Genomic DNA, 57671 nt, shown 5'->3' on the forward strand with positions numbered 1-57671 from the left:
TGTTCGCGCTCCACACCCCTGCGCGGCTGTTCGCCGAGGGCAACGACGCGAAGCGCGAGGCCCTGCTCAAGGCGGCGCTCGCGGAACTCGACGCGGTGCTGGACGAGCCGATCGCCGACTGCCTGGCGCTCGACGGTGACGGCCGGCCGTGTGTCGAGGCCAAGACCCCGCTGGACCTGGAGCGCGAGTTGCGGCTGCCCCGGGGGAACATCTTCCACCGGTCGCTGGCCTTTCCGTTCATCGACGAGTCCAGGAGCACCGGCCGCTGGGGAGTCGAGACCGCGCACCAGAACGTGCTGCTCTGCGGCGCCGGCGCGGTGCGGGGCGGCGGGGTGAGCGGGATCCCCGGCCACAACGCGGCCATGGCCGTGCTGGAACAGTGAACCGCCGCGGGTCCGTGGCGACTTGAGGAAGCCCGGCCGGGGCGGCCCGGACCGTGCCCCGCGCGGCCCGGACCGTCCCGGCCGCGAGACCGACCCGTCGAGGAGGACTGATGGCCCTCGCACTGCGATGCGCCCGCATGTTCGATGTCGAAGCAGGTGAGGTGCTCACCGACCGGATCGTCCTGGTGGAAGGGGAGCGGATCACCGCGGTGCGGCCCGCCGCGGCGGGGTTTCCCGAAGGAGTGGAGGTCATCGATCTGGGGGATGCCACGCTCAGCCCCGGCCTGGTCGATCTGCACACCCACCTGATCGGCATCGCCGCCTGCGGCGATCCCGCGCAGGAGATCAAGCAGAGTGCCGCGCAGCAGGCGTTCGAGTCGATCGGCCATGCGCGCGACACCCTGCTGGCCGGCTTCACCACCGTCCGGGACCTCGGCACCTACCGGGCGTTCATCGACACCGCCCTGCGCGACGCCATCGACAACGGCACCGTCATCGGACCCCGCATGGCGGTCGCCGGCGCCTATGTCACCGCCTCCACGGGCGGCGGAATGATCACTGGACTCGCGCACGACGTCCAACTGCCCAGGGAGTTCCGCTTCGGCTCCGTGCGCGGGGTGGACGACACGCGGGAACGGGTCCGGGAGATCCTGCACGGCGGCGCCGATGTGATCAAGCTGATCGGCACCGGTGCCGTCATGGCCGCGGGCACCGTCCCCGGCGCCCCGGAGCTCACGGAGGCACAGATGCGGGCCGCGGTGGAGGAGGCCTCGTACTACGGTGCATACGTCGCCGTCCACGCGCACGGCACCGAGGGCATCAACAGGGCGGTCCGGGCCGGCGTCCGCTCCATCGAGCACGGCTGCTACCTCGACGACGAGGGCATCGAGCTCATGCTCCGGCACGGCACGTACCTCTCGGCCGACATCTGGTGGAGCGACTGGCTCGCCGAGAACGCGGACGCCGCGGGGTTCGACAAGGAGACCCAGGCCAAGAACGACCACGCCACCGAAGCGCAGCGCGAGGCGTTCACCAAGGCGGTGCGCGCCGGGGTGAAGATCGGCTTCGGTAGCGACGCCGGCGCCTTCCCGCACGGTCTGCAGACCCGTCAGCTCGCCACCCTGTGCGCCTACGGGATGACTCCGCTGGGGGCGCTGCGCGCGGCCACGCTCACCAGCGCGGAGTGCATGGGCTGGGAGGACCGGATCGGCTCGATCGCGCCGGGCAAGTACGCCGACCTCATCGCCGTGCCCGGGACCTCCGGCGACATGGCCGCGTTCACGGACGTCCGCTTCGTCATGAAGGGTGGGCAGGTCGTCAGGAACGAGCTGACGGCAGGGCGCTGAACCCGGTGGGCCGGCCCGCCGCGGAGCGACCGCGGCGGGCCGGCCCATGTCCGCGTGCGCGCCGGTACCTGCCGGGGGCCTACGGCGCGCGGGGTCCGGGCACGTCCGCGTGGCCCACCTGGTCCGGGTGGCCGGGGGCCGCGGATGGCTCGGGAATCGCGAGCGGGTCGGCGAGCGGCGGCGGGACGGCGCGGTCGGCGGAGACCACGAGGTACATCGCCACCAGGATCAGCGCGCCGCCGATGATCGTCCGGCCCGCCAGGGAGGACCCGGTGAGCAGGCTGAAGACGGCCACGAACAGCGGTTCGCAGGCCAGCACGACCGCCGCGCTGGCGGCGCTGACACGGGACTGCGCCCAGGTCTGCACCGCGTACATGCCGAGTGTCGCCAGGAGGGTGGAGTAGGTGAGCCAGCCCCATCCGGCCGGGGTGTCCGGAAGGTCGATCCCGGCAGGTATTGCCCAGCAGGCGGCGATCAGACCGGTGCCGAGGATCTGCAGGGTGGCCAGGCCGTACACCTTGTCGGGCGAGGAGTACTCCGACAGCAGCGACACCTGGATCGAGTACGAGAGCGCGGCGGCCAGGGTCAGCCAGCTGCCAATGCTCAGCGCGACCCCGCTGAAGGAGATCACGGCCAGGCCCGCTGTCGCGGCGACCACGCCGCCCCAGACTCCCCTGGTCACCTTGGTCCTGAACAGGATCCGTGCCACCAGCGGCGTCAGGACCACGAAGAGCGAGACGAGGAATCCGGACTGGGACGCCGGGATGTAGTGCTGGCCCTGGACCTGGAGGAGTGTGCCGGAGCCCAGGAAGAACGCGAGGCCCAGCCCGGCGAGGGTGTGGCGGCGGCCGAGCGAGAGGATCGCGCGGGGCCGTACCGCCACCATGAGGAGTCCGGCGAGCACGAAGCGGACCGCGACCAGGCTCGCCGTGCCCATCTCGGGCAGCAGCCAGACCGTCGCCATGTAGCTCCAGCCCCAGACGGCGGTGGCACAGGTCAGGGCCGCGATGGCGATGCGCCGCCCCGAACCCGCACGGCCGTTGAGCCGCACTGCGCGCTGGGTGGTGGTCACGGTTGCCCCCTCTGCTGAGTCCGACGGCTGTCCGGGCGTCGAAGGGCCGGCTCACGGAAGCGTACGTATTGACTGACACGTCAGTCAATACGCGGCCGCCGGGCCGGCCGGTTCGGTGCCGCGGGGGCAGGCTTCTCCGAGGTCAGGACGGGGCCGGGCCGCGCCTCAGGGCCGGGGTGGGACAGCCGGGGTGGGACGCGTCTCAGGAGGTGACGGGCTGCGGCGGCGCGGCGCGGCGCGCTGCCAGGTCCGCCGGGTCGATGCCGAGCTGCGCGGCGACGTGCTCGCGCACCCAGCGCGCGGCCTCCGCCTTCTGCAGGGCGCCGCGCCGGGCGACGAGCTGGACCGCGAGCCCGTCCAGGAAGAGGGTGATCCGCCAGGCCGCCTCCCTCGGGTCGGCGCAGCGGAACTCGCCGCTGTCCGTTCCCTCCTGGATCAGCTGGACCATGGCGGACTTCCACTCCTCGTCCATGGTGCGCATGACATCGTGGAGTCCCGTGTCCCGCATGCCGGCCGACCAGCCGTCGATCCACAGCCGCCAGCCGGCGGCCTGTCCCGTCGGCGCGTACAGCCGCAGCAGCGCCTTCATGCGCGTCAGCGCGGGTGAGGACCGGGCGACGGTGGCCCGCAGGACTTCCATCTCCCGCTGCGCCGCGTAGGAGAAGGCTTCCTCGACCAGCAGTTCCTTCGTCGCGAAGTGGTAGTGGAGCAGGCCGCTGCTCACGCCGAGCGCTTCCGCGACATCGGCGACGCGCGTCGTCGCGATGCCGCGCTGCTTGATCTGCTCCACCGTCGCGTCGAGGATTTCCTCTCGCCGCAGGACTACTTGTTTGCGAACCACGAGGGACACCTTACCCGTGTTCCTGACCGGCGTGTCAGCAAGCCCAGTGGTCCGCGCGCCGCGAGCGGCCGCCCGGTCAGTGTGTGCCGGACGCGCGCGGGACATGAGCGGTGAGCCGGAAGGGCTCGGGCACCGTCGCGTCCCCGGTGACCAGACCGGTGGCGAGTTCCCCGATGAGCGGAGCGAACTTCGCCCCGTGTCCCGAGCAGGGCGAGCAGACGACGAACGGCCCGGCCCGGTCGAGCAGGAAGTCCTCGCTCGGGGTGAAGGTGAACAGGCAGCTGGTCTCGGTGCGGGGTGTGGGGTCCAGTCCCGGCAGCCACCGCTTCACATAGGCGACGACCCTCGCCCGCGACTCCGCGGTGATCACGCCGTCCCGGCCGGCGGCCGTCGTCTCCCGGCCCGCGTAGTGCTCGCCGACCTTGCGGTCGTCGGCCGGGCCGCCGTCCCGGCCGCCCGCCAGGTGGTAGATCCCGGCGCCCTGCTCATGGAGCACGCTGGGCCACGCGGGCGCCGCCGGGTCCAGCCGCGGGAAGTGGAAGGTGTCCTGCTGGGTGACGGTCAGCGGCGGCAGCTCGACGTGTCCGGCGAGCAGCCCCGCGGTCCAGCCGCCGGCCGCGACGACGACGTGATCGGCGAGGACCGTGTCGCCGTCGGCCAGGTGGACCCGGGCGCCGTCCTTCGTCGCCTCCAGCGCTGCCACGGCGGCCCCGTAACGGACGACCGCGCCCCGCCGCACCGCGGCGCCGGTGAACGCGGTCACCGCCGAGGCGGCGTCGACGGTACCGCCCTGCGCGTGGTGGACGACCGGGCCCTCGAAGCGCATGCCGGGCCAGCGGCGTTCGGCCTCGTCCGGGCGGAGCACCTCGTGTGCCACGCCCGCGGCGGCGAGCTGGGCGGCGACCGACCCGGCGTACTGGCGCGTCCCGAAGTCCACGCTGCCCAGCATCCGCAGCAGTGAGGTGCCGGAGTCCGACTCCAGCTCGCGCCACAGCTCGAACGACCGCCCGGTCAGCTGCGTGTACAACGGGTCCTCGTAACCGCGCCGCACGATGCGGGAGCTGCCGTGCGAACTGCCCAGGGCGTGGCCGGGGGCGAACTGCTCCAGCAGGAGGACCGACAGGCCGCGGCGGGAGGCGGCCCAGGCGGTGGCGGTGCCCATCAGACCGCCGCCGATCACGACGAGTTCAGCGCGGGTCGCCATGGCGGCCCCCGTCCGTGCGCGCCGCGGCGGGTTCGCCGGGCCGGCCGAACCGGGCCTCGATGTCGCCGATCTTGCGGTCGACCACGCCCAGGGCGGCCTCCCGCGGGGTGCTGCCGTACCGCGCGGCGTCGGTGAGCATGTCGGCGGTCAGCCGGCCCATGGCCTCCCGGACCTTGCGGTGCGCCTGTTCCGCGTCGGCCCCGATGTCGCCGAAGAGCGTCCACCACCACCAGGCGTTGGTCGCCGAGTTGGCCACGAAGTCCGGCAGGACGAGCGTGCCGCGGGCGTGCAGCGCGGCCTCCGCTGCGGGGAGCGTGGGCATGTTGGCGGCCTCGGCGATGATCCGGGCCGTGATCCGCGCCTGCTCGGGCACCCCGATGCAGTAGGAGACGGCCGCCGGGACGAGGATCTCGCAGTCGATGTCGAGCCACGCGTCCCGGTCCGCCTCGGTGTCGCCGGGACGCAGTTGAGAACGGTCGATGCCGCCCAGGCCGTCGCGGGTGCGGAGAAACCGTTCCACGTCCAGGCCGTCCGGATTGACGATCACGCCACGGGCGTCGGCCAGTCCGACCACGCTCACGCCGGCGCGGGCGAGATAGCGGGCGGTGGCGCCGCCCATCGATCCGAATCCCTGGACGACGGCACGTGCCGACGTACGGCTGATGCCGAGGTGGTCGAGTGCGGTGAGCGCTGATTCCGCGACGCCGAGGCCGCCGACGAGTTCGGCGAGCAGGACGCCGTCCACCTCGACGGCGAACGCGTCCGCCAGCCGCGACCGGGCCTCGGCGGCATCGTCCAGCAGCGGGTAGATGGCCTCGATGGAGCTGTCCATGCCGAGTTCGGCGAGCACCTCGTCGATGGTGTCCTGGCGCAGCCCGAGGTCCTCTCCGGTGGTCCAGTGGTGCTTGAGCAGGGACCGGACGGCGTCGAGGAAGCGACTGAGAACGGCGCGGGCCTGCGGATCGTGCGGGCTGCAGTCGATGCCGCCCTTCGCGCCGCCGAGCGGGATGTAGCGGTTGGCCGGGTCGTAGTGGAGTGCCTCCTTGCGGCTCATTCCGGCGGCCAGTCCGCGGACCTCGTCGAGGGTGCACCCCTCGCGCATGCGCAGGCCGCCGCTGGAGACGCCTCTGACCAGCCGGTCGATGACGACGTACCCTTCGCGCCCGGTGACGGGATCGGTCCAGATGACCTGGAGATGGGGCGCTGGGGCTGTGGTGGAGGAGGAAGGGCGGGGGACGCTCAGGGGGCTCGCTGTCATGGCTTCCGTCCAATGCGGGCACGCGTCACCGACGGTGCGTTCTCGGGGGTTTACGGGACGGCCGGTGCCGCCGTCCTGCGGTCGGCGTGGCGGCCGTTCGGGAGCGGGACGGCGGGGCGGCCGTCAGGTCATCCAGTTGACCGGGTGGTCGCGGTCGGTCAGCGCGGGACGGTCGAGCCGGAACGTGGTGTAGGGCCCGGTCGTGGCGAGCGAGGCGTCCTGCACGAGTGCGGAGAGCATCCGGCCGAGGGTCGGCGCGAACTTGAAGGCGTGGGCCGCGCCGAGGCCGACCAGCACCCGTTCCGCGCCCGGCACCGGTCCGAGGACGAAGTCGCGGTCGGGTGTCAGGGTGTACAGGCAGCGCTTGGAACGGATCGCCCGGCCGCTCTGCGGGAACCGCTCGCCCATGAAGCGGGACAGCCGGTCGAGCAGGGCCGGGTCGGTGACCCCGGAGCGCCGGTCAGGGCCGACCTCGGGGCCTCCGCAGTCCTGCCCGGCCTTCACCGTGGCCTCGCCGTAGGTCGGGAAGCCGTAGAAGCAGGGGTCGTCCAGCCAGATCCAGACGGGGAAGACCTCCGGTGCGAAGCGGGAGGGGTCCGCGGGTTCGAAGTAGGTGACCTGCTCCTCCAGCGTCGTGAGGGGAATGTCCCATCCCAGCGGCCGCAGCAGGGTGTTGGCCCACGCGTCGGTGCACAGGACGACCTTCCCGGCGGAGTAGCGCGCCTGCTCCGTGACGACCTCCACCCCGTTCGCGCCGTGCCGGACACCGGTGACGGGGGTGTTGTCGCGCAGCTGGGCGCCGGCCGCGACGGCCAGTTGCTGCATGGCCGCCGTGGACCGCGCCGCGGGGACGATGGAGGTGCGTTCCTGGTACAGCGCCGTCGTGCCGTCGGGGACGGAGAGCTGGGACCAGCGGCCGCGCACCTCGTCCGCGTCCAGGAGCTCGTAGGAGATCCCTTCGGCGGACAGACTGCGCCAGTAGTCGTCCAGCGGCAGTGACGAGTCCGGGGGGCACAGGTCGATGCCGCCGGTTCGCGTGACGAACTGCCGGCCGGCTTCCTGTTCCAGGTGGGCCCAGTCCTCGTACGCGTCCTTGGTCAGCCGTACGTAGTCGGGACGGTGGTAGCTGTGCCGCAGGATGCGTGAGGTGTCGTGGGACGCCCCGCGGTCGTGGCCGAACTCGAACTGCTCCAGTCCGAGCACCCGCTGTCCGGCGGCGGCGAGCCGCCACGCGGTGGCGGAGCCGAGTCCTCCCAGACCGACGACGATGACGTCGAACGTCTCGGTCCCTGTGTTCACGTTCATGGAATGAGCCTCTCGACGCGGAGCTCGGCGTCGCGCGTCCGGCAGGTGGCCGGAGGGGAGGCGACGACGGAAGAGCTCGGGAACCACTCTCGGTGGTCGGATCAGCGCCCGGCGGACCGCGTGCGGCGGCCCGGAGAAGGGGTCGATACTGAACGACGATGCAGTAGCGGCTTCGCGCCTGTCAAGGGCCGGAGTCGGTTCACCCGCTGCCGGCGCGGGACCGCGGACCGCACGGACACGGCCGCGGGAGCACGGACTCCGCGGCATCCGGCCGGTCAGCCGCGCTCCAGCGCGGCCGCCCGCAGCCCCAGCTCGCGGGCGATGATCTGGCGTGCCCAGGCGGCGGTCTGCTCGCGGTCACGGGTCTCGCGGTGGACCACGGTCTGCACCGCGACCCCGTCCAGCAGGGCGGTGATCCGCCACGCGGCGCCGCTCGGGTCGTCCGCCGTGAACTCCCCCAGGTCCACCCCCTCCTGGATGATCGCGGTCAGCGCCTCCTTCCAGCGCAGGTCCAGCTCCCTGCCGACGGTGCGCATGGCGGGTTCGCGCAGCGCCGCGGCCCAGCCCTCGATCCACAGCGTCCACCCCTTGGCGCCCTTGGTCGGCGCGTACCAGTCGAGCGCTGTGGTCAGGCGGTCCAGTGCGGTGGCGGAGCCGGCGGTCAGCTGGGCGAGGCGGTCCAGGTCCCGCTGCACCGCCCAGGTGAAGGCCGCGCCGATGAGCGCCTCCTTGGTGCGGAAGTGGTAGATCACCAGCGCCGGGCTGACGGCGAGGTCACCGGCCACGTCGGAGATCCGCAGCGGGTGGATGCCCTGCTTCTCGATCTGGGCGACGGTGGCGCGGAGGATCTCCCCGCGCCGCAGGCCTGCGTCCTTACGGTTTCGGGTCACCCCCCGAGCGTAGGCCACCCCGGCCGGCCCGGAGGGCCCCCGGCAGCACCGTCCCGCCGGCTCCGCCATCGCCGTCATGTACTGACGCATCAGTCAGTAAAATCGCACGGAAGGCATTGACAAAGCCTCGTTGGCCGACGCAGGCTACCGAGTATTCAACTGTACGGCTGGTCAGTAAGAGCCGGTCGGCAAGCCCGTGACCGGTCGGCCCGGACACCAGGACCGCACTCGTCGCCCCGGGTACGGCATCCGGGCCGGCCCACGGACCGCACCGGCCCGATCCGCGGCCGCCGCACCCCGCCGGAGACCCACCCCACCGGACACCCGCCTCGCCGGCACGCGGCCGGTCGGGACCCCCACCCGCCCTCTTCACCCAGAGGAGATGCCACCACGATGTCTGAGATCCCCCGCTCCCCCGGAACCCGGGACAGCGGCCTCGCCGTCTTCCGCGACCCGGCCTCCGTGGCCGTCGTCGGGGCTTCGGCCAACCCGGCCAAGTGGGGGTACTGGCTGGCCCGCGGCGCCCTCACGGGCCGCGACCGGCGTGTCGTGCACCTGGTCACCCGCGGCGGCGGCGAGATCCTCGGACACCCCACCGCCGCCTCACTGGACGACCTGCCCGGCGTACCCGAACTCGTCGCCTTCTGCGTTCCCGCCTCCGAGGTGCCCGGCGTGGTCGGCCAGGCCCTCGCCCTCGGGGTGCGCGGGCTGCTGGGCATCACCACCGGAGTGCCCGACGAGCCCGCGCTCGCCGCCCGGGTCGCCGCCGCCGGCGCCCGGATGATCGGGCCCGGCAGCCTCGGGCTGTACGACGCCGAGTCCTCCCTCCAGATCGCCTGGGGCGACTTCCCGCCCGGCCAGCTGGCCGTGGTCTCCCAGAGCGGTCAGGTGGGCAGCGAGATCGCCCTGCTCGCCCAACGGGCCGGCCTCGGCATCTCCCGCTTCGTCTCCGTGGGCAGTCAGCTCGACGTCAGCACGGCCGACCTGCTGGAGGACCTCGTCGACCACCCCGTGACCCGCGCCGTCGGCGTCTACCTCGAAAGCTTCCAGCACGGCCGGCGGATCTTCGACGCGATAGGGGCCCTGCGCGCCGCGGGCAAGCCCGTCATCCTGCTCGCCGTCGGCAGCAGCGACGCCGGCGCCCGCGCCGCCCGCTCCCACACCAGCGCCCTCACCTCCCCGATGGAACTCGTCGACGCCGCCTGCCGGGCCGCCGGCGCGCTGCGGGTGGGAACCCCGTCCGCCCTGGTCGACGTTGCCGCCTGTCTGCTGGGGGGCGGCCTGCCGGCCGGGCCCCGGGTCGGGATCGTCAGCGACAGCGGTGGACAGGGCGCGCTCGCGGCGGACCGCGCGAGCCGCCGTGGCATCCGGGTACCGGAGCTGAGCGCACCGCTGGCCGCCGAGCTCGCCGCCTTCCTGCCCGCAGGAGCCGCCACCGCCAACCCCGTCGACCTGGCGGGCGCGGGCGAACGGGACCTCGGCACGTACCGCGAGGCGACCGTCGGGCTGCTCCGGTCGGGAGAGGTCGACAGCGTCCTGCTGTCCGGGTATTTCGGCCGGTACGGCCTCGACAGCCCGGCGCTCGCCGAGGCCGAGCAGCGCGTCGCCGCCGAACTGGCCGAAGCCGCCCGCGCGAGTGGCCGGCCGCTGCTGCTGCACTCCATGGGCGCCGACGGCGACACGACCCGCGTCCTGCGCGACGCCGGGGTTCCCGTCTTCCCCACCGTCGACGCCGCCACCGACGCGCTCGCCGGCGCGGTCGCGCTGCGGGCACACCCCGGCCGGCCCCTCGCCGCCGCCGAGGAGTCCGTCGCACCGCCGGCGGGCGCCGGATACTGGCCGGCCCGCGCCCTGCTGCGCGGCGCGGGCATCGCCTTCCCGGCGGCACGCCAGGTCGCCGACGCCCGGCAGGTCGCCGACGCCGCGCGGGAACTCCGTGCGCCCTACGTCCTCAAGGCCGGCTGGCTGGAGCACAAGAGCGAGGCCGGCGGCGTGCGCACCGGCCTCACGGACGGGCCGGGCGCGGTCCTGGCCTTCACCGATATGCACGCCCGGCTCGGCGACGGACCGTACGTACTGGAGGAACAGGACGTGCGGCCCGGCGTGATCGAGGTGATCGTCGGCGGACGGCGCGACGCCCACCTCGGGGCGATGGTCACTCTCGGCGCCGGTGGCACCGAGGCCGAACTGCACCGCGACACCGTCACCGAATGCGCGCCCGTGGACCGGGAACAGGCGCACGCGATGCTCCGCGCCCTGCGCTGCGCGCCACTCCTCGCCGGGTGGCGCGGGCGGCCGGCGGTGGACACCGAATCCCTGGCCGCCGCCGTGGTCGCGGTGTCCCGCCTGGTCGCACGGCTGTCCGGCGACGGCACCGAACTGGAGATCAATCCCCTGCGCGCCGGTGCCGACGGTGCGATCGCCGTCGACGCGCTGCTCGTCACGCGCCGGGACGACCACGCCCCCGACACCGACCCCGACACCCAGGGAGAGTCATGACCTACCACGTACAGCCCGACGAGTTCAGCGGCCGGGTGGCCCTGGTCACCGGGGGCGGATCGGGCATCGGCCGGGCCGTGGCCCGGCGTTGGGCGGCCGGCGGCGGGCAGGTGACGGTCCTCGGCCGGCGCGAGGACGCGCTGCTGGGCACCGTCGAGCTCATCGAGGCGGCCGGTGGAACGGCCGACGCGGTGTCGTGCGACGTACGCGACGCTGCCGCCGTGGACGCCGCCGTGGACGAAGTGGCCGCACGGCACGGCCGCCTCGACGCTCTGGTGAACAACGCCGCGGGCAACTTCGTCCTGCCGGGCGAGCACCTGTCGCCGAACGGCTGGAAGGCGGTCATCGACATCGTCCTCAACGGAACCTTCCACTGCACCCGGGCCGCCGCCCGGCACATGCTGCCGCAGGGCAGCGGCGCGATCCTCAACGTCATCGCCAGCTATGCCTGGCACGGACACCCGGGCACCGTGCACAGCGCCGCCGCCAAGGCGGGCGTGCTCGCCATGACGCGGACGCTGGCGGTGGAGTGGGCGCCGCGCGGCGTCCGCCTCAACTGCATCGCCCCCGGCCCCACCGAGACCGAGGGCGCCGCGGCCGCGCTGTGGCCGACCGCGGCCGCCCGGGAACGCGTGCTCGGCAGCGTCCCGGCCGCCCGGTTCGCCACCCCGGAGGAGGTGGCCGAGTCCGCGGCGTTCCTCATCGGCGACCGCGCCGCCTACATCACGGGCGACGTGCTCGTCGTCGACGGCGGCCAGTGGCTCGGCAAGTCCGTCTACACTAGCGAAGAGTCCAGCGCATGACCGCCACCGTGACCGGTGGCGAAGCGCTCGTCGCCGCCCTGGAGGTCCATGGCGCCGAGACGGTCTTCGGTATCCCCGGGACTCACAACCTGCCGGTCTACGCCGCTCTCGCCCGGCACGGCATCCGGCATGTCTCGCCCCGCCACGAACAGGGCGGCGCCTTCGCCGCGGACGGCTGGGCCCGTGCCGGCGGGCAGCCCGGCGTCTGCCTCACCACGACCGGCCCGGCCCTGCTCAACGCCGCGACGGCGGCCGCCCAGGCGTACTCCGACTCGGTACCCGTGCTCCTCGTCTCCCCCGGCCTGCCGCTGCGCCACCCCGGCCGCGGCAACGGTTACCTGCACGAGGTCAAGGACCAGCGCGCCGCGATGGACGCCGTCGTCGCGTACAGCCACCGTGTCACCAGCGTGGCGGAGATCCCGCTGGCCGTGGCTCAGGCGTACGCCGCGATGACGACCGGCCGGCCGCGGCCGGTACATCTGGAGATCCCGCTCGACCTGCTCGACGAACAAGGTCCGCTCCAGCTCGTCGCGCCGGTCCCGGTGCCGCCGGCCGCCCCGGCCGCCGAACAGGCGGCGGCGGCCGCACGGGTGCTCGGCGCGGCCCTGCGGCCCGTGATCATCGCGGGCGGTGGGTGCAGCGGAGCGGCCGCCGAACTCCTCGAAGTGGCCGAACGGCTCGGCGCTCCCGTCGTCACCACCGCGAACGGCAAGGGCGTTTTCGGCGACGGACACCCGCTCGCCATGGGTGCCGGGCTGCATCACGAGGCGGTGCGCGCCCTCGTCGCCGACAGCGACGCGGTCCTCGCCGTCGGCACCGAACTCGCCCCCGCCGACCTGTGGAACGGCCCCTCGACCTCAACGGGCCGCTGGTGCGCATCGACATCGACGTGCGGTCCGTCATCACCAACGCCCGGCCGGACGTCGCCCTCGTCGCCGACGCCGCCCTCGCCCTGCGGGCGATCGCCGACCGGCTGCGGCCCGCGGCGCAACCCGGGCCGGGGCACGACCGTGCCGCCGCCGCCCGTACCGCGTTCGCCGCCCAGGCGCGCGCCGAGGGAGCGGACTACCTCGGACTCACCGCGGCCCTCGCCCAGGCGCTCGGGCACGACGGATTCCTCGTCGGGGACTCCGCCATGGCCTGCTACTACGGCGCACTGTCGAACCTGCCCGCCCACCACCCCCGGTCGTTCCTCTACCCGACCGGCCTGGGCACCCTCGGCTACGCGCTGCCGGCCGCCATCGGGGCCAAGCTCGCCCGCCCCGACGCACCGGTGGTCGCGCTGCACGGGGACGGCGGGGTCATGTTCACCATCCAGGAACTCGCCTCGGCGGCCCAGTTGCGCATCCCGCTGCCCGTGGTGGTCGTGGACAACGGCGGCTACGGCGAGATCCGCAACGAGATGACCGCCCGCGAGGACCCCGTCCACGCCGTCGACCTGCCCGGCCCCGACTTCCCCGCCATCGCGCGGGCCATGGGCTGCCACGGGGTACGGGTCGACGGATCCGCCGCGCTCGCCCGGTCCCTGGAGTCCGCGCTCGCCGCCGACCGCCCCACCCTCATCCACCTGCCCGAAGACGCCGCCCGATGAGACCCGGCGGGCTCAACGGCACCCCGAGCCCGCCGACCGCCGGCCCACGGCCCCACCCCAGCACCGGAGGAAGACCATGAACACCCTCGACGAACCGTGGCCGCTCACCGACGAACAGCGGGCCGTCGTCCGGTTGTGCCGTGACTTCGCCCGCAACGAGATCCGCCCGCGGGGCCGCGAGGTCGACGAGGCCGACGTCGTCACCCCCGTCGACATCTGGCGCAAGGCCGCCGAGGTCGGGATCACCGACTTCATGCTGCCCGCGGAGCTCGGCGGCGGCGGGTTCACCGACGTGTTCACCCAGTGCCTCGTGCAGGAAGAGCTCTGCTTCGGCGATCCCGGCATCGGCAACCTGATGTGTTCCAACGGCTTCTTCGCGGACCCCGTCCTGGAGCTGGGCACCGAGGAGCAGAAGCAGCGCTGGCTCGGCCCGCTCACCGGCCCGGACGCGCCGATGACGGCGCTCGCCGTCACCGAGCCCGGCTCGGGCTCCGACGCCGCGTCCATCAGGACCACCGCCCGGCGCGTCGACGGCGGATACGTCCTGAACGGCCAGAAGGCGTGGATCTCCAACGCCGGAGCGGCCCGGTTCTACGTCGTCTTCGCCAAGACCGACCCGTCCCAGCGGTCCCGGGGCGTCACCGCCTTTCTCGTGGAGGCCGGCACCGAGGGGTTCAGCACCGGCGAGCCGATGCGGAAGATGGGGCAGCGCGCGATCGTCTGCCGGGAGCTGTACTTCTCCGACGTCTTCGTGCCCGAGGCGAACCGGCTCGGCGACGAGGGCCAGGGCTTCCACGGCCTGATGCGGACCTTCGACATCTCCCGCATCGTGCTGGGCGCGGCCTCCGTGGGCGCGGCGCGGGCCGCGTACGAATACGCCCGGGACTACGCCCGGACCCGCAGCCAGTTCGACAAGCCCGTCATCGAGCACCAGGCCGTCGCGTTCCGGCTGGCCGACATGGCGAACCGGATCGAGGGGTCGCGGCTGCTGGTGCTGCGCGCCGCACGGGCCGTGGACAGCGGAGCGGACGTGACCGGCCTGGCCGCCATGGCCAAGCTGACCGCCTCGTCGACCGCGATGTTCTGCGCCTGGGCCGCCGTCCAGACCCTCGGCGGTTGGGGCTACTCCCGCGAGTTCCCGGTGGAACAGTGGATGCGGGACGCCAAACTCGAGGAGATCGAAGAAGGAACGTCGGACATCATGCGCCTGGTGATCTCGCGTCACCTCCCCTGACGCCGCTGAGCACTCGCAGCGGGGGATGGTGAACCCGCGCAAGGAACGGCACAAGAACCGCACCATGAGAAAGGCCCCGCACATGGCACAAGAGGTACGCGGCGTGATCGCCCGGACGAAGGGCGCGCCCGTCGAGTTGGAGACGATCGTGGTGCCGGACCCGGGCCCCGGTGAAGCCGTGGTGAAGATCCGGTCCTGCGGGGTCTGCCACACCGACCTGCACTACCGCGAGGGCGGGATCAACGACGCGTTCCCGTTCCTCCTCGGGCACGAGGCGGCCGGCACCGTCGAGTCCGTGGGCGAGGGCGTGACGGAGGTGGCCCCCGGTGACTTCGTGGTGCTCAACTGGCGGGCCGTCTGCGGCCGGTGCCGCGCCTGTCGGCGCGGCCGTCCCTGGTACTGCTTCGACACCCACAACGCGAAGCAGCGCATGACGCTGACGGACGGCACCGAGCTGTCTCCGGCCCTCGGCATCGGCGCCTTCGCCGAGAAGACACTGGTCGCGGCCGGCCAGTGCACCAAGGTCGACCCGGCCGCCTCCCCGGCCGCAGCCGGTCTGCTCGGCTGCGGCGTGATGGCGGGCATCGGTGCCGCCATCAACACCGGCGGGGTCGGCCGCGGCGACTCGGTCGCCGTGATCGGCTGCGGCGGCGTCGGCATGGCGGCCGTCGCCGGGTCGGCGCTGGCCGGCGCGGCAGTCGTCATCGCCGTCGACATCGACGACCGCAAGTTGCAGACCGCGCGCCGGCTCGGCGCCACCCACACCGTCAACTCCCGTTCGCGGGAACCCGTGGAGGCGATCCGCGCGCTCACCGGGGGACACGGCGCCGACGTCGTCATCGAGGCCGTCGGCAGGCCGGAGACGTACAAGCAGGCGTTCTACGCCCGTGACCTGGCCGGGACCGTGGTCCTCGTCGGAGTTCCGACCCCCGAGATGCGCATCGACCTGCCGCTGCAGGACGTGTTCGGGCGCGGCGGAGCGCTGAAGTCCTCCTGGTACGGCGACTGCCTGCCGTCCCGCGACTTCCCGATGCTGATCGACCTGTACCAGCAGGGACGCCTGGACCTGGACGCGTTCGTCACCGAGACCATCGAGCTGGACGGGGTCGAGGAGGCGTTCGCGCGGATGCGCGGAGGCGACGTGCTCCGATCGGTGGTGCTGCTGTGACCGGGATCCGCATCGACCATCTGATCACCTCCGGGACCTTCTCGCTGGACGGCGGCACCTGGGACGTCGACAACAACGTGTGGATCGTGGGCGACGACCACGAGGTCGTCGTCATCGACGCGGCGCACGACGCCGACGCGATCGCCGAGGCGGTGGGCGGCCGCAGGGTGACCGCCATCGTGTGCACCCACGCCCACGACGACCACTGCAACGCCGCTCCCGCCCTGGCCGAGCGGACCGGGGCGCCGATCCTGCTGCACCCGGACGACCGGGCGCTCTGGCACATGACTCACCCCGACCGGAAGCCGGACGGTGAACTGACCGACGGGCAGGTCCTGCACGTCGCCGGTACCGGTCTGACGGTGCTCCACACACCCGGGCACGCACCCGGCGCCGTGTGCCTGTACGCACCGGACCTGGAAACGGTCTTCACGGGAGACACCCTCTTCCGGGGCGGCCCCGGGGCGACCGGCCGGTCGTTCTCCGACTTCCCGACGATCATCGAGTCGGTCCGGGACAAGCTGCTCACCCTGCCGCCGTCGACCACGGTCCGGACCGGCCACGGAGGCAGCACCACCATCGGCGACGAGACACCGCACCTGCCGGAATGGATCGCCCGCGGGCACTGAGCCGTGCCGCGGAGCCCCCGGGCCGGGCATCAACGGCGGCCCGGGGCTTACCCCCTGACAAGGCCGATGCCCGCGGCCGGCGGTCCGCGGGGTCCCCGGGGTCATGAGTCATCATCCGGTGGTCAGGCACGCCCAGCGGGTGGTGCCCCGGGTGCCGTGGGCTTCGCTCACGGCGGCGATGAGGGACAGCCCTCGCCCGTGTTCGTCGTCATCGCGGGGCGCGGCCGGCAAGCCCGCGCGGGGAGCCGGTCCGCCGTCGGTGGCCTCGATCCAGATCCGGTGCGCGGCGGGATCGTGGCGCAGGTGCAGCGTCAGAGGCGGCAGCGCGTGTTCGATCGCGTTGGTCACCAATTCGGAGATGGCCAGCAGCGCCACGTGAACGGTCTCCTCGCCGAGGTGCAGGTCGCGAAGGAACCGGCCGCTGATCCGCCGGGCGTCACCCGCGGACTCGGGGCGGTGGTCGAGCTGCCACGTTCCATGGTCGGCGAGCAGGCGTGTGGGTCGGCCGCCGGCACGGCGAGTCGGTCGACGGTGACGCATATGGCGAATCCCATCCGAACAGCACGGGGGTGACCCTGAAGTCCTTCCACCTTCCGGTCTACACCGATACGCCGTAGCAAACCCCAGGGAATTACCCTAAATCCGGCCACCTGGCCGGCGCGAGGTCCGTCAGCCGGGGCAGCAGCTCGCCGGTGGTCAAGGCGCACCGCGCATTCGGACTGCCGAACCTTCCAAATGAACAAAATCGCTGCACACTATGCGGCCGATCCATTCGATATATCCAATTTGCCCCGGGACGGCGACGTGCCGGGGCAATTTCGGTGGCTATTTTTGTGCACCGGCGTCCGCGTACGGAATCCGTTCGGGCAGCCGAAGGCAAATGCGCCTTGCGTTCATTTCAGAAGTCACTGAGCAATGGTTGGAGGAGTGGATGGCGGCCGTCTCCCCCTGGCCCACCGCCGCGCAGCAGTCCCGCCGGGTGAGTGCGATCCTGGCGCGCCTGGCATCGGCGGGTTCGGTCAGCATCGGGGCGATCGCTACCGAACTGGGGGTGTCCAGCGCGACGATCAGGCGCGATCTGACCGCGCTGGAGGAACAGAACCTGCTCACGCGCACCCACGGTGGAGCCGTCGCCAGGGAGGGCGCGGCGGAACTTCCGGTGCGCTACCGCGCCGGCCAGGGGCAGCAGCAGAAGCAGGCGATCGCGCGGGCCGCGATGCGCGGACTGCCGGCCGGCCCCTACGTGGTCGCGGTGAACGGCGGGACCACGACGCGCGAGGTCGCGCGGCTGCTGGCGAGCCGCACCGAGCTGACGGTGGTCACGAACGCGCTGAACATCGCCATGGAACTCGCGATGCGTCCGCGGGTGCGACTGGTCGTCACCGGCGGCCGCGCCCGCAACCGTTCCTGCGAACTCGTCGGCCCCTGGGCCGAACGCACGCTCGGGAGCATCAACATCGGCACGGCCTTCATCGGCGTGGACGGCATCAGCGCACGGAACGGGGTGTCCACCCATGACGAGGTCGAGGCGCGTATCAACGCGATCATGATCGAACGCTCCCGCCGGGTGGTGGTCGTCGCCGACGGCACCAAGATCGGCCGCAACCTCCTCGCGCACGTCGTTCCGGTCTCCGCCGTCGACGAACTGATCACCGACTCCGGCGCGGACGCCACCGAACTCGCCGCCATCCGGGCGCGGAACGTCACCGTCACCATCGCCGACACCCCGGTGCGCTGAACGCGACGGTGCCCGAGCACTCTCGAGCGGCGGTGATGATCGTGGCGGGCGTATTCTTCAAGGGTGACAGGGGCGCGGCCACACGAAAGGTCCGCACTATGGGTGTCCCGCAATCCAGCGCCGGGCCCCCCGCTCCGTCCGCGAGCCAGTCCGAATTCCTCGGGCGTCGCACGGCGCTCCGCCGTCTGCGGGCCGCCGCGGCCGACGCGCGGGAGGGTGCGCCCTCCCTGCTCGTCCTTCAGGGGATGCCGGGCGTCGGCAAGACCACTCTGCTCCGCCACTTTCTCGCGGAGTCCACCGATTTCTCCTCGATGACGGCCTCAGCGGTCGCGGAGGAGCGGAACCAGCCCTTCGCCCTGCTGGACCGGCTCACCGCCAGGGTCGACCAGAGCGCCGGTGTCTCCCGCTCCCCCGGACCCCCCTCCCGGGCCCCGGCGGACCGCGCTCCGGCGGACCGCACCCCGCTGACCGCCGGGGCCGACATCCTGCGGCTGATCGACGACGAACGCCGTCACGGACCCCTCGCGGTGATCGTCGACGACGCGGACTGGGCCGATCCGATGTCGGTGCGGTCCCTGGCCTTCGCCCTGCGGCGCCTGTGGCGGGACCGGGTGCTCACCCTCATCGCGGTGCGCAACTGGCCGCCGGACTGGGACGAGTCGGCGGTGCAGGCGCTGGAGGGGGTACAGCCCTTCAGCCGTCTGACCCTGGGAGGGTTCTCCGGAGCCGACATCGCGCGGATGGCGGTCGCCGTCCGGGGCCGTCCCCTGTCACCCGACGCGTGCGAACGCCTGCTCACCCGCACCCAGGGGCACCCCCTCTACGTACGGACCCTGCTGGCGGAGCTTCCCCCGAGCTGGGAGGACGGTCCCGTCGACGCCTTCCCGATGCCCGCGGACCTGTCGGCGGCGGTGCTGCGCCAGGTGACGGCCCTCCCGCCCACGGGCCGGCAGCTCGTCGAGGCGCTCTCCGTCCTGGACGGCGCCACGCCGCTGCGCCTGCTGGCCTCGGTCGCCGGGGTGCGGGACGCCGCGACCGCGTTGGACGGCCCGGTCCGAGCGGGCCTCCTCGACCGGCCGGCGGACCCGGTCGACCCGGCCGGCCCGGTCGCGTTCCGGCACGCCCTGCAGAGGGAGGCGGTACGCCTCTCCCTCGCTCCGGCCCTCCGACGGCGACTGCACCTCGCCGCGGCCGGTGTACTGGACCCGCAGGCGGCCCTGGTGCACCAGGTCGCGGCGGCGGACAGCCCCGACCCGGCGCTGGCCGAACGCCTGCGGGAGCTGAGCGTCCGGGAGGCCGGCGAGAGCCGGCTGGTGGCGGCTGCCACGCACCTCCTGTGGGCGGCCCAGGTGGCGGGTGCGGACCAGGAGGGCGAGGAGTTCCTGTTCCGCGCGGTGCGGCTCCTCTTCTGGGCCGGCATGGACGCCGAGCTCCTCCGCCACCGCGCCGAGGTGCTGGAGAGCCGCCCGTCGCCGCTCCGGGACGAGTCCCGGGCGCTGCTGGAGTTCGCCCTGGGCCGTCCGGTGCGAGCCCGCCCGCTGCTGATCCGGGCGCGGAACGGCCTGCCGCCGGACGCGCGGGCCGGGGACCGGGTCGCGATCGACACCGAACTCGCGGCGGTCGGCGCACTGATCGGCGACGGGGCCGAGACCGAGCGCACGGCGCGGGCGGCCCTCGACGCGGCGGCCGCCCTGCCCGCCCTTGCACCCGGCCGGCCGCGGCCCGACGCGTACGGCACCGGCATGCCGCCTGGTCTGACGGGAACGGCCGGCGGGTTCGCTGCCTACGGGCGGGCCCTGACGTCGGGCGCGGCAGCCGGTCTCACCACGCTCGCGTTCCTTCCCGAACGACCTGACGAGGTACCCGAGGAGGAGTTGCCCGGACTGGTGTACCGCGGGATTCTGCGGGGTGCCGCGGGGCGGTTCGCCGAGTGCGAGGCCGACCTGACCACCGCGATCGCCCGCGCGCGGCCGGACAGCGTGCGGATCCTCGGGCTCAGCAGCCGTATCCACCTGTGCATCTGCCATTTCCTGTCGGGAAACTGGGCGCGGGCGGCACGCGACGCGGAGATCGGCCTGACCATGGTGGAGGCCCGTGGGCGCAGCTACGACCGGGCGCTGCTCTACTCGCTGGCCTCCAACGTGGCGGCCGCCCAGGGGGAATGGCGGAACGCCGAGCGGGATCTCGACCGCGGGGTCGAGGAGGCCCGGGGCCTGGACTACGAGGGGCCGTACTTCCACCTCTCCGTGGCGCGCGCCGCACTGGCCCGCTGCCGGGGTGACCACGACGGCGCGCTCGACGCGCTGCGCCGCATCACGACCGGATCCGCGTACGCCGAACGCTCCCGGCTGTTCTCCGCCTGGTGGCAGCCCCTCCACGTGGAGGCTCTCGTCAACTGCGGACGGCCGGCGGAGGCACGGCGGGCATTGGCGCTGCTGATCCCGGATCCCGCGTCGGTCGATCCCCGGAACGGTGCGCTGACCGTCGCGCGGGCCTGGCTGGGCGGGCGGATCCAGCAGGCGGAGGGCGACCTGCCGGGCGCCCTGGCGTGCTACTCCGCCGTCCCGCCCCCGGCCGGTGACCGGCAGGACGCTCCGCTGTACACGGCCCTGTTGCGGCAGAGCCACGGCTCCTGCCTGGCGGCCGCCGGCGAGACGGAACAGGCGGTCGCGCAACTGCGCTCGGCCGAACGGATCCTCGCCGCGCTGGGTGCCGCCCCCTTCCTCGACCGGTGCCGGGCCGACCTCGCCGCACTCGGCGGTACCGCGCGCGAGGACGGCACGGCACTGGACGATCTCAGCGCCCGCGAGCGCGAGGTGGCACGGCTCGTCGGACGCGGACACACCAATCGCGAAATAGCCGCCGCCCTTTTCCTCAGTGCGAAGACGATCGAATACCATCTGCGAAACGTATTCGCGAAAACGCGCGTGAATAACCGCAGGGAATTGCGCGACCTGGTTCAGGACGCCCCCTGGGAGAATGACTGACCGGTTGGCCTCCGGCCCAAGACTGGGGATTTTCCCTAGTTCTTCCACAGTGAATGCGCACATATGCTCGTTCAGAAGTAACTGTTGGAGGAACGGATGACGAGTGGACCGCCGTGGCCCACCGCTGTGCGGCAATCCCACCGGGTCGGTACTCTCCTGGAGCGCCTGGCGGCCACGGGTTCCTTCAGCATCGCGGGAATCGCCGTGGAACTGGGGGTGTCCAGGGCGACGATCCGGCGTGACCTGGCCGCGCTGGAGGAACAGGGCCTGCTGACCCGTACGCACGGCGGAGCCGTAGCCCGGGGGGGCTCGGTGGAGCTGCCCGTGCGCTACCGCGCCGACCGGGATCGCGGGCAGAAGCAGGCCATCGCGCGGGCCGCGATGCGCGCACTGCCGTCCGGCCCCTGCGTGGTCGCCTTGAACGGCGGGACCACGACGCATGAGGTGGCGCGGCTGCTGGCGAGCCGCAGTCAGCTGACCGTGGTGACGAACGCACTGGACATCGCGATGGAACTCGCGTTGCAGCCACGGGTGCGGCTGGTCGTCACCGGCGGCCGCGCCCGCAACCGGTCCTGTGAACTCGTCGGCCCCTGGGCCGAACGCACGCTGGGAAGCATCAACATCGACACGGCCTTCATCGGCGTGGACGGCATCAGCGCGCGGAACGGGGTGTCCACCCATGACGAGGTCGAGGCGCGTATCAACGCGATCATGATCGAACGCTCCCGCCGGGTGGTGGTCGTCGCCGACGGCACCAAGATCGGCCGCGATCTGCTCGCGCACGTCGCCCCGGCCTCCGCGGTCGACGAACTGATCACCGACTCCAGCGCGGCGGCGCCGGAACTCGCCGCCATGCGCGCCCAGGACATCACCGTCACCATCGCCGACCTGCCGGCCCACTGACATCACCGGGTTCCTCTCCCCCACGCCGGCGGGCGGGTGGCTCCGGAGTCCCCGGAAACCCCCCGCCCGCCGGACGTTCACCGTGCGGGCCGGCCGTCACCGGCCGTCCCGGTTTCCGCTCAGCGGGTGGTCAGGACCACCTGGCTGGAACCGTTGGGCAGACCGGCGATGCCGACCTGGTCCCCGGGGAACGTTCCGGCTCCCTTGAGGCCGCTCACCGGTTGGAAGGCCGTCCAGTCACCGCTGGCGCCGCGGATCGTGTGGTAGACGTTCCCGTCGAGTCCGACCGCCAGGAGCTGGCTGTCGCCGTTGGGCATACCCGTCAGGGCGATCGAGCGCGCGCCCATCGTCGGGGTGGTGACACCGCGCGGGGCACCCCAGCCCTGCCAGGCACCGTCGGCCCGGTGGATGGTGTGCCAGACGTTGCCGTCATTGCCGATCGCGGCGATCTGGCTGTCCCCGTTCGGCAGGGCCGCGATCGTGAGCGCCGAGCCGGAGAAGTCCGGTGCGTTGACGCCCTGCACGATGGACCAGTCGGTCCAGGAACCGCTCGCGGCGCGCGTGCTCAGCCGCATCCTGCCGTCCTTGCCGAAGACCAGGACCTGAGTGGACCCGTCCGGCATACCCGCTGCCGCGACCCGGATGGCCTTGAGCTGACCGGTGCCACCGTCGCCCGCCAGTACGCGCCAGCCCTGCCACGAGCCGTCCGTACGGCGGATGTTGTGGTAGACGTTGCCGTCCAGACCCACGGCCACCGTCTGCGCCTCGCCGTTCGGCATACCGGTGATGGCGGCGTCGGGGCTGCCGAAGTTCGGCTTGCCGACTCCTCCCATCCCGACCCAGCCCTGCCACGTCCCGTCGGCCCGGTGGATGTTGTGGTAGATGTTGCCGTCGAGGCCCGTGCCGATCAGCTGAACACCGCCGTCGGGCATCGCGGCCACGGACTCCCGCGCACCCGCGAAGCGGAACGCGTCACCGACACCGGACAGCGGCGTCTCGGCGGTCCATGAACCGTCGGCGTTGCGCGCCGCGTTGTAGAACATGTGCGGGGTCGGCCGCGGAGCGTTCAGCGCGATGATCGCCCGCTGCAGCTCGCCCGCGTGCACCCGGGAGTCGTTCTGGTTGACGTCGTCGGTCATGACGATGTTCATGTTCTCCGCGATACCGGAGTAACTCCAGTCGCCCTGCATCCGCGCCAGGACACGGGCGTTGAGCTGGTCCTCCAGGAACAGCAGGTACGCGGACGACTGGGCCGTGGTGCCCAGGGCCTGGATGAAGACCAGGTCCGGGATCGACAGGGTCGGGTCGATGATGTCCTGCAGGACGAAGAACTTGCCGGCGTCGGCACCCGGCGCCTTGTCCAGCACCCGGTCACTCCGCTTCAGCACGGCGTCGAACGTCTTGTCCAGGAGTTTCGGGTCGAAGAGCGCCTTGACGAAGTCCGTCCACGCGGTGTCCGCCTGGACATAGCTTCCGCGGTAGGTCATCGCCGCGGGATCCCAGGCCCACGGATACGTCGAGCTGTCCGTGGTGTCCATCAGGACGACGTGCTTTCCGGCGTCGACGTACTGGTCGTACGTGGAGGTCGGGCTCAGTGATCCGTCGGCTATCGCCGGGTTCCCGATCGCGCCGCCACCGAGCGCGTCCCCGAGCTGGGCGACGGCTTCATGGTTGTCGGCCGCGGCCGTGGCCGGCGACACGGCCGTCGACAGCCGGATGATGACGATCTCCTGCGGATGCCGGTCGACCCAGTCCGCGAGCTGGTCGACCTCGCCCTTGACGATGCCGTTCGGACCCTGGGTGTCGAAGAACTGAAGGGATCCCATCGGTCCGCCGTGGTAGGTGAACCACTTGTCGCCCTGCTTGCACAACCGCAGGTCCAGATACCGGGAACCGCCGTCGAGCTGCTGCACCAGGTTGCCGCTCTGGCTCTTGGAGATGCTCGTGGCGATCGACGGGAACTTCCGCGCCAGGCTCGCCTGGTCCCCGTAGCTGCACACACCGCTGTTCTTGGTGATGCTCCAGGTCCCCGCGTCATGGCTGCCGGGCATGACGATCTGGTTCAACGGCCGGTCACCGATGGTGCTCCGGAGCCCCTGCATCCAGGAGCCCAGTTGAACGTCTGTCGCCGCCGGAAGGCCGGCCGCTGCGGCCGGCTCGGCCGCCGCGGGTACTCCGGCGGCGGCTGCGAGCCCTGCGGCGACCAGCCCCGCGACTAACCCGCCCCACCCACGGCTGATCCTGTGTCGCACACGCATGTCGGTTCCTCTCTGTTGATGGTGTCGGACGTCCGGGGAACCTCCCGTGGGCCGCTGCCCACGGGAGGTTCCCGGTTCTCGGCGGGGTCAGCTGCTCACTGATCGTGGAAGTCGCCGTACTGGGTCCACCACTTCTCGTTCGCACCGCCCCAGCAGTCGAAGAGTTCCAGGTTCGAGTAGCCGCTCTGAGCCGCTGCGCCCTTGACCTCGAGGCAGCGGCCTGACGAGGGGTTGTACACCTGCCCGGAGCGGCCGAGTACCCATTTCTGGTTCGGCCCCCCGTTGCAGGTGAAGAGCAGCACGTTGGTGCCGTTGGCCGTTCCGCCGCCCTGGGCGTCCAAGCAGAGGCCGTCCACCTTCAGGGCGTTGTCCAGGCCGATGGTCCAGTCCTGGGCGGTCGACGTGTTGCAGTTGTAGATCTCGACGTCGGCGGGGGACGTCCGGTTGTTGCCCGCGTCGTCCAGGCACAGGGTCCCGTGCTTGTCGCTGTAGGCCAGTTTGGCGTGGACGTCGCCGTTCGGCTTGAGGGTCGCGTCGATGTTGCTCACCGACGATGTCGTGGAGCCTCCGACGTTGCTGCTGACGACCTGCAGGGCGCGGAAGACGAAGTTGGATTTCGGCAGTCCCTCGGGATTGACGTAGGTGGCGTACTGGTCGAACAGCGCGCTGATGTCATCGCTGACGGGGGCCTTCTGCGCGTCGGTCAGCATGGGTGCCGGGCTCTTCACCATGACCCGGCAGCCGAATGCCGGGTCGCACGTCTTGGTCTTCTCGTCCAGGGTCTCCCAAACGATGGTGGGCTTGGAGCCCGTGTAGGCGTTCCCGCCGTCGTAGTGGACGACCGAGATCAAGGCCGTCTTGCCGTGCTTCACGTCGTCGAAGATGAAGTCGGTGGTGAGGAGCGCCCGCTTCGCCGAGCAGGCGGAGTCCCAGTCCCCCGTCTGGTGCACGGAGGCGTTGTAGGAGACGTTCACGTGCCCGTCCGCCAGCGTGAGCTTCTTGCGGTCGCTTCCGTACCGCAGCTGCGAGTTCTGGTAGGAGTAGCTGACGTTGGTCTCATGGAGAGCGCAGCCGGCTGCTCCCGCGGCGTTGTTCGTCATGTTCACCGTCTTGGACCCGGTCTGCGCCGAGAGCGAGAACCCAGGGGTGGCTCCCCAGGCCGAGTTGTTCCAGCCCAGACTGCCCATGTCCCAGGTGGGAGTGGTCTGCGGGTTGCTCCCGTCCCGTTGGAACTCCTTGTTCGCGGCGAAGGCGCCGCAGCCGGACGTGTTGCGGTGCGGGGCATCGCTCGTGTCAGTGGCGCCTTCGACGACTCTGCCCCAGCAGTCGTGCGAGGGGCCCGGGTCGTACAGCAGCTCGTAGGATCCGGCGTCGGCCGACGCCGGCTGATCCACGGGCGACACCAGCGGCCACATCAGGGAGACCAGTCCCACCAGCACAAGGGTCACGGTGCGCGGTGGCGCGAGGGTGAGCTTCATCGAACGCTCCGATCGTTGGAGGAGTCGCAGGTGGGGGTCCATGAGCTGTGACCGGCCTGCTCGGGTTCCGGTAGGTGTGCTGCCGGTTCCTTTTGCCGCTCCCGGCGGCCACCCACGGGTGGCGGCCGCCGGGAGGTGTCGCTGGAGGGTGTTACGGCAGGGTCCACTTCTGGTTGTTGCCGCCGTTGCAGTCGTAGATCTCGAGCTGGTGGCCGTCGGTGAAGAACTGCGGGTCATCCAGGCAGCGGCCGGATCCGGCACCGACCAGGGTGCTGCCGACGACGTTCCACTTCTGGTTCGACTGGCCGTTGCAGTCGTAGATATCGATCATGCTGCCGTTGGCGGTGGCGTTGTACCGGACGTCCAGGCACTTGTTGTTGATCTTCAAAGTGCCGTCGGTGCCGGTGGTCCACTGCTGCTCGGCCGAGGTGTTGCACACGGCGACCGAGACTTTGGCGCTGTTGCTGCCGGAGTTGCCGGGCACATCGAGGCAGTAGCCGGCGATGCCCGACTTCACGGGTCCCACCTTGCCGGTGGCGGTGCTGGTGCCGGCGGAGGCGGCGGTCACCTCTGCGGACCAGTAGGAAGGCAGGGTGTCCCACGGGTTGTCCAGCACGTCGTTGGTGACGTAGACGTAACCGGCGTTGCGCTGCTTGGACAGGGTGATGGCGGCCTGCATCTGCGACTGGCTCGTGCCGTAGACGAGGTGCCAGACCTTCTTCGGGTCCGCGGTGGCCTCCCAGTCCGGGAGAGTCGCACTCGCGTAGTCGCTGTAGCTGCCCTCATAGGTGATCAGCGTGTCGGCGGCCTGCGTGTAGCACTGGGCGACCCATCCACCCGGGTTGTCCACCACCATGGCGCCGGTGTGCTTGGTCTTCACGTAGGACTGCAGGGTTTTGTAGGCGTCGACCCAGGTGGTGGAGCTGGCGGAGGGTCCGCAGTCCCCGAGTACGTCGTCGAAGAAGATGCCGTCCAGCCCGGAGCCGCCGTAGAAGCTGTACCAGGCGTCGACGCTCTGCTCGGCGTACGTGATCCAGTCGTTCAGGTTCGTGCTGCCGGTTCCCGGCACCTTGCGGTTGTTCGGTGAGGTGCCCAGGTAACCCGTGTCGACGTAGCCCAGCACCTTCGTACCGGCACCGTGCGTCGTCTGGATGGCACTGGCGTAGCCGCTGTCCTTGCTGCCGCCCGCACCGTTCGAGGGGTTGGCTACGGCAAGCCCGGCGCGGGACGCCGCACTCGACAGCTGAGTCCACGCACTGCCCGGCCCGAAGTACGCGGGCACCGCGACACTCTGCTTGATGGACGCACCGGCCGCGGACGCCTGACCGGTAGGTATCGCGGCGAAGACACCTGCGGCCAGGGCGACACCTCCGGCGACGGCGCCCAGCCGCCGCCACGCGCGATCTCTGCCCCGGCCGGTTTGCGCTGTTCTTCTCATGGCGAATGTTCCTCCGCTTTCACGTGCTGAGCTTGCAATCGCGCACACGGCTGACCGCACGAAGATGCGGCGGCGTGAGAACCGGATCGCTCCCACACGTCGGACGATGTGGGGTGGATCAGATCTAGCTCCTCGGCACACGACGGGGTCAAGGTGCGGGACGCGAAGTGCGCACGTCGGCTGAGCGTTTTCCGCACTCGACCAATGGTGCTCCGTGCTTCCCGAGCTGGCCGAAAACCGCGCCGAACCGGCCTTGTCCGGCCTGCTCCAGGGTGCGGATGAGGTGAGCTCGTGGTCGGCTCCGGTGGGAGCCGGCCGTGTTCCGCCGCGTGACGGGTGGCCCATCGCCTGCCGGGTCGCTGCGGGGCCGTTCCGCGCGGCTCCGAGTGTGGTTCTGCTTCCGGTTCTGCTTTCCGGTTCTGCTTTCCGGTTCCGATTCCGGTTCTGCCCGAGTGCGGGCGCTCGCTTCAGCCGCTCATGGGCGGAAAGGTGGCCTGCCGGGAACGTTCCGGTCCCGGCAGGCCTGTCTCCGGTGTCAGCGGGCGTCGACCAGGGTGTAGGTCTTTCCGCCCGGCAGTCCGGCCATCTTCACATCGGTGGCCGCCAGCGGTCGGCCCCAGGGGCCGGTTACCGCGCCGAAGGGGGACCAGTCGCCGTTGGCCGCACGAGTTGCGTGGTAGGTGTTGCCGTCCGCGCCGACGGCGAGTAGTTGGGCGGAACCATCCATCAGGGCAGCGATCGACACCGATGAGGCACGCATCGGCTGATCATTGGCCACGCGCGGCATGCCCCATGTCGAGTTGGTGCCCTGCCGGTTCCGACTCATGTGCCAGACGTTGCCGTCCACTCCGATGGCGGCGATCTGGAGCGTGTCGTCCGGCGTCGCCGTGATCGAGAGATCACGGCCGAAGAACGCCTTGGCATCGCCTGTGCCAGGCAGCATCTGCCACCCTGCCTGATCCCACGTTCCGTCCATGTGCCGCTCGGTGAGGCGCATGGCGCCGTCCTTGCCGTAGACGAGGACCTTGACGGAGTTGTTCGACAGCCCTGTGACGGACACGTTCTTGGCCTGCATCACATGGTGGTCGTTGTCCCTGACGCCGGCCCAGCCGGTCTCCGCCCACGTGCCATCCGGTCGACGCAGAGCGTGGAGCAGGTTGCCGTCCTTGTCGACGACGAGGGCCTGCATGGTGCCGTCGGGGGTGCTGGCCATCGCCAGTCGGCCGCCGTTGAGCTGTCTGTCGAGTACATCGGAGACGACTCGGTTCCAGCCCTGCCATGAGCCGTTTGCGCGAAGGATGTTGTGGTAGAGGTGCTTGTCGACGCCGTAGGCGAGGAACTGGACGTCGCCGTTGGGCATCGCGGTCACGGCGCGCTCACCGCCCGCGAACTCCAGGGCGCCGTACGCCCCGGGCAGTGCCTGAGCCGCGGTCCAGCTTCCGTCGGCCAGACGCTCGGTTCCCACCATCGTGCCGGGAGCCGTTACAGGGGTGTTGTTGGCGATGATCGCTGCGCTCATGTCGCCGGAGCCGATGAGCGAGCCGTCGGCTCGGTGACCGCCCATGTTGATGAAGTCGATCTGTACGACGTTCGTGTTCTTGGCGATGCCGGAGTACCGCCATTCACCCTCGATCTTCTCGAGCAGCTTGATGTTGTGCGCACGTGCGAGATAGAGCATGTAGGGCAGGCCGTCGGGCTTGTAGTTCATGCCGTTGCTGACGACGTCGTACGCCGCGTCCGGGATCGCGAGGGTGGAGTCGACGTTGCCGGAGAGCACGAAGAACTTGCTCGGGTCGCCGGTGTCCGTGGTCAGTACGTGTTCGTCACGGTCAATTGCCTTACCGCTGATCAAGTCGATCACGGCGTTCTGGTCACCGAGGTTCTTGAAGACCTGCTTGAAGAGATCACCCCAGTCCTCGTTCTCGACGTAGCTGTCGCGGCTCTCCATGTTGCTGACCGGCCAGTCCCAGCCGTGTGATGTGGCGCTTTTGTGGTCGAGCAGGACGACATTCGCGCCGTCGGCCATGAACTGGTTGTAGGTCGACGTCGGGGACAGCCTGCCCCGGTCCGCCATGTGTGCCGTGCCGATCGCCTTGCCGAGGAGTTCAACAGCCTCAGCGTTGTCCTCGGCCTGGGTGTCACGAGTGTCCAAGGGGTCAGGATCCGCGGGGACCGAGGTGTTCAGCTCGATCGTCACGACCTCGTCGGGGTGGTTGCGTATCCATTGGGCAATGTCAGCGACCTCTCCCTTCCGGCCGGTGGCGGGGTCGTCGAAGAACAGAGCGCCCAGCGGGCCGCCGTGGTACGTATACCATTTGCCGCCCTGCTTACACAGGCGCAGGTCGAGGTAGCGCGAACCGCTGTTGAGCTGCTCGGTGATGGGAGAGATTTGCGTGATCGAGATGGCGGCGGCGACCTGAGGATTCTTCCTTGCCATCTTGGCCTGGCTGGCCGTGTCGCATACCCCGGTCTTGTCCGTGATGCCCCAGGAGCCGGCATCGTGGCTGCCCGGCATCACGATCTTGTTGAGTGGCCGGTCCCCGATCACGTTGCGGATCTGCCACATCCACTGCTGCAGATTCAGGGCCCAGGGGTCCACCGCCGGCGGGGCCGGGGCCGCGGCGGCCGTCCTGGTGGGCACCGTGGCCCCGGCCGGGGTGGGGGCTGCGGCAACGGCGAGTCCGACGGTCAAGGCAAGCGCCAGCGCTGCGGACGCGGCGCGTGGTCGGAGTAAGTGGTAACGAGTCATGGCTCGCGTGGTCCTTTCCTGTAGTCCACGGGTCTCACCTGCAGACGACTTGGTGCCTGCGCCGTCGCCCGTACAGCCGTTTGTGCGACACATGGGCGGCCTGGCCCGTGGAGCAGGTCAACGTAATCCGGGCAGACCTTTTGACCAAGCAGAATCACCCGGTGAAGGAAAAGCGGGGACCTCCCGAGTGTCGTCCTGACTCCATCGACAGGACAGCCCGCGGTGCAGGTCAGACGGGGTCACGCTGACGCCCGCCAGGTGTGTCCGGCGCACCGGGGACGCTCACCCGAGGGGGTCAAGTGTGCATTTCTCGTGCTCACTTGCGCTTGCGGCCGCCAGATCTGGACACCACCGGCCTTCGGGCCCGCCGAAGCGACCGCGCAACTGCCGATGCCGTCGGACGAACGGTTCACCCTGCTGGAGGAAGGCCGGCCACGGGCCGGCCGTGCATGGCCGGGAAGCCCAGCGGTGGACGCTGGAACGTGTCAGACCGCTGACCGGCCGCCAGTTCAGCGCCAGTTGCTCTATCGCGGGAACGTGTCAGCTGCCGTCACAGCTGGTCCTGACAGAACTCGGCCCGTCGCACTCTGGAAGGCGAATCCGAAGCGGTCCCGGCGGAGCGTGCTGATCTCGTCATCGGAGAGGGATCGCCGAGAACCCGTCCTTCGAACCGCACCTGACCACCAGTGGCGGGCAGGACGACGGCGGTGCCGAGAGCGCCAGCCGCCTCAACGCACAGCGTGCTCCGGATGTTTGTCAGTCTTCCTGATGCACTCAAAGAGCATGTGGGTCGGCGAAGCGCTCGCGAATATGGCGGGGGGTGAGCGGGATCTCTTCGGAGAGCATGTCGAGGAAAGCGTGGGCAATGGGGTCAGGGCTGCTGCGCGTGTAGGCGGTGAGAGGGCGCGTCACCGGGGGTTCCGGGCGCAACAGCAGACCATCGAAGTGAGGAGGGATGATGTTGCCGGGCACGAGTGTGAGGCCGAGCCCGGCGGCTGCGAAATTGGCCGCGAAGGGGGCCTGTTGGGTGCGCACAGCGACACGGGGATGGAAGCCGGCGTCGGCACACGCCTGGTCCAGGACGTTTGCGAGACCACTGTTGGAAGTGAAATGCACCCATTCCTGATCGGCGAGGTCGACGAAGCGCACCGACGTGCCTGAGACAGGTGCCACAGGATCGCCGGGATGGGTGACCAGGATGAATTCCTCCGTGCCCAAGTGCCGGATGGTGCCTTCCCAGTTGGGCGGAGGTGGTCCGATGGCGAGGTCCGCCTGCCCGGCCGCCATAGCGGCCGCAAGTTCTGTGGTGTGCCGGTGTTCGAACAGGGTGATGCGCACGTCAGGGTGGCGGGAGCGCCAGATGGACAGCGCCGTGGGCAGGATGCCGTAGCTGATCGAGTACAGGGTCGCCAACTGAAGTTCCCCCGAGGCGACGCCGGTAGCGCGCCTGGCGGCAGTGACGGCGCGTGTTGCGTCCGCCAGGGTCGCTCGTGCGGAGGGCAGCATGGCGCGTCCCGCGGCGGTCAGCCGAATGCTGCGGGGCAGGCGATCCAGCAGGCGCCCTCCCACGTCCTTCTCCAGTGCCTGGAACTGGTGGGACAGTCCAGGCTGGGTGATCTTCAAAGCGGCGGCGGCGCTGGTGAAAGAGCCTTCGTCGACGATCGCCACGAAGTACTCGAGTTGACGCAAAGTAGCCATGCGGTCAGTTTATGGGATTGAGAAGATTCTGTCCTTGGACTTATGGCTCTCGGTCTGCGCAGACTGAGTTCACACCGCCCGAAGGACCGGTTCGACACCCGGAAGCCGGGGCATAGCGGTCCATCACACACTCGGACGGACATCGAATTCACATGGTCACGCACATTCGCCGACCAGCGCTCACGGTGGGAAATATCTCGCTGTCGTTTCACCGGGCAGCCGCCGCGGTCACCCAACGCATCCTTGAGGACGCCGGACACGAGGTGCGCACCATTGAAGCGCCGCACCAGCAACTCTTCGCACTCCAAGCCTTGGGAGAGATAGACGTACTTGTCTCGGCCTGGCTGCCCTCCAGCCACGGAGAGTACCTGGCCGGCTACCGTGACGATGTGCACGTGCTAGGCCCTCACTATGAGCCCTACTGCATCTGGGCGGTGCCGTCCTACGTCCCGGTCGACGCGGTGAGCGAGGTCGCCGACCTGGCACGGTCCGATGTGGCCACTCGCATGACCAGAACCATCGACGGCATCAATCCGGGTGCCGGTATCAGCCGATTCTCTGCCGCAATGGTCAAGGAGTACGGACTCGACCGGCACAGATATACGTTCCAACCGGGAACCGAGCACACCTTCGTCAACCGGGTGGAACGCGGAATAGCCGAACGCGAATGGTTTGTGATTCCGATCTGGCGGCCTCAGTACCTCAACCTGCTGCACGGCCTGCGCCCTATCGCCGAACCAAAGGGGCTGCTCGGAGGCGTGGATGCGGCCAGCCCGATCATTACCGACCGGGCGATGGCCGTCATCGCTCCGGAGGCGCTGGAGCGTCTGCAGGGCCTCCACCTCGGCAACGAGGGAGTGGAAAGCATCGACAAACTCATCAACGTCGACGGACTGACCCCGCTGGACGCCGCCGACCGATATCTGCGCCGGACAGCGGACGCCACCCCCTGACCGGGACCACAAATCCGCACGCCAGCCCGCCGCCCTTCGCATCTACGACGAGCGGCAGACCCACCCATCAAGGAGACAACAATGACCGCCCCCGCTCTCAACCTGGGCCTCGACCACGTCGCCCTGCGCACCTACGACATCGACGCCACCGCCCGGTTCTACACCGAAGCCCTTGGCTTCCAGTTCCTCCACGAGTGGAGCGCACCCGAGGCCGGCGTGAAGCGGTGCATCTTCCTCGACGCCGGCGACGACCGGGTCATCGAGCTCTTCGACGCCGGCTCCACCCCGCCCGGCGGTTCGGCCCGGACAATCGACGCGGAGCACCGTCCGAGCGACGAAGAGCGAGCCTCGGCTGCCACGCTCGTGCACTTCGCCATCCGCACCGAAGACCCGGCAGCGCTCTTTCAGCGAGCCATCGACGCCGGCGCCCGTCCGCTGATGGCCCCAGCGCAGATCGAGACCACGGGAGCCATCCCCATGACCCTCCAGGTCGGCTTCGTATACGGCCTGAACGGCGAGGTCATCGAGTTCATCAAGCGGCCGCACATGCGCCGCGTCTGACGCTCGGGACCGACAGCGGATCCGACGCCAGGGCGGTGCCCCACCACAGTGGGGCACCGCGCGCAGCCTGGCATCGCCGACCGGCCCGTCCGGTCGGTGAAGGCGAAGATCCGTACCCTCACCCACAGAACGTCGCAGCAGGACCTGGCCGTGGTCCTGGTGAACCTCAACCAGGTCACCCACGGATGAGCCAACTACTGCAGGCATGCCGTCGCGAAGCGCACCTTCAGCAACCTGGACAACCTCGTCCGGTGGCGAGTCATCCGGCTGCTGCATGAGCGGCATCACTGAACCGGACGGACGTCCGCAGACGGCTCACCACCCCCACCGGGCGGTGGCGGCCGATCAGCGCGGGCGAGATCGAGTTGCGGAGGATCAGCGCGATCCAGGTCACCCGGTATCGCTACCGCCCGAGTCACCCGGTATCGCTACCGCCCGAGCGGTCTATCGTCCGCAATGACGTTCCACAGCCATGATCTCCGCCGCGGTGACGGGCAGACAGGGGCAGTTGGTCCCTTGCGCCGGGCTCATCGGGCCCTCCGGCCGGGTTGCGGCGACGTCCGTGCGGACCATCAAGTGATCAGAAATCGCCGTCGGCCAGCCACAGGTCGGGGCCGAAGACCTCGTAGTGGATGTTCCGGGCGGCCACACCGGCGCGGAGCAGCTGGCCGCGTATCGCGCGCATGAACGGCAGCGGGCCGCACAGGTAGACACTCGCGTCGGACGGGACGTCCACGCCGTCCAGATCCATCAGACCGGCCCGGGCCCCGGGGGCCCGCACCGCATCCGGGCGCTCGTACCAGACCAGTGCGCGGGCGTGCGGCAGGCAGGCGACGCAACGGTGGAGATCGTCCCGCAGCGGATGGTCGGCCGGCGAGCGGTCGGCATGCAGGACCAGGACGGAACGGGTCGCACCGGTAGCGGAGAGGTGCTCGAGCATGCTCACCAGGGGCGTGGTGCCGATACCCGCGGAGACCAGTACGACCGGACGGTCGGACTCCTCCAGCACCACCTCCCCGAAGGGCGCCGAGCAGGTCAGTTCATCGCCGGCGACGACAGTGGAGTGCAGGAGGTCGGACATCTCCCCGTCCGGGGCGTCCGGCTCCTGAACCCGCTTCACGGTGATCCGGCGCGACTCGCCGCCAGGAGCACCGGACAGGCTGTACTGGCGCAGTTGGCGCACACCGTCGGGCATCGTCATCCGCACGCTGACGTACTGACCGGGCAGGGCCTTCGGGGCGGCGGCGCCGTCGGCGGGACGTATCAGGAACGACACGGTGTCCGGGGTCTCCTCGCGCCGCTCCACGACGAGCCACCGCCGCCAGCTGCCGCCGGGTTCGACCCCCGCGCCCTGGTACAGCCGCGTCTCACGGACGATCAGAGCACCTGCCATCAACCAGTACACCTCGTCCCAGGCCGCGACCACCTGCGGGGTCACGGCCTCGCCCAACACCTCCGCGATCGCGGCGAACAGGTACTTGTGGACGATCGTGTACTGGTCGTCCGTGACACCCACCGCGGCGTGCTTGTGCGCGATGCGATTCAGCAGAACATCCGGCCGGGCGTCCGGATCGGCGAGCAGCGCGCCGGCGAAAGCCGCTATCGATCCGGCAAGGGCCCGGCGCTGGGCTCCGCTGGCCTGGTTGCCCCGGTTGAACATCCCGTCCAGAAGTTCCGGCCGCTCGCTGAACATGGCGCTGTAGAAGCGGGTGGTGATCTCGTCCAACGCACCGCCGACCGCGGGCAGGGTGGCACGTACCAGTACTGCGGACTCGGCAGAGAGCACCGTGACCTCCTGAGGTCGTTGGGGCACGGCAACGAGCCGGGCCCGGGGAGCAACAGTCCCGTGTATAGCAAGCAAAGGTCATGACTTTTAGGGTTGAACTGGACATCCAGGCCAGTCTGAGGACCCTTGTCCCACCAGCTCGGGACCATGGTCCGAACAGGCCCCGGCGCCAAAGGCCCTACGGCCCCCCAGAAAGGGCCATCCGGCCCTCACCAGGCGAACCCGGCGAGGGGGTCCCCTCGACGGCGCCCTCTACGTGGAGAACTCAACCGTTCGTTGAGGCCGCCACGGCCCGACCGCGCGGATCGTTGGCCGGACCACATGACCCTGCGCCGGCGGCGCGCGTTCGGCGAGCCGCAGGTCCGGTGGATCCGCGGCGGGCCGACGTCAGCCGGCGCCGCCATGCCGACCGGGCGATGACCGTCGATGACCGGTGAGCGCTGACGCACGAAGGCGGGAGCATACGCGACGGTGGTCGCGTCCTGCACGCCTTTGAGCATCATCGCTGAAACAGTTCCATTGCTCAATGCAAGAGTTAGCGTGGCTCGTGCCCCGCACCGCCAGGCGTAACGGCGTCCGCTCTACGCAACGTTGTGCACTTCAGGAGGCATGATGAAATCTCACGCCCGTAATCCGCGGCTCGCATCGCGTGGCGGCCGCCTGATAGCCGTTGCCGTCGCTCTCGTAGTGGTCATCGCCACCGTCTCCGTGTGGCTCTCCCAAAAAAACAGCTCCGCGGACGAGTCGGCCTCCGCAAACCTACCGGTGTCCCAGGCCGGCCAGGCCGCCCCCCGGGCGGGTAACCCCGGCTCCGTGACCGAGTTCGACAAGACGTTTCTCACCAAGGTCCGGCAGGCCGGACTCTGGGAGATGCCGGCAGCACGGCTCGCCCAGACGCATGCGTCGAGCGAAGCCATCAAACGCGCGGGTATGCACGTGCTCGACGGGCACAGCAAGCTCGATCAGCTGGTTCGCGAGGACTCAGCGGCTCTCAACGTGCCGATCCCCGACCAGCCCACCGCCGAACAACAAGGCTGGATCGACCAGTTGGAGAACGTTCGTGGCCGTGCTTTCGACCAGCTCTTCGTGGACCTGCTCCGGGCGTCCCACGGCAAGGTGTTCATCACCATCGGTGAGGTCCGCGCTGCCACCAAGAACGCCTTGATTCGACGACTGGCCACGCAGGCCAACGACACCGTCCAGGACCACATGGATGTACTGGAGGACACGGGTCTCGTGACGGACGCCACCCTCGACAACGTCGCCGCGAGCATCCCCAAGTGACCGGACTTCCGCGCGAGAGGCGGAAGTCCGGGGCCCGACAGGCCACCGGCACCGGCGGCGCCTCCGTGGTCCGCCGGCCGGCCGCCCGGCGGACCCGCCGCTGATCAGGTTGTCGGGGCGGTGAGTGCCGCCTCCGGCCGTCGGCGCGATCGCCGGAACGGTGTGAGGACCCGTTCGAGGTGCTGCTCCTCGTGCACGTCGATACGGCGGGCTTCGAGCAGCTGGCGCAGGCTGAGGATCCCCTCAACGAGATCTGGTGTGCTGCGTGGCGTGATGACGATGCGGGTGATGCGGTGGGTGGCCATGCGGTTGGCGATCGTACGGAGCGTCTCGTCGGGGTGGGCGGTGACCGCCGGGCGGGCGACGTCGCGCAGGAGGCGCGGGTTGTCCGGGGCGCCGTGGAGGAGTTCGGCCCGGATGACGACACCTGCCAGCTGCTCACGATCATCGAGGACCGGATAGAGCCGTTGCCTGAGCAGGCCGTCGGGGTCGCCGGTGCGGTGGGCTTCGCACAGGAGACCGGTCGCCTCGGCGGCGCTCTGGTCCGCGCGGAAGGTGACGGCGGCGGGGGTTTCGAGCTGGCGCACAAGGTGCACTTCGAGGGGGTCTACGGAGTACTCGCGGGTCAGGTGCAGGCCGCGGCGGGCGATCTTCTCGGTGAGGACGGACCGCTTGAGGACGATGACCGAGAGCAGATACGCCGATGACGCCGTGATGATCATGGGAATGAGGGCATTCATCTCGTGGGTCAGTTCGAGGCAGAAGACGATGCCGGTCAGGGGCGAGCGCATGACCCCGCCCAGGACACCCGCAAGGGACACCAAGGCCCAGAAGCCGGGACTGATGGAAGGAAACACCAGACCCTCGGCTGCCCCGAGCGCCCCGCCGATCATGAACATGGGGGCCAGTACACCGCCGGAGGTGCCGGAGCCGAGGGAAAGTCCCCAGATGAGCGTCTTGACGATGAGGATGCCGAGGATCAGCCCGACGGTGGCCCGGCCGGTGAGGAGTTGGTCGATGACGTCGTACCCGACGCCCAGAGCGCGGGGTTCGATCAGACCACCGATACCGATGACGGCGCCGCCGATGGCCGGCCACCACATCCAGTGCACCGGCAGTTTGGCGAAAAGGTCCTCGGAGACATACACCAGCCAGGTGGCCAGCAGGGCGAGCAGGCCCGCGCCGAGGCCGGCGACGATGCACAGCGCGTATGTGGAGAGGGGTAGTTGGGCGGGGACGTGTGCACCGCCGAAGAGGGGGGCGGTGCCGAGGACCGGCCCGCGTACGAGGGTGGCGGTGACCGCGCCGACGGCGACGGGGAGGTAGGAGCGGGGCCGCCATTCGAAGAGCAGCAGCTCGACGGCGAGCAGGATCGCGGCGAGTGGCGCGTTGAAGGTGGCGGCCATACCGGCGGCGGACCCGGCGACCAGGAGGGTCTTGCGTTCGTCGGTGGTGACGCGCAGGAACTGGGCGAGGATCGAGCCGATCGCGCCGCCGGTCATGATGATCGGCCCTTCGGCGCCGAACGGGCCGCCGCTGCCGATCGATATGGCGGAGGAGAGCGGCTTGAGGACGGCGATACGGGGTTGGACCTTGCTGCCCCCGACCAGGATCGATTCGATCGCCTCCGGCATGCCGTGGCCGCGGATCTTCTCGGAGCCGTATCTGGCCATGACCCCGATGACGAGGCCGCCGAGTACCGGCATCAACAGGGTCAGCCACCAATGGGTGGTGCTGCCCGGTGTGGCCTGGCCGAAGGAGAGGCGGCCGTGGAAGCAGAGGTTGGTGAACAGCGCTATGAGCTTGAGCAGTGCCACCGCGACCAGCGCGGCAACCGCGCCGACGGGCGCGGCCAGGGCGGCGATGACCGCGACCCGGGGCAGGACGTTGAAGTCTCCCAGATGCCGGTCCCTCGTGCTGGTGCGTCCACCGGGCTTCGGGGAAGCTCTTTCCCTCGGGCTGTTCGTGTTCTGGGCAGCGTCAGATAGGGGCACGGTGTGCCTCCGCTTCGTGTCGTCTCGGGCCAGGCGGGGAGAGGGAGCACCGGCGTCCAGGGCATACGAGTCAGGCCGGCGGCGTCCGCGGGATGCGGATGCCAACGGCCCGGTACGGGTTCGCACGGTGGCAGGGTCGGGCGTCGTTGCCCGAAGAGAAGGGAGGGTGCGGCGGTCGCCCGCCGGCGCGCGGTGCCGATCGGACTGCTCACTGATGGTGATCAGCGGCAATGGCTTCGGTGCCGTTGTCAGCCGGGGTGGGGGCGGGCGGAGTCCACGCGTCCGGGTCGCACTATCCGTATCCGGTCTCCCTCACAGGCCGGACACCGGGGCCGGGTGAGCGGGGAGGGTACCGTCCGGTCCGCTACGCGGCAGTCGGCGTGAAAGTGGTTGTCCTGGTCGGTGGTGAGGCGAATGTCGTACTCGGCCTCCCATCCGCGCCCGCAACTGAGGCAGACAAATGAATATGCTCGGTGGACCAGCTCATCACCCATGGTTGTCACATCCCTCGACCGGCCCTGTCGCGCCCGCGCAGAACCGGATTGATGCCTCAAGGCTAACATTGCATAGTGCAATGATGGATGTGCCCTGGATTACAGAACGGTGGATACACGGATGGGCCGAGACGTCGCACCCAACCCGTCGCCACGCAAGGCGGCACGCAAGGCGGCACGCAAGGCGGTCGAGCCGGCCCCGGTGGCGCCGGGCCTGGCCCAGGAGACCGAAGAGGTCACCGAGGCCGTCATGGCAGCTTCACGTCTTCTTGTCGGCCTGTCGGCGCGCGCGCTCGCCGACGTCAGCAGCACCCTGACGTTGCCGCAGCTGCGGGCGCTGGTGGTCCTCGAAGGATGCGGCCCGGTCAAGCTCGCGGCTCTGGCTGCGACGCTGGCCGTCAATCCGTCGACGGCGCTGCGGATGGTGGAGAGGCTGGAGACCGGAGGGCTCGTCGATCGGCGGGCCAACCCGGACAATCGCCGTGAGGTCGTACTCCAGCTCACCGCGCCCGGCGCCGACCTGGTGCGGACCGTCCTGGAACACCGACAGCGGGAGATCACGGCCCTGGTGAGCCGCCTACCCGCCGAAGTACGTACGGGACTTGTCGTCGGGCTGCGGGCCCTGATGGCGGTCGCGGACGAGCCAGGGGTCGGTATCTCCCGAAGTGCGCGATCCGGAGTGCTCGAAGGTGACTCCGGAGCCTGAAACGACGCTGGAGACGGCCGAAGCAGCGCTCTCCGCCACCGCCCGTTGTCTGTGCGGAGACCAGGGGCCTTGGAGCGCCATGACACTCAAAGGCCGACGGCATCCGGCAGTTCCTTGCCGCACCAGCTGCAGAAGGGTGCTCCGGCTTCCGCCCTCAGCCGCCCGCAGGCCGGACAGACCCGCTCCATGGCGCACGGCGTGCCGACCTCGGCAGCCACGCCACGCACCCGGCCTCCAGGGTCTGACTGCCGACGCCGTTGCCGAGCCACCCGTCACCCTCGACCACGACCAGCAGCACATCCAGCTCGGATTCGACGTGACTGGCCACGGAGGTGCCCGCAGGCAGCCGCACCAGGTTGGCGTCGAGCTGCCGGTTCCCTTGCGTCAGCCGCCATAGCGCGCCGCGTTGCTCCTCGTGCGCTGCGGCGATGCACGCATCGAGGGCCATGAGTACCTGGGAGGTCTCCTGCGCGGACAATCTTGGCTCCTGGGAAGGTGGGCCGCCGGGATTCGTGAGTGGTGCTTCGCCTCGGGGCTGCGCGGGCCGCGCTGTTCCGCTTCAGCTGGTCCAGAAGTCCCACCAGCGGGCGAGGATCAGCATTCCGATCGTGCCGGTCCACAGGACCGGAAGCGTCCAGGGGAATTCAGCGAGGGCGTTACGCAGACCGGCCGGGGCCGGAACTACGCGATGCGTGATATTGCGGGTGGTGACGTGGCTGAACAGCGTGATCGTCACGGTCCAGACCAAGCAGCACCACAGACACAGGGCGTTGATGCGGTAGAGGGACTGGAACTGGAGCCAGGTACAGAAACCGACGCCGAACAGCGTGCAGGCTTGAAGACCGAGCCAATACCAGCGGTGCTGGCGGATGCCTGCCAGCAGGCTCGCCCCGACGGCGATGACCATGGCGAAGGCCACCAGGCCGATGACGGGATTGGGAAAACCGAAGACATGCGCCTGGCTGCTTTCCATGACGCTGCCACAGGAGACCACCGGGTTGAGACTGCATCCTGGCGTGAAGGTCTCCCCGGCGGCCCGAGCCTCGTAGAGCTTGAACTCGTCCAGGGTGATGACCAGAGAAGCGAGCAGGCCGAGTGCTCCGGTGAGCACGAGCAGCCGGCCCGAAGCGCGATCACCGTCGCGCGGTTCGGTGCAGCCCTCCGATGTGTGAGAGGCGGAAATGGGGCTGAGCGCGGTGTTCGTCATGGGTGGGTCCTTGTCCGGGCGAGCGCTCGCAGCCGGGGCGGCAGGCAAGCCGCTTGTTCCGGGCCGCTACTCGGATCTGCGGACGTGGAACAGCCGTCGGACCTGCGCGCGACCTGAGAAGGCGCTCATCGCCCCGTGTGATTCACGTTGAGCGGTTGCGGTTGACGTGCCCGTGGACGCGCGACCTGCCGTCGCAGTCGGGCAACGCCGCCACCTCATATTCGGCATCCCGGGTACCGCTGCGCTTCGGACGCATGAACGAGCAGTGCTGTCATGGCCATCACTTCTGTTGACCGGTGGCGCTCGGCCCTGGCCGGGCAGGGCCTCTCGGTGTAACGCGCCCGGACACCCCCGCCGTTGGCGAAAAGGCGGCCATCCCGAACGCTGGGACAACGCGTAGAATATTGCATCATGCAAGACTTGTCGATGTGGGCACTCGGCGCGGCCGCAGGGCCACGGTGTCCCAGGGGCAGCTGCGACTCCCTCTGATCGGAGATCACTCAACGCGTGCCGAAGTCACCACTCAGCCGGCGAAAGGAGCACCACCGTGCCCAGAGAGGTCCGGGCAACCCCTTCGCCGACCGGTTGGCGTCGGCTGATCGCCCGTCTGCCGATCAGCCTCTACCGCTCGCACCTCGGCCCTTGATGGGGAGCAGAGTTCTCCTGCTGATACATACGGGCCGCACGAGCGGAGAGCCCCGTGAGGCCGGCGACCCCGGAGGCCGACACTCACCACCCGATATCACCCCGCCCTACCGGACCCCAGAACGCGGAAGAGGCCGCCTTCGCATTTCTGCGAAAACGGCCTCCGACCTGCGAAAACCCTGGTCGGGACGACAGGATTCGAACCTGCGATCCCTTGACTCCAGCCGGCGGGAACCGCGTGCCGGCAATCGCCCAGCTGGTGCAGGCCGACGAGGACACGGTGCGCGATGTGATCCATCGGTTCAACGAGATCGGCCTGGCCTGCGGCGGCGACAGCAACTACGCCACCCCCAATGTGTGGGCCAGCAGGCTCTGGGACGGCCAGACCTATCCGCGTGACACAGACATGATCACCACCCCGGCGGTCAGCGGCTGACAGCACGGCGCCGGCCCCGCCTGCGGGCCCACACCGGCCCCAGTCCCGCCCCGGGTGACGTGTGCCCCTGGGGTGGGCGTCACCCGGGGACGGCATCAGTGGCTGGCACCGGGAGGACCAAAACCCCGCACACGGACGATCCACGAATCCCGCAGCATTCCCGGCGGACCCCGGAGCCTCCGGGAAGTGTGCTAGCCGGCCATGATCATTCCTACCGGGATTCCCTGTACGCCGACTACGCGCACTCGGAGTTGGCGGCGAATGGCCCCAACGCCCACCTGACCCCTGCAGTACAGAGGTCCCCGTGGATCTCCCTCCCCCGGGACCTCACGCGTGCATGCGCTCAGCGGGCCGGAAGCTCGATGATCGCGATGCCGTCCGGCTGCGCGAGGGCCAGGCGCGTTCCGTCCGAGCGCAGGGCCGCGACGGGCGTCGGGACATGAGTGGCTCCGTAGCTGCCCTCCCTCTGGGAGACCTCCACGTCGGGCCACTCATCCACCACGGCGCCCGTCGCGAGGTCGACCAGCCGGGGGTGCCCGTGGAGGGCGACGACCGTGTCGCCCCGGGCGATCAGCGTGCCGAGGGTGAAGTCGACGGCGCTTCGACCGAGCCACCGGCCTTCCGCCAGCGACCACACACCCAACTGCCGGCGTTCCTTGCCGTCGTAGGCCCCGAACACCGCTGTCGCGATGGCCAGCCGGTCCCCGTCGAGCCAACAGGCGGAGACCACCTCGTCCTCGATGCCCCCGTCGGCGGGCAGCACGCCGCGGCCGTCGAGCACGGCGGAGTCCGTCAGCGCGTCGTCCAGGTCGAACACTTCGACGATCCCGTACGGATGCCACAACCAGCCGGCCGACAGCAGGTGCCTCCCATCCGGACTCACCGCCAACCGGGAGTGGAAGACGTCCCGGGGGTGGCGCTCACCGCGGGTGAGCCGCTCGCCCGTCTCCAGGTCCTCGATCTCCAGGACGCCGTACTGCTCCGGGCAGTGCACCAGGACCTCGCGGCCGTCCCGCAACACCCCGACCGCCACGGGATAGTCGAATTCCCCGGCGTTGTCGTCATCGCGCTCCAGCTCGCGGATCAGCTGATCGCCTTCGAGCACCAGCGCCTCGATGCCGCGCTCTGCGTAGACGACGGTGAAGCGGCCCGACGGGGAGACGAGACCCCGGTCGAACGGGAAGTCATGGATGAATGAGGAGGGACGCTCCACACCGTCGGCCCCCCACCGACGCCCGCCACCCACCACATCGAGCAGCTCGTCACCGTCCCACACCAGCGACTCGACCTCAGCCGTCGCCTCCAGAAACCGCACGCCCGGCTCACCGTCCCTGTTCATCACACCCAAGACCGTACGAGCCCCGTCATCCCGGGCCAACCCGATTTACAGGGCAAGCATCCGGAACCCCGGCAGCTCCTCGCGCCGCGGGAGTTGCCCGGCCGAGGCGTAGTGGAAGCCGGTCAGGTGCGGGCGCTTCCGCGGAGGTGCGCGTGTTGGACCGCGAGGGCCAGAGCCAGAAACCCGGGCTACCGGGTGCGCCTACCGGCCACTGACACAGGCCTGTGCTACCTCGATGAAGGCGTCAACCGCGCGCTCTACCTGGACGAGAGACCCTGAGTAGTGGTCATTCAGAAGCGAGAAGCTGCCGAGGCCGTTCCGCAGGCGGTCAAGAAAAACGCGAAGCTCCTCCTCAGAGAGAAGGCCGCTGTCCTTCAGCTCCTGGAGGGTGCCGGCCGCCAAGGTCGCGCCCTCAGCACGCTGCGCCGCCTCTTGGACGACTCGTCGCGCTGTCTCATTGCCATTGCGTACTGCCGCATACAGCAACAACTCCGGACGCTTCTTCCGGTGGAGGAGCATCACGCCGTTGTATAGGTCCTCCAGGGCCGTGTGAGCTGCCGCCGCGCTGTTCGAGAGGTCTACGTACGGCGCGGCCGCAGAAACAAACGGGCCCCAGGATCACCCCGGATCGACCGCGGCCGGCCATGCCCCCACGGCGCCAGAACCGCCCCACACTCCGGACAAGTCAGCCGACCCTGCCGAAGCTGACGCTCCACGAACAGCCCGTCCGAGTCGACAACCAGCACCGACACCTCCGACTGACCTGCAACGATCAGCCGGAACCTCTCCAAACAGACGGGTGATCATGCCCGGATCACCCATTCAGCGGTCTCGTCCGAAATCAGCCTCACCCGCCGTGCTGTCCTTGCTGGGCAGCAGGGATGATGCCTCCGTGGCGACCAACCTTGAGCTCTTCGCGGACTACTTCCAGATCCACGTCCTGGACGAGGGATCCGAAGGTGATTTCAGCGGCGTGTGGACCGAACAGACCGTCGTGGACGGGCTCGGCGTCATTGAAGATGCCCTGGCCATCAGCACCGCCGTCAACGACACCGTGGCGGTCAGTGTCCATGTCCTCGCAGATCAGCCGCACGACGACAGCGACGACTTCGACCACGTCGTCGAGGCGAGCCTCCACGCGCCCTCGGGACGGCTCATCGTGATGGGCTGCACCGACTACCTCGACGAGGCGACACGATTCGAAGTGCCCGCAGGCTGGACCCGAACCCGGGCCTCTCGGCGGAACCTCGCCGCTGCCGTCCGCTGGCTCGAGTCAGACGAGGAGCCCGAGGCGACCGAGGAGGTCCGGCTGCAGACCTGGCCCGCTCCGTTCTCCGCACCGCACATCGTCAAGCGATGGACCCAAGCGGATTAGCCTCGGACTCAGTACGGCTCTTTGTGCTCACCGTGTCGTCGCACACCAAGTGCACCCAAGGCATCCGGCCTCTCACACGGATGTCTCCACCGTGACTGTCGCGAAGCCGCTCGTTCCTGCTCATACAGAACGTCGCTCAACACTCGACACGGCCACTGGATACTTAGCGAACCTGGTGCCCAGGGGCTGTCCGCCGGTACCTGGTACGGCCACGCTGCACAGCTCAGCCTCCTGCACCCAGTGCCGCACGCGACCAAAAGCTCAGGGGGCTTGCTCCGTCCACGAATTGGGAGAAGGGAATCCACTGACGACCGGTTGGGCAGTGACGGGCGTAGACATCAGCGTCGTACGCCTCATTCGTTGCAAGGACCACCACGCCCGCTGCGTCGCCCGCGTATGCGTCGTTCAGTGCGGTCGACCTGGCATGCGCCTTCACCGTCCTGACCAGTGAAGGACTAGCGATGGACAGACCATCGTATTCACCGAATCCTGCGTGCAGTACGAGCCGTAACTGTGGCAGGAGGTAGCCGGGACGGCGTGGGGAATCGGCCCAGTCCGAGGTCATCGTCTCATCCAGCTTGCACAGCAGGATGGCGCCCAACTCGGTCAAGTCCACTGCCCCGGTGAACAGGAGCAGCGTCTGGTCACTGGTCTGCTCCCCGACCAAGCCCATCACGTCAGGGCAGGGCCTCGGCAAAGTCCTGTGATGTCCGTCTTGGGATAGCGCCTGGTGTTGGAGCGTGCTCGTCAGCGCAGTGAGTGACGTTTTTGGGGGTCTGGATCTGCTCGAGCGGATTGTAGGTGTGGTCCACGATCTGGGCACCATGTGCGTTGGTTTCACTGGCGATCTGCGGGAGGGCGTTGTTGGAGTCCCAGGTGGTGGTGCGTTGCAGGGTGCCGGCTTTGGCGGCGGCCTCATGATCACCTCCACCGTGCTGAACCACTTCGCTCTCGAAGCACCCAGCACTCCATCACCTCCTGCCTGAGATCAGCACGGCCGTGGAACGGGAGAGCAGTCGCCGCGCACGGCATCATCCTGCGCGGGCGGGCCAACAGGAACCCGCCGAGGTCGAGGCGATCTCCTGCGAAGCACCCTCACCCCCCAAGAAAGCCACCCCGCCCGACAGGGCAACGTGAGAGCCTGCACGGCACCCGACGATCAGCAGCGAGTGCCCGGCCGGGCCATCCACCTCGTAACGCGCTGGCCGGTTCGCTCCGGCGCTGGTTGAATACGGCGGGCCGGTCGGGGGCCGGTGAAGCGACAACTTCTGGAGGCCAGCCATGTCTGATTCGGCGGCCCTTGTGTGTTTTCGGTGCAAACTCGTGCTGCCGATCGGGATGTTCCGGAGATCCGCCGAGCCACGTCGGCTCTTCCTCGACGAGAGGCTGTGCCAGGACGACGTCCCCATCACGCAAGCGGTATGGAAGTTCCTCGCCGAGCATGTCTACCACCAGACCGAGTTGCTGGGTGAGGGCGACGAGGACCGGTGGGAACTGATCAACCGGGACTTCACCACCATCGATGATGACGACTTCGGGAGCCCCACGCTCGGCGAGTACATCGGGCACTGGCCGGGCGGCGCCCTGGCCCAGCATCCACGGCCGATGGCCGAAGAGGTCGCGCTGGTCCTGCCCCCGCCGGGTTCGCGCGCTCTACGGCAGAGCCTGGGCCTGGCTGATGTCAACGTCGTGAAAACGCTGTACCAGGCGACCCGCTGGCCGGAGGACCCCAGCGATGAGGTGGACGACGCCGCCCTGGCCGAGCGGTTGGGGAAGATCTGGGCCGACCAGGGCTTCGCCGACCGCCTCGTAGAGTGGTCACACACGATCCTCGGCCGTGAGCTGGAGATCGTGCGGAAGACCCCGGACCAGCGCGGATTCCAGGTCCGGCCCAAGCGGTGGGCCGTCGAGCGCACCTTCTCGTGGGTCACCGCCAACCGACGCCTCGCCCGCGACTGCGAGCAGCAGCCCGCCTGCTCCGAGACCATGATCCGCTGGGCATGATCGGTATGTAGGGCTGCAGTCGAAGGTCTCCCGGTCACACTTGGCCTTGGACCGGTACCGACCGCCGTTCGAACCAGAGGTGGGCGAGTACGACCAGGGCCAGGCAGACCACGAGGGCCCGGCCGCTGACGTCGGTGGCGAACAGGCCGAGCAGGAGCGGGACTACGATGCCGGTGATGACCCGGGAGATCGTCCTCTGCGGGTCCGAGCTGCGGCTGGCGACGCCGGTGGCCACCCCGAGGGCGAAATAGGCGGCCATCGCGCCGCACAGAAGCCAGCGGCCTGAGTCGGGCAGGGCATCGGCGCCGTGGCCGACCACCGATGAGAGCGACACGCCCAGGGTGGCGACGACTCCGGTCACCAGGCAGTGCAGACCAAGGGCGGCGCGGGTGGAGATGCGGCCGGCGCGCAGGTGCGGCAACCCGGCGTACCCGAACACGACCGACAGGCCGAACATCCCGGCCAGCAACACGAATGCCGCGATCCCGGTGGCCAACAGCCCGATGCCGTACCGCGCACCGGCCGCGGCGTCGACGACCTGCACCACCGACTCGCCGAGCACGATGATCACGAAGAGTCCCAGCCGCTCGGAGAGGTGAGCCGGATCGACCGACACCCCTTGGATGACCGGGCCCGTCCCGCCGGGACCAGCACCGGGGCGCCGCCGACGCCGGGTTGCGGCCCCGGCGGTGAATTTCGCCTGGACCTGCTTGAGGAGCTTGTCCCCGGAGACGGCCAGGATCAGCAGCAGGTCCAGGCCCACCCCGACCGCCCAGAGCGTGGGCTTCCACCGCTCCTGGATCCAGATCGATATGAACCAGGGCAGCAGTCCTGCCGAGTACTGCACTACCGGGAAGTCCAGCAGGATTTCGCCCCGGCGCCAGGAGTGGGCCCCGTATATTCGTGTGGCGAGGTACGCGATCACAAAGACGGTCACCGGGCGCTGGTCGTTCCCGTGCCCGAGTACGGTGTGCGCCACCCCCGGCACGGACGCGGCCATCACCCCGAGACCGATCATCCCGATCATCAGCCGCACCACCCTGGTCCGCCCGGCCGATATGTTGCCGTACAGCATGAACGTCGTCCACGACAACCAGAACGTGAGGTACAGCAGCGTGTAGACACCAAGCCCCGCGGCGTCCAGTTCGAGCCCGAGCACATGTGTCAGGGCTGCCACGCCCGCCACCGCCACCAGGTCGAAGAACAACTCGGCCCAGCTCGCATGCCGCTCGACCTTTTCATCGTCAGGTTCGTACGCAGTATCCAGGTCAGTCACGGACCGCAGCATAGTTCCGCACACCTTCGCTGTCCGGCCCCGGGGACGATCTCTGAAAGCTGGTCAGGCCGCCACTCGGAGAACGCGCTCACCAGGGATTTCGATGGAATCCCACCCGCCTGGGAGCCGACCCAGCACTGCCGCCTTCAGTCCGAACCGGCCCACCGGCCGGTCGGCTGGACGGAAGCCGCCGCCCCGAAGCGAGATCCACGCTAGCGCCAATGGCTGCGCGAATTTTCCCCGGCCTCGCGGTCGTGTGCGATGAACTGTGCACGCTCATCGAACCGTTGCTGCCCGAACCGGGACCGACGTTGGTGAAGGGCAGCCCGCGGGTCCCATACCGGCAGGCTCTGTGCGGGATCCTGTTGGTGCCACCTACGGGCACTCGGTGGGCGTACCTGCCGCAGGAACTGGGCTTCGGCTCGGTGATGACGTGCTGGCGGCGCCTGGCCGCGCAGAACGATGCGGGCGTGTGAGACGAACTGCACGTGGTGCTGCTGAAGAAGCTGCGGGCCGCGAAGAGGCTGGACTGGTCGCGCCAGCAGGGCACCCCAGACCCGAAACCGAGCTCTCACATGCACCCGCTCCCACTGGATGCCGAGCCGCCGCCAGGTCCCGAAGGGCGTCGACAGCGTGGTGGAGCAGCAGGGTCTCCTCCGGTAGCACAGAGGCCACGTCGTGGTCAGAGGTGAGCACCCCGTCCTGGGTGCTCCAGCCAACTGCGGATGGTGCTGAACGGTGTCCGCAGTTCGTGGACGATGTCACTGGCCCATACCCTGCTCGGCAGGGGCCGTGGCGTCGCCAGGGTCAGGGACCGCGGCGGGGTCGGCGACGGCGGAGCGCAGCCCACGGTCGATGAGGTCGATGAGGTACTCGAAGCTCTCGCCGATGTCGGCGGACCACTGGAATCCGCCGGATGCCTGCAGGTGTGCGAAGCCGTGAAAGACGCTGCGCACCGCCCGCAGCGCGTGGGTCATCTCCTGCGGAGGGATGTCGTACCCCCGCAGTACCGCCGCGAAAGGGCTGATTCCCCGTCCGGCGGCGAGCGCGATCGGGTCGTCGGGACCGGTCGGTGTCAGGCCCAGGGTGGCCGCGTAGCGGCCGGGGTGGGTGACCACGAAGTCGCGGAGCGCACCGGCGGCGGCGGCCAGGGCGTCGCGCCCGGCGAGGCCCTGGATGGCTGTGCCGATCGCGACGCCGGCCTCGTCGAAGGCGAGCGCCGCGATGCGCCGGTGGAGGTCGTCCTGGCTGGCGATGTGCTTGTAGAGCGACGGGGCGCGCACCCCCACCCGCTCGGCCAGCCGGCCCATGGTCAGCTCGGTGAAACCGATCTCGTCGGCAAGCGCGGCGCCGGCGGCCACGATCGTGGCCGCGTCCAAACCTGCCCTAGGCACTGACACCGGCCAGGAACTTCACGACCGCGGCCACAGTCTGCTCGGGGAACTGCACATGCGGGTAATGACCGGCCCCCTCGATCATCTCCAGCCGGCCCAGACCGGTCGGCAGGTCGGCGACGATCGCCTCGCCCTCGGCCTGCGGCGCGGCCCAGTCGGGGTCCAAGGTGCCCTGCACGACGAGCACCGGGCAGGTGACGTTGCCCAACTGCTCAGCGGCGTCGGCGGGGGAGATCTTGCCCATCGCCTGCAAAACCTTCATCCGGCCGGGCTCCTGAAGCATCGCGGTGATCTGCCCCAGACGCGCGTCGAAGTCCACGGGCTTGGAGCCAGGGTAGGCCACGTCGAGGTACTTGGCCCATTGCCGGGTACTGCCCAGGATGGTGGTGCCCATGAGATGGGTCAGCCCGCGGCGGTAGCCGGCCACCCGCAGGTCACCGAGGCGGACCTGCTGCTTGCGGGTGAAGGGGGCGAGCTCGACCAGCGCGGTGATGAGCCACGGGGCCTTCGCCGCGGCGATCGTGACCGCACCGCCGGCGATGGAGTGGCCGACCAGCACCGCCGGCCCGCCCAGGTGCTTGACCAGGGCGATCAGGTCATCCGCGAGGGCGGTGCGGGTGTAGGACGCCCATCCCACGCTGGACTCACCGTGGCCGCGCAGGTCCACCGCGGCGACCCGGTAGCCGGCTTCGACCAGGGTGGGGGTGAAGAACCGGTAGGCCTCGCGACTGTCGCCCATGCCGTGGGCCACCACGACCAGCGGCCCGACGGCACCGCTCACCTCGTACGCGAGGGTCCCACCGTCGACGTTCAGGAACTCGGTCACGACTACCTCCATTTGGCCCGCCCATCGGCGGCTAATTGCGTTAGCTAAAAGCTATCAGCTTTAGCTTTGGAGTCAAGCCCCGCTCGAGCGCTGCGGTCAGGCCGCTCCGCACCGGGGGTTGGGGCCTCGCCACTTCGTTCTCAGTTCCAGGCTTGTCGTTCCTGGCAGCGGGGGTCGTCGATCTGGTTCCACGTGTCGTCGATGCGCATGGTGGTCCGGCGCTCGCTGGTGTACGCCTCCCAGCCGGGGTCGCCGGTCCGGGCGAACCGGACCCAGGCCCCGTGCACGCGAGAAGCGAGATCCGCGGGAGGCCGCTTCGGTCCGAGCAGGCCGTACGGGCCGTGCAGTGCGGAGAGATGGGTGCGGTCGAAGACGAAGGGGAGTTCCATCGTGTGGGCGGCGCCGAGATCTCCTCCCACAGCCTGGGAGCGCCACGCGAACTCGTAGCGGTAAGTGCGGGACCGGGGGTGGGCGGCGTGCGCGTCGGCCAGGGCCCGGCTGCCCGCGCCGAACGCGGCATCGCCCAGGATGGCGGCTCGCAGCTCGCCGAAGGAGGCGCAGGGCCGTGCTGTGCGATAGGCCTCGATGAGCCGCATCGGTTGGGGGTGGGAGCGGATCGCCGCGGCGTCGACGTCGGCCGCCGTTGCGGTGGTGTGGGCGCCCGTGGGGACGAGATAGAGGTTGCCCTCCTCCGAGGTGGTTCCGATGAGCAGGTCGACGTCGGCTCCCAGGCCTGCGGCGACGGATGTTGCAGGCTGCCGGTCCAGGACCAGGCTGAAGGGGCTGAGCCCGACCAGGGGGTCGAAGTGGGTCGGGGTCCGCAGGTCGATCCCGGCAAGGTGGCCGGCCGCCTCGACCAGGTGCTCGTCGGCGATGTCCGCGAAGGCGTCGGCGTGCGGCTCGACCCCCAGCGCCTGGGCTGCTGCCCGGGTGACGCGGCCGGCCTGCTGCCGGGTGAACGCCCCCGTGCCGCTGCCGCTTTGAACGATCGCCCGGCGCAGGAGGCCGGCGGCCTGCGGCATGGCCAGGACACCACCGACGATGGTGGCGCCCGCCGACTGGCCGAAGAGAGTGACGTTACGGGCATCACCACCGAAGGCGGCGATGTTCTCCCGCACCCAGCGCAGCGCAGCCACCACGTCGAGCAAGCCGCGGTTGGCCGGTGCTCCGGGGAGGTCGAGGAATCCCGAAATGCCAAGCCGGTAGTTGAGGGTGACGAGTACGACGCCGTGGCGAGCGAAGGCTGAGCCGTCGTACAGCGCGGACCGTGTCGATCCGGCGACGAACCCGCCACCGTGGACGAAGACCATGACGGGCAGGTCTTTGCCCGGCGCGGCAGGCTTGCAGACGTTGACGGTGAGGTAGTCCTCCCCGCGACTCCATCCGGCGCCGAAGTAGGGGGACATGTCTACCGTGCCGAGCGTGCGTTCGGACTGCGGGGCGTTGGGACCCGGCACCGTGGCGTCCCGTACACCGTCCCACGGTTCGTGCGGCTGCGGCTGCGGCGGGGCGAAGCGGCCAGCGCCGACGGGCGCGGCGGCGTAGGGGATGTTCAGGAAGGTGACGGTGTTGTCCTGACGCAGCCCTCGGACCGCCCCCTGATCAGTGGCGAGGATGGGATCGGCGTCGTATCTCACAATGGTTCCTCTCCGTGGCCCCGGTGGGCGTCGGAAATGGGATGGAGTCGGCCCGCAACCCCGGCCCCGCAGTGGCGGTCGGGGTTGCGGCCGGGATTGCGGCCGGGATTGCGGCCGGGATTGCGGTCGGGGTTGCGGGCGGGGTTGCGGCCGTGCCTGTGGCCTGTGGGTCAGAGGCGGTCGAGCGAGGCCCACCGCTTGATGCCGAACGCACTGCCGCTGCGTTCCACTTCCAGGGCGCCGTGCCCGGCGAAGTGGGCGGGCAGGACCAGCGCATTGGCGTCCGCGGCCCAGCCGAGGATGTCCCGGCGGGTCTCGCGCGCGGCATGACCGTCCTCGCAGAAGCAGCTGTTGTGCTCCGGATGCATGATCTGAAAGGGGGAATGCAGCAGATCGCCCGAGAAGACCGCGCGCTCGGTGCCGGACGCCAGCATGACGACGCTTGATCCCGGGGTATGACCGGGCGCGGCCTGCAGGCGCAGACTGGCGTCGATGGTGTGGCTCGTCTCCCAGAGCGTGACCTGGCCGGCGGCGTGCACCGGGGCGACGCTGTCTTCGAAGACGTTCTGGTTGACCCCGCCGGCGATCTTCGGGTTGTTGGCCGGGTTCCAGAACTCGAAGTCGGCCTTGGGCATCAGATATGAGGCGTTGCGGAACGTGGGAACCCAGGACTGGCCCTCCAGGCGGGTGTTCCAGCCGACGTGATCGACGTGCAGGTGCGTGTTGACGACGATGTCGACGTCGTCGGGGTGGACGCCCGCCCGCTCCAGATTGCCGAGGAAGTCCAGCTCCAGGTGTCCCCAGGACGGTACGTACGGGCGTTCCTTGTGGTTGCCGACGCCGGTGTCGACGAGGATGGTCCTGCCTTCGCTGCGCAGCACCCAGGTCTGCACGGCAACGTTGCAGATATCGGTCTCTTCATCGAGGAAATCCGGGACGATGACGGAACGGTGTGCGTCCCACTGATCCTTCGGCGAATCGGGAAAGAACACGTCCGGGGTCATCCCGACGGGTCCGTGCATTTCCTCAACTCGTGTCACCTCGACGTCGCCGAGAGTGATGTCACTCATGATGCCGCTCCTGTATCTGTCAGTCTTTACGTGCAGTCGTGCAGTCGTGCCGTCGTGCCGTCGTGCAGTCGTGCCGTCGTGCAGTCGTGCCAGACGGCTCGGAACCGATGTGGAACTAGCGGTAGCCATCCAGGCGGGCGAGCAGGAGGTTGGGGTCCTTGGCGGTGGTGTAGGCGGCGTTGAGGACGTACACCTCGTTGCCGCGCAGTGCGACGGAGGTGGGGTTCTGCAGTCCGCCGTCGGTGTCCAGAACGGTGGTGTGGGTGCCGTCGGGCCGGATGAGGACGACCTTGTTGGGGGCGTCGAGGGTGGCGAGTACCTCGTTGCCGCGACCGGTGAAGGCGAAGTCGTCGATACCGGCCAGGCCGGATGCCTTCACCTGCGGGGCGCCCGCCCGGTTTCCGTGACAGATCGGGATGCGCACGAGGGTGCCCTTGTCGAGGTTGCTCACCCACAGCGCGCCGTCGTGCACCTTCGCGCCGTTGGCTCCGAGGAAGCCGGCCGCGGCGAGCTCGGGCGCGGTGGACCAGGCGGTGGGCCGGCCCCCGGATAGAGGGACGGTCCACACGGTGCCGAGCACCGAGTCGGTGATGTAGAGCTGCTTGCTCTGCGGGTCGAACGCCAGACCGTTGGGCAGGCCGTTCGCGGGCAGCGCGGCAAGGCGCTGCGGCGCCTTGCCGGGACTCAGCCGCCACAGGCCCGTCAGGTCGGCGGTGCCGGTCGCGTACAGCACGTACGTACTTCCGTCCGGAGCCTGGACGATGCCGGTGGTAAGAGGAAATCCGAGGGCGGGGGTCCTGACTCCGCCATCGGCGGGTGCGGGCAGGGTCGCCAGGATGCGGGTGCCGCCCCCGGGGGTGATCTGAGCGACCTGGCGGCTGCCGGCGAAGGTCACGTTGGCCCTGCCGTCGGGCAGCAGGGCGATGTTCTCGGGCATCTGGCCCGCGGCCAGGTCGAAGTGGTTGGCGATCTGCACGTGACTCAGGGGCTGCGGGGCGGCCGGGACGGCGCCGGCCGGGACGGCCATTGCGAGGGCCGCTGCGGCCGTCGCCGCAGCGGTTGCGAGGAGAGTGGTGCGCTTGCGCATGGGTTCCTTCTCTGTTTTCCGGCATGCGGGCATGCCGCAGCCAGGGGTGGGTCGGCAGGCAGGCGGCGCCCGACAGACCGAGTCGGGATGCGGCACCAGTGACGTGCGCTCAGGGCGCGCTTGCCCGTTCACAGGGCTTGAGGAGGGGCTTGTCCGGTCAGGAGGGACGGGATCGCGCGCCGGTGCGGGTCTGGGCTGTCTCGCTCGCCCCGCTGGCGTGGGCAAGGAGGCTGAGGGCTGTTGCGGAAGGGGATCCTGCCGTGGCCGTGGCGATCACCACGGCCGGCCCGTCTCCTTGCGGACTCTGCAGTGTCTGCTGGGTGACGGTCAGGGTCCCGACCGAGGGGTGGCGCATCTCGTAATCGGCGACATCGCAGACGACGATCCGGTGGTCGGCCCACATGGCCGCAAACTCCGCGCTGCGCATGGTCAGTTCGCCGACGAGTCCGGCCAGCAAGGAGTCCTGCGGATACCGGCCGGCCGTCAGGCGCAGGTTGCCGACCACGGCCCTGGCCTTGGCGGGCCAATCGGCATACAGCTCCCGGGTGTGCGCGTCGAGGAATACCAACTTCGCCATGTTCGGCCGACGACCCGGTTCAGCGGGGCTGTCCGGGTCGACATGACCGGCAAACAACGCGTGCCCCTGCGGGTTCCAGGCCAGAACGTCACTACGGCGGCCCATGACGAGTGCGGGTGTGCCCGCGAGAGCCAACAGCAACGCGCTGGTGGCCGGGGGGACGCGCTCGGGACGGGGACGGGGCGCAGCTCTTCCCCGCTTCGGCGCACGGGCGAGTTCGTGCAGGTGAGCCCGCTCGGTCTCATCCAGGCGCAGTGCAGTCGCAATCGCGTCGAGCACCTCGCGCGAGGCGTTGCGCGACTGACCCTGCTCCAGCCGGGCGTAATAGGGCGCGCTGATGCCGGCGAGCATCGCCAACTCCTCCCGCCGCAAACCCGGCACCCGGCGCCGCTCGCCGTAGGTCTGCAACCCGGCATCCTCGGGGTGCAGAAGGCCCCGGCGTGCCTGGAGGAACTCGGCGAGCTGCCCGTGCTTGTTCATGACACCGAGTATGCGCAGCACCCCCGAACCGCGCCTCACCCCGCTGGGGTGCGGATCCACAGGGGGCACGCCGCAGCACAGAGGGACCTCTTCAACATGATCGGCCAACTCCACCGCTGCCTCCAGCGCCGCATGCCCCAACGCCGATCCCTCCGGTGTCTACCAGGTGACGGGAAGTCGGGCGGGGCTGCAGACTCGGCTTCCGCTGTTCCGGGGAAGCCAGCAGCGACATCGTCGAAAACCTCCCGAGTCAAGGAGTCGCTGAGCGGCATGCTCGACCTCGAGGAAGATCACGGGGGAACGCGGAAAGGGCAACCTGGGCCACGACCAGCGCCTGGCCAACGTGACGGGTGGCGACCGGAGAAGGACAGCGACACGATGACCGATCTGAGGGCAAGGCCAACGCGTATCAGCCCGGAGAGTTCGTGACGCGATCCGATCTGGCCTTCTTGAGTCGCCTCCAACAGATAATGCTGCAGGCCAACGCGAGAAAGGCGTCGTGGAGCTCAACTCGCCGTTCCCAGCGCACGGCCAGGCGTTTGAACTGGCGGAGCAGGGCGAAGGTCTGCTCGACGACGTAGCGGAGCTTGCCCAGGCCCTTGATGTTCGGGGAACCCTTGCGGGAGATGACCGGCAGGATTCGCCGGTGTCGCAATTCACGCCGCACGGTTCGCGAGTCGTACGCCTTGTCTCCGAGGACGGATTCGGGGCGCCGTCGTGGTCGGCCGGGCCGTCCGGCCACCGGCGGGATGCCGTCGACCAGGCGGAGGGTCTGCGTGATGTCGTTGACGTTGGCCGCTGTCGTAATGATGTGAAGCGGGGTGCCCTTGCCGTCGCAGATCAGATGGTGCTTGCTGCCCGTCTTGCGCCGGTCGACCGGCGACGGACCGGTCGCGGCACCCCCCATTTTTGCGCGCAGGTGAGAGCCGTCCACGCACGCCCGGGACCAGTCGAGCTCGCCGGCGGCGTTCAGCTCGACAAGCAGGAGGCGATGCAACTGGTCGAACACACCGGCCTGTTGCCAGCGGTCCATGCGCCGCCAACAGGTCTGTCCGGAGCCAAACCCCATTTCCGGAGGCAGGAGTTGCCAGGCGAAGTCCTGGTGTAGGACGTACAAGATGCCTTGCAGGCACCGCCGGTCCGGCACCGGGTTCGGCCCTGGTGCTCGATCAGGCCAGGGCGGCAGCAGCGGTTCAATCCGTGCCCACAAGTCGTCGTCCACGATCCGCGGTCGATTCGTCACACGACGCGAACGGTCGAATCATCACATCGGTCACACCCGAGCAGGGCATCTCAACAAGATCTTGTTACGAGCTCTTAGCGCCCTTTGGAGCCTTCCCACAGTCCGAGGCGTACAAGCCGGCGCTGACGGCATCGCTCGTACAGGCCGGTCAGGCCGAAAAGCCCGCCGAGGAACACGCCCCCGGCAAGGCCGATCACGACGTCGAGAGGCTGGGTATTCGGCAGCAAGAGGAAGAAGACCGCCCAGGAAATGCCCGTGAAAAGCGCCAGACCCAGCGGATGCGCGGCTGCGAACCTCTGGCTGCATGCCGGCGGCTGATCACCACCCAGGGCGCGGTCCACAGCCCAGAACCCATCCACCACAACCTGACCGATCCCCGTCATGGCCAAGATCGTAGCGGGCGGGGGCGACGGTGCCGGTGCTCGATCCGCGCTGCACCGCGCTCTCGCCTCACGATCGGACCTGGACGGCTCGTGACCTGCCATCAGCGATCCCGCTTCCTCGTGAAGACCACGTCTACGGTGCACGGGCGGGCTGTGGGGGGAATCGCTGTCTTGACGCAGCAGTCCGCAGGTAAGGATTCTGGCTCAGGCTTGGATCCGCGCGCGTTCGGCCGGGTGCGGGGGCATCTCGCCCGGACATGCCTGCGCTCTGGAAGGCAACCCGATGATCAAAATTTCGCGGACGCTCACGGCGATCGTCCTGGCCAGTACCTTCACCATCGGCGCCGCCTCGGCCGCCTCAGCCGGTCAGCAGGCTCCCGCCGGTGCGGACAGCTGGGCCCAGTGCGAGTCCGGCGACTTGTGCATGTGGGACAACGACAACGCTGGCGGGGACATCTACGACGACCAGAACGCGGTGAAGTACAACCCGAATCTGGCGGCCCCGGGCTACGGCTGGAACGACCGTGCCAACTCCGTCGCGAACATGAGCACCAGGTACGTCTGCGTCTTCTGGGACAAGAATCTGGGAGGGAACTACGTGCGCATTGCCCCCAACGGCCGGGTGAACCTCCCCGTCTCGTGGAAGAACAAGGTGAGTTCCTACCGGAGCCTGCCCGCCGGCATCAGCAGTTGTGTCTTCGACTGACAGCTGTCCATACATCCACTGCTCGGCAGCCACCGACATCCGACGCACACCTCGACACCACGCCGCCCTTCCCCGCGGCCTGCAGATACCATCCGGCCAAGGGATCCTTGGATCTCAGACCCACGCAAGGGCGCAGCCAAGCAGGCCGAGCTGATCCGGCACGAGCAGGACCGACGACGGTGCGCAGAAGAAACAGCAACGCAGGACGTGGCCAGCAGGCTGCAGCCCTCCGGTGGGTACAGCTCGTACTGCTCGCTGTCGTGGTCGTGCTGGCCGGGCTCCGTGTCTGGGACCGCGACCAACTCGGCGATTGGAGTGTCACCGTCTTCGGGGTGATGGCCGCGTCCGCGCTGTCCATCGGAGTTCTGGAACGATACCGGGCACGCGCTGCCAGAGGTCCCCGGTATCGCGCCCCCGGGCAGTATCGCCCCAGGAGGGCGCCGCACCCCCTTGCCAGCTGAACGCCGAAGCTCACTCTTCGGCTGTTCCGGGGTCAGTACGGTCCGCCTCACGTGCTCGCCGACGCTTCGTCCTGGGACGGGTATACCCCACCAGCGCAAGGCCCGCCTGAACCACGATCAGGACGAACACCACGATCGAACCCACCCGCCCCGCGCCGCCACTGCGCAGCGCGTGCACGCCGAACCACACCAACGCACCGCACCACCACAGCACCAAACCGGCCCGGCGCACCCACCCAGGCACTCGGCTCACTGCCGGCCCCGACCCCGGGCGG

General features: G+C 69.8%; 48 protein-coding genes and 3 pseudogenes (1 of these 51 running past the window's edge). 22 read left to right on the forward strand and 29 right to left on the reverse strand.

All coding sequences use genetic code 11. The annotated features are described in order from the left end of the window. Together LNW73_RS03650 and LNW73_RS03655 are read left to right on the forward strand one after the other, a co-directional pair. Window positions 1–383: the 3' end of a phytoene desaturase family protein gene (locus LNW73_RS03650; protein WP_250988870.1), read on the forward strand. The gene continues 1192 nt to the left of window position 1, outside the view; the window shows 383 of its 1575 coding nt (coding positions 1193–1575); its start codon lies beyond the left edge, outside the window; it ends in the stop codon at window positions 381–383. Window positions 384–493: 110 nt separating this feature from the next. Next, window positions 494–1729 carry a metal-dependent hydrolase family protein gene (locus tag LNW73_RS03655; RefSeq protein ID WP_250988871.1) on the forward strand — a complete coding sequence of 412 codons (1236 nt, stop codon included), beginning with the start codon at window positions 494–496 and terminating at the stop codon, window positions 1727–1729. A 79-nt stretch (window positions 1730–1808) separates the two neighbouring features. Here LNW73_RS03655 and LNW73_RS03660 read toward each other — a convergent pair whose 3' ends face one another. From LNW73_RS03660 to LNW73_RS03685, 6 genes are all read right to left on the reverse strand, one after another. Continuing rightward, complete coding sequence (locus LNW73_RS03660; RefSeq protein WP_250988872.1) at window positions 1809–2801, reverse strand: DMT family transporter; 993 nt, start codon at window positions 2799–2801, stop codon at window positions 1809–1811. Between the two features lie 202 nt (window positions 2802–3003). Then, on the reverse strand, window positions 3004–3642 hold the full coding sequence (locus LNW73_RS03665) for a TetR/AcrR family transcriptional regulator (RefSeq protein ID WP_250988873.1): 639 nt from the start codon (window positions 3640–3642) through the stop codon (window positions 3004–3006). 76 nt (window positions 3643–3718) lie between these two features. Further along, entirely contained in the window at window positions 3719–4846 is a 1128-nt protein-coding gene (locus LNW73_RS03670; protein ID WP_250988874.1) for an FAD-dependent oxidoreductase, read from the reverse strand. Further along, a complete protein-coding gene (locus tag LNW73_RS03675) occupies window positions 4830–6104 on the reverse strand; it encodes a Glu/Leu/Phe/Val dehydrogenase dimerization domain-containing protein (RefSeq protein WP_250988875.1) in 1275 nt (424 codons plus the stop codon). Before LNW73_RS03675 ends, LNW73_RS03670 begins: the two co-directional genes overlap by 17 nt. Before the next feature lie 123 nt (window positions 6105–6227). Further along, the gene (gene solA, locus LNW73_RS03680) at window positions 6228–7409 is read right to left on the reverse strand and encodes an N-methyl-L-tryptophan oxidase (protein ID WP_250988876.1); all 1182 of its coding nucleotides are present in this window, start codon (window positions 7407–7409) and stop codon (window positions 6228–6230) included. 275 nt (window positions 7410–7684) lie between these two features. Further along, the gene (locus LNW73_RS03685; RefSeq protein ID WP_250988877.1) at window positions 7685–8299 is read right to left on the reverse strand and encodes a TetR/AcrR family transcriptional regulator; all 615 of its coding nucleotides are present in this window, start codon (window positions 8297–8299) and stop codon (window positions 7685–7687) included. Between the two features lie 393 nt (window positions 8300–8692). Here LNW73_RS03685 and LNW73_RS03690 point away from each other — a divergent pair, with 393 nt between their 5' ends. From LNW73_RS03690 to LNW73_RS03720, 7 genes and pseudogenes are all read left to right on the forward strand, one after another. Continuing rightward, window positions 8693–10798 (forward strand): acetate--CoA ligase family protein, encoded by a 2106-nt coding sequence (locus LNW73_RS03690; protein WP_250988878.1) that lies wholly within the window; start codon window positions 8693–8695, stop codon window positions 10796–10798. Beyond that, window positions 10795–11601: an SDR family oxidoreductase gene (locus tag LNW73_RS03695; RefSeq protein WP_250988879.1), complete on the forward strand. Its 807-nt coding sequence runs from the start codon at window positions 10795–10797 to the stop codon at window positions 11599–11601. The genes LNW73_RS03690 and LNW73_RS03695 overlap by 4 nt, the downstream gene beginning before the upstream one ends. Next, window positions 11598–12371 (forward strand): annotated as a pseudogene (locus LNW73_RS03700) (thiamine pyrophosphate-binding protein); the annotation flags it as partial. The gene LNW73_RS03695 and the pseudogene LNW73_RS03700, both read left to right, overlap by 4 nt. Before the next feature lie 68 nt (window positions 12372–12439). Continuing rightward, entirely contained in the window at window positions 12440–13192 is a 753-nt protein-coding gene (locus LNW73_RS36255) for a thiamine pyrophosphate-dependent enzyme (RefSeq protein WP_250988880.1), read from the forward strand. A 76-nt stretch (window positions 13193–13268) separates the two neighbouring features. Continuing rightward, window positions 13269–14426: an acyl-CoA dehydrogenase family protein gene (locus LNW73_RS03710; protein WP_250988881.1), complete on the forward strand. Its 1158-nt coding sequence runs from the start codon at window positions 13269–13271 to the stop codon at window positions 14424–14426. 82 nt (window positions 14427–14508) lie between these two features. Then, window positions 14509–15594 (forward strand): S-(hydroxymethyl)mycothiol dehydrogenase, encoded by a 1086-nt coding sequence (locus LNW73_RS03715; RefSeq protein WP_250988882.1) that lies wholly within the window; start codon window positions 14509–14511, stop codon window positions 15592–15594. Beyond that, window positions 15591–16223: an MBL fold metallo-hydrolase gene (locus tag LNW73_RS03720; protein ID WP_250988883.1), complete on the forward strand. Its 633-nt coding sequence runs from the start codon at window positions 15591–15593 to the stop codon at window positions 16221–16223. The genes LNW73_RS03715 and LNW73_RS03720 overlap by 4 nt, the downstream gene beginning before the upstream one ends. 111 nt (window positions 16224–16334) lie before the next feature. On the opposite strand, the gene LNW73_RS03725 is transcribed toward LNW73_RS03720, so the two are convergent. Further along, entirely contained in the window at window positions 16335–16763 is a 429-nt protein-coding gene (locus LNW73_RS03725) for an ATP-binding protein (RefSeq protein ID WP_250988884.1), read from the reverse strand. 391 nt (window positions 16764–17154) lie between these two features. On the opposite strand from LNW73_RS03725, the gene LNW73_RS03730 reads away from it, so the two are divergent. From LNW73_RS03730 to LNW73_RS03750, 3 genes are all read left to right on the forward strand, one after another. Continuing rightward, complete coding sequence (locus LNW73_RS03730) at window positions 17155–17961, forward strand: DeoR/GlpR family DNA-binding transcription regulator (protein ID WP_250988885.1); 807 nt, start codon at window positions 17155–17157, stop codon at window positions 17959–17961. A gap of 98 nt (window positions 17962–18059) precedes the next feature. Further along, complete coding sequence (locus LNW73_RS35860; protein WP_285390542.1) at window positions 18060–20948, forward strand: helix-turn-helix transcriptional regulator; 2889 nt, start codon at window positions 18060–18062, stop codon at window positions 20946–20948. Window positions 20949–21044: 96 nt separating this feature from the next. After that, the gene (locus tag LNW73_RS03750; protein WP_250988886.1) at window positions 21045–21851 is read left to right on the forward strand and encodes a DeoR/GlpR family DNA-binding transcription regulator; all 807 of its coding nucleotides are present in this window, start codon (window positions 21045–21047) and stop codon (window positions 21849–21851) included. A gap of 119 nt (window positions 21852–21970) precedes the next feature. Here LNW73_RS03750 and LNW73_RS03755 read toward each other — a convergent pair whose 3' ends face one another. The 5 genes from LNW73_RS03755 to LNW73_RS03775 form a co-directional block, all read right to left on the reverse strand. Further along, a complete protein-coding gene (locus LNW73_RS03755; RefSeq protein WP_250988887.1) occupies window positions 21971–23917 on the reverse strand; it encodes a hypothetical protein in 1947 nt (648 codons plus the stop codon). A 287-nt stretch (window positions 23918–24204) separates the two neighbouring features. After that, window positions 24205–25587: a ricin-type beta-trefoil lectin domain protein gene (locus tag LNW73_RS03760; RefSeq protein WP_250988888.1), complete on the reverse strand. Its 1383-nt coding sequence runs from the start codon at window positions 25585–25587 to the stop codon at window positions 24205–24207. A gap of 151 nt (window positions 25588–25738) precedes the next feature. Further along, window positions 25739–27025, reverse strand: a complete 1287-nt coding sequence (locus LNW73_RS03765; protein ID WP_250988889.1) for a spherulation-specific family 4 protein — start codon at window positions 27023–27025, stop codon at window positions 25739–25741. A gap of 535 nt (window positions 27026–27560) precedes the next feature. Next, window positions 27561–29591 (reverse strand): hypothetical protein, encoded by a 2031-nt coding sequence (locus tag LNW73_RS03770; protein WP_250988890.1) that lies wholly within the window; start codon window positions 29589–29591, stop codon window positions 27561–27563. A 957-nt stretch (window positions 29592–30548) separates the two neighbouring features. Then, window positions 30549–31472 carry a LysR family transcriptional regulator gene (locus LNW73_RS03775; RefSeq protein WP_250988891.1) on the reverse strand — a complete coding sequence of 308 codons (924 nt, stop codon included), beginning with the start codon at window positions 31470–31472 and terminating at the stop codon, window positions 30549–30551. Window positions 31473–31624: 152 nt separating this feature from the next. On the opposite strand from LNW73_RS03775, the gene LNW73_RS03780 reads away from it, so the two are divergent. The 3 genes from LNW73_RS03780 (at window position 31625) to LNW73_RS03790 (ending at window position 33277) form a co-directional block, all read left to right on the forward strand. Further along, window positions 31625–32425 (forward strand): glycine betaine ABC transporter substrate-binding protein, encoded by an 801-nt coding sequence (locus LNW73_RS03780; RefSeq protein ID WP_250988892.1) that lies wholly within the window; start codon window positions 31625–31627, stop codon window positions 32423–32425. A gap of 81 nt (window positions 32426–32506) precedes the next feature. Beyond that, on the forward strand, window positions 32507–32986 hold the full coding sequence (locus tag LNW73_RS03785; protein ID WP_250988893.1) for a VOC family protein: 480 nt from the start codon (window positions 32507–32509) through the stop codon (window positions 32984–32986). A gap of 234 nt (window positions 32987–33220) precedes the next feature. Beyond that, the gene (locus LNW73_RS03790; RefSeq protein WP_250992784.1) at window positions 33221–33277 is read left to right on the forward strand and encodes a hypothetical protein; all 57 of its coding nucleotides are present in this window, start codon (window positions 33221–33223) and stop codon (window positions 33275–33277) included. Between the two features lie 289 nt (window positions 33278–33566). Here the strand turns inward: LNW73_RS03790 and LNW73_RS03795 are convergent, their stop codons facing one another. Next, complete coding sequence (locus LNW73_RS03795) at window positions 33567–34772, reverse strand: globin domain-containing protein (protein ID WP_250988894.1); 1206 nt, start codon at window positions 34770–34772, stop codon at window positions 33567–33569. Between the two features lie 813 nt (window positions 34773–35585). On the opposite strand from LNW73_RS03795, the gene LNW73_RS03800 reads away from it, so the two are divergent. Beyond that, a complete protein-coding gene (locus tag LNW73_RS03800) occupies window positions 35586–36056 on the forward strand; it encodes a DUF4142 domain-containing protein (protein WP_250988895.1) in 471 nt (156 codons plus the stop codon). Window positions 36057–36160: 104 nt separating this feature from the next. Here LNW73_RS03800 and LNW73_RS03805 read toward each other — a convergent pair whose 3' ends face one another. Then, window positions 36161–38050 (reverse strand): chloride channel protein, encoded by a 1890-nt coding sequence (locus LNW73_RS03805; RefSeq protein ID WP_250988896.1) that lies wholly within the window; start codon window positions 38048–38050, stop codon window positions 36161–36163. A 615-nt stretch (window positions 38051–38665) separates the two neighbouring features. Between LNW73_RS03805 and LNW73_RS03815 the strand changes: the two genes are divergently transcribed. After that, on the forward strand, window positions 38666–39250 hold the full coding sequence (locus LNW73_RS03815; protein WP_374118030.1) for a MarR family winged helix-turn-helix transcriptional regulator: 585 nt from the start codon (window positions 38666–38668) through the stop codon (window positions 39248–39250). 154 nt (window positions 39251–39404) lie between these two features. On the opposite strand, the gene LNW73_RS03820 is transcribed toward LNW73_RS03815, so the two are convergent. Beyond that, on the reverse strand, window positions 39405–39728 hold the full coding sequence (locus LNW73_RS03820; RefSeq protein WP_308407810.1) for a hypothetical protein: 324 nt from the start codon (window positions 39726–39728) through the stop codon (window positions 39405–39407). An 81-nt stretch (window positions 39729–39809) separates the two neighbouring features. Then, complete coding sequence (locus tag LNW73_RS03825; RefSeq protein ID WP_250988898.1) at window positions 39810–40457, reverse strand: vitamin K epoxide reductase family protein; 648 nt, start codon at window positions 40455–40457, stop codon at window positions 39810–39812. An 859-nt stretch (window positions 40458–41316) separates the two neighbouring features. Between LNW73_RS03825 and LNW73_RS36610 the strand changes: the two are divergent. Continuing rightward, window positions 41317–41532, forward strand: a pseudogene (locus LNW73_RS36610) (helix-turn-helix domain-containing protein); the annotation flags it as partial. Between the two features lie 349 nt (window positions 41533–41881). On the opposite strand, the gene LNW73_RS03835 reads toward LNW73_RS36610, so the two are convergent. Then, window positions 41882–42877: a hypothetical protein gene (locus LNW73_RS03835; protein WP_250992786.1), complete on the reverse strand. Its 996-nt coding sequence runs from the start codon at window positions 42875–42877 to the stop codon at window positions 41882–41884. Window positions 42878–43078: 201 nt separating this feature from the next. Continuing rightward, on the reverse strand, window positions 43079–43396 hold the full coding sequence (locus tag LNW73_RS03840) for a hypothetical protein (protein ID WP_250988899.1): 318 nt from the start codon (window positions 43394–43396) through the stop codon (window positions 43079–43081). A 373-nt stretch (window positions 43397–43769) separates the two neighbouring features. Between LNW73_RS03840 and LNW73_RS03845 the strand changes: the two genes are divergently transcribed. Next, entirely contained in the window at window positions 43770–44252 is a 483-nt protein-coding gene (locus tag LNW73_RS03845; RefSeq protein WP_250988900.1) for a hypothetical protein, read from the forward strand. 223 nt (window positions 44253–44475) lie between these two features. On the opposite strand, the gene LNW73_RS03850 is transcribed toward LNW73_RS03845, so the two are convergent. Together LNW73_RS03850 and LNW73_RS03855 are read right to left on the reverse strand one after the other, a co-directional pair. Next, entirely contained in the window at window positions 44476–44925 is a 450-nt protein-coding gene (locus LNW73_RS03850; RefSeq protein ID WP_250988901.1) for a hypothetical protein, read from the reverse strand. Between the two features lie 4 nt (window positions 44926–44929). Next, window positions 44930–45196: a hypothetical protein gene (locus tag LNW73_RS03855; RefSeq protein ID WP_250988902.1), complete on the reverse strand. Its 267-nt coding sequence runs from the start codon at window positions 45194–45196 to the stop codon at window positions 44930–44932. An 832-nt stretch (window positions 45197–46028) separates the two neighbouring features. Here LNW73_RS03855 and LNW73_RS03860 point away from each other — a divergent pair. Next, window positions 46029–46253 (forward strand): annotated as a pseudogene (locus tag LNW73_RS03860) (transposase); the annotation flags it as partial. A 37-nt stretch (window positions 46254–46290) separates the two neighbouring features. On the opposite strand, the gene LNW73_RS03865 reads toward LNW73_RS03860, so the two are convergent. Next, window positions 46291–47532 (reverse strand): low temperature requirement protein A, encoded by a 1242-nt coding sequence (locus LNW73_RS03865; protein ID WP_250988903.1) that lies wholly within the window; start codon window positions 47530–47532, stop codon window positions 46291–46293. A 221-nt stretch (window positions 47533–47753) separates the two neighbouring features. Here LNW73_RS03865 and LNW73_RS03870 point away from each other — a divergent pair, with 221 nt between their 5' ends. Next, complete coding sequence (locus LNW73_RS03870; protein WP_250988904.1) at window positions 47754–48008, forward strand: transposase; 255 nt, start codon at window positions 47754–47756, stop codon at window positions 48006–48008. Window positions 48009–48293: 285 nt separating this feature from the next. Here the strand turns inward: LNW73_RS03870 and LNW73_RS03875 are convergent, their stop codons facing one another. From LNW73_RS03875 to LNW73_RS03910, 8 genes are all read right to left on the reverse strand, one after another. Then, on the reverse strand, window positions 48294–48896 hold the full coding sequence (locus LNW73_RS03875; protein WP_250992787.1) for a TetR/AcrR family transcriptional regulator: 603 nt from the start codon (window positions 48894–48896) through the stop codon (window positions 48294–48296). Window positions 48897–48918: 22 nt separating this feature from the next. Next, window positions 48919–49752: an alpha/beta fold hydrolase gene (locus LNW73_RS03880; RefSeq protein WP_250988905.1), complete on the reverse strand. Its 834-nt coding sequence runs from the start codon at window positions 49750–49752 to the stop codon at window positions 48919–48921. 140 nt (window positions 49753–49892) lie between these two features. Further along, window positions 49893–51389 carry a carboxylesterase/lipase family protein gene (locus LNW73_RS03885; RefSeq protein ID WP_250988906.1) on the reverse strand — a complete coding sequence of 499 codons (1497 nt, stop codon included), beginning with the start codon at window positions 51387–51389 and terminating at the stop codon, window positions 49893–49895. Between the two features lie 170 nt (window positions 51390–51559). Continuing rightward, window positions 51560–52459, reverse strand: coding sequence for an MBL fold metallo-hydrolase (locus LNW73_RS03890; RefSeq protein WP_250988907.1), 900 nt, complete (start codon window positions 52457–52459; stop codon window positions 51560–51562). Between the two features lie 115 nt (window positions 52460–52574). After that, window positions 52575–53546, reverse strand: coding sequence for a hypothetical protein (locus tag LNW73_RS03895; protein WP_250988908.1), 972 nt, complete (start codon window positions 53544–53546; stop codon window positions 52575–52577). A 157-nt stretch (window positions 53547–53703) separates the two neighbouring features. Continuing rightward, entirely contained in the window at window positions 53704–54603 is a 900-nt protein-coding gene (locus LNW73_RS03900; RefSeq protein ID WP_250988909.1) for a helix-turn-helix domain-containing protein, read from the reverse strand. 409 nt (window positions 54604–55012) lie between these two features. Continuing rightward, complete coding sequence (locus LNW73_RS03905; protein WP_250988910.1) at window positions 55013–55846, reverse strand: IS5 family transposase; 834 nt, start codon at window positions 55844–55846, stop codon at window positions 55013–55015. A gap of 74 nt (window positions 55847–55920) precedes the next feature. Next, on the reverse strand, window positions 55921–56229 hold the full coding sequence (locus LNW73_RS03910) for a hypothetical protein (RefSeq protein ID WP_250988911.1): 309 nt from the start codon (window positions 56227–56229) through the stop codon (window positions 55921–55923). A gap of 283 nt (window positions 56230–56512) precedes the next feature. Here LNW73_RS03910 and LNW73_RS03915 point away from each other — a divergent pair, with 283 nt between their 5' ends. Further along, window positions 56513–56935 carry a peptidase inhibitor family I36 protein gene (locus tag LNW73_RS03915; RefSeq protein WP_250988912.1) on the forward strand — a complete coding sequence of 141 codons (423 nt, stop codon included), beginning with the start codon at window positions 56513–56515 and terminating at the stop codon, window positions 56933–56935. Window positions 56936–57671 lie beyond the last annotated feature (736 nt).

This window comes from Streptomyces sp. RKAG337 (assembly GCF_023701715.1).
GTDB lineage: Bacteria > Actinomycetota > Actinomycetes > Streptomycetales > Streptomycetaceae > Actinacidiphila.

Bases quoted from the DNA above. Each gene is read 5' to 3' on its own strand.
- LNW73_RS03655 (WP_250988871.1), top strand. From the start codon at position 494: ATGGCCCTCGCACTGCGATGCGCCCGCATGTTCGATGTCGAAGCAGGT.
- LNW73_RS03670 (WP_250988874.1), bottom strand. From the start codon at position 4,846: ATGGCGACCCGCGCTGAACTCGTCGTGATCGGCGGCGGTCTGATGGGC.
- LNW73_RS03675 (WP_250988875.1), bottom strand. From the start codon at position 6,104: ATGACAGCGAGCCCCCTGAGCGTCCCCCGCCCTTCCTCCTCCACCACA.
- solA (WP_250988876.1), bottom strand. From the start codon at position 7,409: ATGAACGTGAACACAGGGACCGAGACGTTCGACGTCATCGTCGTCGGT.
- LNW73_RS03690 (WP_250988878.1), top strand. From the start codon at position 8,693: ATGTCTGAGATCCCCCGCTCCCCCGGAACCCGGGACAGCGGCCTCGCC.
- LNW73_RS03695 (WP_250988879.1), top strand. From the start codon at position 10,795: ATGACCTACCACGTACAGCCCGACGAGTTCAGCGGCCGGGTGGCCCTG.
- LNW73_RS03710 (WP_250988881.1), top strand. From the start codon at position 13,269: ATGAACACCCTCGACGAACCGTGGCCGCTCACCGACGAACAGCGGGCC.
- LNW73_RS03715 (WP_250988882.1), top strand. From the start codon at position 14,509: ATGGCACAAGAGGTACGCGGCGTGATCGCCCGGACGAAGGGCGCGCCC.
- LNW73_RS03725 (WP_250988884.1), bottom strand. From the start codon at position 16,763: ATGCGTCACCGTCGACCGACTCGCCGTGCCGGCGGCCGACCCACACGC.
- LNW73_RS03730 (WP_250988885.1), top strand. From the start codon at position 17,155: ATGGCGGCCGTCTCCCCCTGGCCCACCGCCGCGCAGCAGTCCCGCCGG.
- LNW73_RS35860 (WP_285390542.1), top strand. From the start codon at position 18,060: ATGGGTGTCCCGCAATCCAGCGCCGGGCCCCCCGCTCCGTCCGCGAGC.
- LNW73_RS03750 (WP_250988886.1), top strand. From the start codon at position 21,045: ATGACGAGTGGACCGCCGTGGCCCACCGCTGTGCGGCAATCCCACCGG.
- LNW73_RS03760 (WP_250988888.1), bottom strand. From the start codon at position 25,587: ATGAAGCTCACCCTCGCGCCACCGCGCACCGTGACCCTTGTGCTGGTG.
- LNW73_RS03765 (WP_250988889.1), bottom strand. From the start codon at position 27,025: ATGAGAAGAACAGCGCAAACCGGCCGGGGCAGAGATCGCGCGTGGCGG.
- LNW73_RS03770 (WP_250988890.1), bottom strand. From the start codon at position 29,591: ATGTGGCAGATCCGCAACGTGATCGGGGACCGGCCACTCAACAAGATC.
- LNW73_RS03775 (WP_250988891.1), bottom strand. From the start codon at position 31,472: ATGGCTACTTTGCGTCAACTCGAGTACTTCGTGGCGATCGTCGACGAA.
- LNW73_RS03780 (WP_250988892.1), top strand. From the start codon at position 31,625: ATGGTCACGCACATTCGCCGACCAGCGCTCACGGTGGGAAATATCTCG.
- LNW73_RS03785 (WP_250988893.1), top strand. From the start codon at position 32,507: ATGACCGCCCCCGCTCTCAACCTGGGCCTCGACCACGTCGCCCTGCGC.
- LNW73_RS03815 (WP_374118030.1), top strand. From the start codon at position 38,666: ATGGGCCGAGACGTCGCACCCAACCCGTCGCCACGCAAGGCGGCACGC.
- LNW73_RS03825 (WP_250988898.1), bottom strand. From the start codon at position 40,457: ATGACGAACACCGCGCTCAGCCCCATTTCCGCCTCTCACACATCGGAG.
- LNW73_RS03835 (WP_250992786.1), bottom strand. From the start codon at position 42,877: ATGAACAGGGACGGTGAGCCGGGCGTGCGGTTTCTGGAGGCGACGGCT.
- LNW73_RS03840 (WP_250988899.1), bottom strand. From the start codon at position 43,396: ATGCTCCTCCACCGGAAGAAGCGTCCGGAGTTGTTGCTGTATGCGGCA.
- LNW73_RS03850 (WP_250988901.1), bottom strand. From the start codon at position 44,925: ATGGGCTTGGTCGGGGAGCAGACCAGTGACCAGACGCTGCTCCTGTTC.
- LNW73_RS03870 (WP_250988904.1), top strand. From the start codon at position 47,754: ATGGCTGCGCGAATTTTCCCCGGCCTCGCGGTCGTGTGCGATGAACTG.
- LNW73_RS03890 (WP_250988907.1), bottom strand. From the start codon at position 52,459: ATGAGTGACATCACTCTCGGCGACGTCGAGGTGACACGAGTTGAGGAA.
- LNW73_RS03895 (WP_250988908.1), bottom strand. From the start codon at position 53,546: ATGCGCAAGCGCACCACTCTCCTCGCAACCGCTGCGGCGACGGCCGCA.
- LNW73_RS03900 (WP_250988909.1), bottom strand. From the start codon at position 54,603: ATGAACAAGCACGGGCAGCTCGCCGAGTTCCTCCAGGCACGCCGGGGC.
- LNW73_RS03910 (WP_250988911.1), bottom strand. From the start codon at position 56,229: ATGACGGGGATCGGTCAGGTTGTGGTGGATGGGTTCTGGGCTGTGGAC.
- LNW73_RS03915 (WP_250988912.1), top strand. From the start codon at position 56,513: ATGATCAAAATTTCGCGGACGCTCACGGCGATCGTCCTGGCCAGTACC.